The 57,671-nt window shown below is 69.9% G+C and carries 47 protein-coding genes and 5 pseudogenes; 33 read left to right on the forward strand and 19 right to left on the reverse strand.

Annotated elements, in window-relative coordinates:
* The coding region (locus ACZ52C_RS30815) for a transposase (RefSeq protein WP_469078009.1) at window positions 1–176 on the reverse strand (176 nt) is incomplete at its 3' end.
* A gap of 171 nt (window positions 177–347) precedes the next feature.
* Window positions 348–1,103, reverse strand: coding sequence for a DeoR/GlpR family DNA-binding transcription regulator (locus ACZ52C_RS30820; protein WP_469077817.1), 756 nt, complete (start codon window positions 1,101–1,103; stop codon window positions 348–350).
* A 248-nt stretch (window positions 1,104–1,351) separates the two neighbouring features.
* Between ACZ52C_RS30820 and ACZ52C_RS30825 the strand changes: the two genes are divergently transcribed.
* The 4 genes from ACZ52C_RS30825 to ACZ52C_RS30840 are packed head-to-tail and all read left to right on the forward strand — an operon-like array spanning window position 1,352 to window position 6,182.
* Window positions 1,352–2,419, forward strand: coding sequence for a 2-keto-3-deoxygluconate permease (locus ACZ52C_RS30825; RefSeq protein WP_469077818.1), 1,068 nt, complete (start codon window positions 1,352–1,354; stop codon window positions 2,417–2,419).
* Between the two features lie 44 nt (window positions 2,420–2,463).
* A complete protein-coding gene (locus ACZ52C_RS30830) occupies window positions 2,464–3,729 on the forward strand; it encodes a RuBisCO large subunit C-terminal-like domain-containing protein (protein ID WP_469077819.1) in 1,266 nt (421 codons plus the stop codon).
* Between the two features lies 1 nt (window position 3,730).
* A complete protein-coding gene (locus ACZ52C_RS30835; RefSeq protein WP_469077820.1) occupies window positions 3,731–5,065 on the forward strand; it encodes a four-carbon acid sugar kinase family protein in 1,335 nt (444 codons plus the stop codon).
* Window positions 4,995–6,182, forward strand: a complete 1,188-nt coding sequence (locus ACZ52C_RS30840; protein WP_469077821.1) for a zinc-dependent alcohol dehydrogenase — start codon at window positions 4,995–4,997, stop codon at window positions 6,180–6,182. Before ACZ52C_RS30835 ends, ACZ52C_RS30840 begins: the two co-directional genes overlap by 71 nt.
* Window positions 6,183–6,669: 487 nt before the next feature.
* On the opposite strand, the pseudogene ACZ52C_RS30845 reads toward ACZ52C_RS30840, so the two are convergent.
* A pseudogene (locus tag ACZ52C_RS30845) lies at window positions 6,670–6,801 on the reverse strand (IS5/IS1182 family transposase); the annotation flags it as partial.
* A gap of 3 nt (window positions 6,802–6,804) precedes the next feature.
* On the opposite strand from ACZ52C_RS30845, the pseudogene ACZ52C_RS30850 reads away from it, so the two are divergent.
* The 4 genes and pseudogenes from ACZ52C_RS30850 to cimA all read left to right on the forward strand — a co-directional run.
* A pseudogene (locus tag ACZ52C_RS30850) lies at window positions 6,805–7,160 on the forward strand (alpha/beta fold hydrolase); the annotation flags it as partial.
* A gap of 106 nt (window positions 7,161–7,266) precedes the next feature.
* A complete protein-coding gene (locus ACZ52C_RS30855; RefSeq protein WP_469077822.1) occupies window positions 7,267–7,737 on the forward strand; it encodes an isocitrate/isopropylmalate family dehydrogenase in 471 nt (156 codons plus the stop codon).
* The gene (locus ACZ52C_RS30860; RefSeq protein WP_469077823.1) at window positions 7,734–7,868 is read left to right on the forward strand and encodes a hypothetical protein; all 135 of its coding nucleotides are present in this window, start codon (window positions 7,734–7,736) and stop codon (window positions 7,866–7,868) included. Before ACZ52C_RS30855 ends, ACZ52C_RS30860 begins: the two co-directional genes overlap by 4 nt.
* Before the next feature lie 231 nt (window positions 7,869–8,099).
* Window positions 8,100–9,935 carry a citramalate synthase gene (cimA, locus tag ACZ52C_RS30865; protein ID WP_469077824.1) on the forward strand — a complete coding sequence of 612 codons (1,836 nt, stop codon included), beginning with the start codon at window positions 8,100–8,102 and terminating at the stop codon, window positions 9,933–9,935.
* 70 nt (window positions 9,936–10,005) lie between these two features.
* On the opposite strand, the pseudogene ACZ52C_RS30870 reads toward cimA, so the two are convergent.
* A pseudogene (locus ACZ52C_RS30870) lies at window positions 10,006–10,607 on the reverse strand (transposase family protein); the annotation flags it as partial.
* Window positions 10,608–10,703: 96 nt separating this feature from the next.
* Between ACZ52C_RS30870 and ACZ52C_RS30875 the strand changes: the two are divergent.
* Window positions 10,704–10,956, forward strand: a pseudogene (locus ACZ52C_RS30875) (GNAT family N-acetyltransferase); the annotation flags it as partial.
* 462 nt (window positions 10,957–11,418) lie between these two features.
* Here the strand turns inward: ACZ52C_RS30875 and ACZ52C_RS30880 are convergent.
* Entirely contained in the window at window positions 11,419–13,038 is a 1,620-nt protein-coding gene (locus tag ACZ52C_RS30880) for a PucR family transcriptional regulator (protein ID WP_469078010.1), read from the reverse strand.
* A 294-nt stretch (window positions 13,039–13,332) separates the two neighbouring features.
* Here ACZ52C_RS30880 and ACZ52C_RS30885 point away from each other — a divergent pair, with 294 nt between their 5' ends.
* Genes ACZ52C_RS30885 through ACZ52C_RS30895 form a run of 3 tightly spaced genes read left to right on the forward strand, consistent with a single transcriptional unit; the run spans window position 13,333 to window position 18,919 of the window.
* A complete protein-coding gene (locus ACZ52C_RS30885) occupies window positions 13,333–14,601 on the forward strand; it encodes an aspartate aminotransferase family protein (protein WP_469077825.1) in 1,269 nt (422 codons plus the stop codon).
* Entirely contained in the window at window positions 14,598–17,483 is a 2,886-nt protein-coding gene (locus ACZ52C_RS30890) for an FAD-binding and (Fe-S)-binding domain-containing protein (protein WP_469077826.1), read from the forward strand. Before ACZ52C_RS30885 ends, ACZ52C_RS30890 begins: the two co-directional genes overlap by 4 nt.
* Window positions 17,480–18,919 carry an NAD-dependent succinate-semialdehyde dehydrogenase gene (locus ACZ52C_RS30895; RefSeq protein WP_469077827.1) on the forward strand — a complete coding sequence of 480 codons (1,440 nt, stop codon included), beginning with the start codon at window positions 17,480–17,482 and terminating at the stop codon, window positions 18,917–18,919. Before ACZ52C_RS30890 ends, ACZ52C_RS30895 begins: the two co-directional genes overlap by 4 nt.
* A 130-nt stretch (window positions 18,920–19,049) precedes the next feature.
* Here ACZ52C_RS30895 and ACZ52C_RS30900 read toward each other — a convergent pair whose 3' ends face one another.
* Both ACZ52C_RS30900 and ACZ52C_RS30905 read right to left on the reverse strand, forming a co-directional pair.
* Window positions 19,050–19,793, reverse strand: a complete 744-nt coding sequence (locus ACZ52C_RS30900; protein ID WP_469078011.1) for an IclR family transcriptional regulator — start codon at window positions 19,791–19,793, stop codon at window positions 19,050–19,052.
* Between the two features lie 337 nt (window positions 19,794–20,130).
* A complete protein-coding gene (locus ACZ52C_RS30905) occupies window positions 20,131–20,877 on the reverse strand; it encodes an IclR family transcriptional regulator (RefSeq protein ID WP_469077828.1) in 747 nt (248 codons plus the stop codon).
* A gap of 282 nt (window positions 20,878–21,159) precedes the next feature.
* On the opposite strand from ACZ52C_RS30905, the gene solA reads away from it, so the two are divergent.
* From solA to ACZ52C_RS30975, 14 genes are all read left to right on the forward strand, one after another.
* Window positions 21,160–22,299 carry an N-methyl-L-tryptophan oxidase gene (gene solA, locus ACZ52C_RS30910; RefSeq protein ID WP_469077829.1) on the forward strand — a complete coding sequence of 380 codons (1,140 nt, stop codon included), beginning with the start codon at window positions 21,160–21,162 and terminating at the stop codon, window positions 22,297–22,299.
* 2 nt (window positions 22,300–22,301) lie between these two features.
* A complete protein-coding gene (locus ACZ52C_RS30915; protein WP_469077830.1) occupies window positions 22,302–23,363 on the forward strand; it encodes a M14 family metallopeptidase in 1,062 nt (353 codons plus the stop codon).
* 78 nt (window positions 23,364–23,441) lie between these two features.
* The gene (locus ACZ52C_RS30920; protein WP_469077831.1) at window positions 23,442–24,548 is read left to right on the forward strand and encodes an ABC transporter substrate-binding protein; all 1,107 of its coding nucleotides are present in this window, start codon (window positions 23,442–23,444) and stop codon (window positions 24,546–24,548) included.
* The gene (locus ACZ52C_RS30925; RefSeq protein WP_469077832.1) at window positions 24,541–25,680 is read left to right on the forward strand and encodes an ABC transporter ATP-binding protein; all 1,140 of its coding nucleotides are present in this window, start codon (window positions 24,541–24,543) and stop codon (window positions 25,678–25,680) included. The genes ACZ52C_RS30920 and ACZ52C_RS30925 overlap by 8 nt, the downstream gene beginning before the upstream one ends.
* Before the next feature lie 3 nt (window positions 25,681–25,683).
* Entirely contained in the window at window positions 25,684–26,574 is an 891-nt protein-coding gene (locus tag ACZ52C_RS30930; protein WP_469077833.1) for an ABC transporter permease, read from the forward strand.
* Entirely contained in the window at window positions 26,571–27,437 is an 867-nt protein-coding gene (locus ACZ52C_RS30935; protein WP_469077834.1) for an ABC transporter permease, read from the forward strand. Before ACZ52C_RS30930 ends, ACZ52C_RS30935 begins: the two co-directional genes overlap by 4 nt.
* Complete coding sequence (locus ACZ52C_RS30940; protein WP_469077835.1) at window positions 27,434–28,792, forward strand: aminotransferase class III-fold pyridoxal phosphate-dependent enzyme; 1,359 nt, start codon at window positions 27,434–27,436, stop codon at window positions 28,790–28,792. Before ACZ52C_RS30935 ends, ACZ52C_RS30940 begins: the two co-directional genes overlap by 4 nt.
* A 23-nt stretch (window positions 28,793–28,815) precedes the next feature.
* Window positions 28,816–29,769, forward strand: coding sequence for a succinylglutamate desuccinylase/aspartoacylase family protein (locus ACZ52C_RS30945; protein ID WP_469077836.1), 954 nt, complete (start codon window positions 28,816–28,818; stop codon window positions 29,767–29,769).
* Window positions 29,766–31,226: an aldehyde dehydrogenase family protein gene (locus ACZ52C_RS30950; protein ID WP_469077837.1), complete on the forward strand. Its 1,461-nt coding sequence runs from the start codon at window positions 29,766–29,768 to the stop codon at window positions 31,224–31,226. The genes ACZ52C_RS30945 and ACZ52C_RS30950 overlap by 4 nt, the downstream gene beginning before the upstream one ends.
* On the forward strand, window positions 31,223–32,161 hold the full coding sequence (locus tag ACZ52C_RS30955; RefSeq protein ID WP_469077838.1) for an aldo/keto reductase: 939 nt from the start codon (window positions 31,223–31,225) through the stop codon (window positions 32,159–32,161). The genes ACZ52C_RS30950 and ACZ52C_RS30955 overlap by 4 nt, the downstream gene beginning before the upstream one ends.
* 57 nt (window positions 32,162–32,218) lie before the next feature.
* Entirely contained in the window at window positions 32,219–32,890 is a 672-nt protein-coding gene (locus ACZ52C_RS30960; protein WP_033527815.1) for a haloacid dehalogenase type II, read from the forward strand.
* A gap of 49 nt (window positions 32,891–32,939) precedes the next feature.
* A complete protein-coding gene (locus ACZ52C_RS30965) occupies window positions 32,940–34,223 on the forward strand; it encodes an NAD(P)/FAD-dependent oxidoreductase (RefSeq protein WP_469077839.1) in 1,284 nt (427 codons plus the stop codon).
* Window positions 34,224–34,371: 148 nt separating this feature from the next.
* A complete protein-coding gene (gene aspA, locus ACZ52C_RS30970; RefSeq protein WP_469077840.1) occupies window positions 34,372–35,781 on the forward strand; it encodes an aspartate ammonia-lyase in 1,410 nt (469 codons plus the stop codon).
* 106 nt (window positions 35,782–35,887) lie between these two features.
* Complete coding sequence (locus ACZ52C_RS30975; protein ID WP_469077841.1) at window positions 35,888–36,241, forward strand: cupin domain-containing protein; 354 nt, start codon at window positions 35,888–35,890, stop codon at window positions 36,239–36,241.
* A 67-nt stretch (window positions 36,242–36,308) separates the two neighbouring features.
* On the opposite strand, the gene ACZ52C_RS30980 is transcribed toward ACZ52C_RS30975, so the two are convergent.
* On the reverse strand, window positions 36,309–36,434 hold the full coding sequence (locus tag ACZ52C_RS30980) for a hypothetical protein (protein WP_469077842.1): 126 nt from the start codon (window positions 36,432–36,434) through the stop codon (window positions 36,309–36,311).
* A gap of 194 nt (window positions 36,435–36,628) precedes the next feature.
* Window positions 36,629–37,468 carry an NPP1 family protein gene (locus ACZ52C_RS30985; protein WP_469077843.1) on the reverse strand — a complete coding sequence of 280 codons (840 nt, stop codon included), beginning with the start codon at window positions 37,466–37,468 and terminating at the stop codon, window positions 36,629–36,631.
* Window positions 37,469–37,845: 377 nt separating this feature from the next.
* Between ACZ52C_RS30985 and ACZ52C_RS30990 the strand changes: the two genes are divergently transcribed.
* A complete protein-coding gene (locus ACZ52C_RS30990) occupies window positions 37,846–41,538 on the forward strand; it encodes a WD40 repeat domain-containing protein (protein ID WP_469077844.1) in 3,693 nt (1,230 codons plus the stop codon).
* 118 nt (window positions 41,539–41,656) lie between these two features.
* Here the strand turns inward: ACZ52C_RS30990 and ACZ52C_RS30995 are convergent, their stop codons facing one another.
* The 5 genes from ACZ52C_RS30995 to ACZ52C_RS31015 form a co-directional block, all read right to left on the reverse strand.
* A complete protein-coding gene (locus tag ACZ52C_RS30995) occupies window positions 41,657–41,950 on the reverse strand; it encodes an enoyl-CoA hydratase-related protein (protein WP_469077845.1) in 294 nt (97 codons plus the stop codon).
* Window positions 41,951–42,298: 348 nt separating this feature from the next.
* On the reverse strand, window positions 42,299–43,972 hold the full coding sequence (locus ACZ52C_RS31000; protein WP_469077846.1) for a CocE/NonD family hydrolase: 1,674 nt from the start codon (window positions 43,970–43,972) through the stop codon (window positions 42,299–42,301).
* Between the two features lie 97 nt (window positions 43,973–44,069).
* On the reverse strand, window positions 44,070–44,945 hold the full coding sequence (locus tag ACZ52C_RS31005) for an alpha/beta fold hydrolase (protein ID WP_469077847.1): 876 nt from the start codon (window positions 44,943–44,945) through the stop codon (window positions 44,070–44,072).
* A 432-nt stretch (window positions 44,946–45,377) separates the two neighbouring features.
* On the reverse strand, window positions 45,378–46,280 hold the full coding sequence (locus ACZ52C_RS31010; protein ID WP_469077848.1) for an SDR family oxidoreductase: 903 nt from the start codon (window positions 46,278–46,280) through the stop codon (window positions 45,378–45,380).
* A gap of 28 nt (window positions 46,281–46,308) precedes the next feature.
* Entirely contained in the window at window positions 46,309–46,713 is a 405-nt protein-coding gene (locus tag ACZ52C_RS31015; protein ID WP_469077849.1) for a Dabb family protein, read from the reverse strand.
* 122 nt (window positions 46,714–46,835) lie between these two features.
* On the opposite strand from ACZ52C_RS31015, the gene ACZ52C_RS31020 reads away from it, so the two are divergent.
* Both ACZ52C_RS31020 and ACZ52C_RS31025 read left to right on the forward strand, forming a co-directional pair.
* Complete coding sequence (locus ACZ52C_RS31020) at window positions 46,836–47,453, forward strand: TetR/AcrR family transcriptional regulator (protein WP_469077850.1); 618 nt, start codon at window positions 46,836–46,838, stop codon at window positions 47,451–47,453.
* 46 nt (window positions 47,454–47,499) lie between these two features.
* On the forward strand, window positions 47,500–47,631 hold the full coding sequence (locus ACZ52C_RS31025; RefSeq protein ID WP_469077851.1) for a hypothetical protein: 132 nt from the start codon (window positions 47,500–47,502) through the stop codon (window positions 47,629–47,631).
* Between the two features lie 107 nt (window positions 47,632–47,738).
* Here the strand turns inward: ACZ52C_RS31025 and ACZ52C_RS31030 are convergent.
* Together ACZ52C_RS31030 and ACZ52C_RS31035 are read right to left on the reverse strand one after the other, a co-directional pair.
* Window positions 47,739–48,233: pseudogene (locus ACZ52C_RS31030) on the reverse strand (transposase); the annotation flags it as partial.
* A gap of 633 nt (window positions 48,234–48,866) precedes the next feature.
* The gene (locus ACZ52C_RS31035; RefSeq protein ID WP_469077852.1) at window positions 48,867–50,084 is read right to left on the reverse strand and encodes an acetyl-CoA C-acetyltransferase; all 1,218 of its coding nucleotides are present in this window, start codon (window positions 50,082–50,084) and stop codon (window positions 48,867–48,869) included.
* Between the two features lie 576 nt (window positions 50,085–50,660).
* On the opposite strand from ACZ52C_RS31035, the gene ACZ52C_RS31040 reads away from it, so the two are divergent.
* Genes ACZ52C_RS31040 through ACZ52C_RS31055 form a run of 4 tightly spaced genes read left to right on the forward strand, consistent with a single transcriptional unit; the run spans window position 50,661 to window position 54,019 of the window.
* Complete coding sequence (locus tag ACZ52C_RS31040; RefSeq protein ID WP_469077853.1) at window positions 50,661–51,806, forward strand: acyl-CoA dehydrogenase family protein; 1,146 nt, start codon at window positions 50,661–50,663, stop codon at window positions 51,804–51,806.
* A 38-nt stretch (window positions 51,807–51,844) separates the two neighbouring features.
* Window positions 51,845–52,582: an SDR family NAD(P)-dependent oxidoreductase gene (locus ACZ52C_RS31045; RefSeq protein ID WP_469077854.1), complete on the forward strand. Its 738-nt coding sequence runs from the start codon at window positions 51,845–51,847 to the stop codon at window positions 52,580–52,582.
* 16 nt (window positions 52,583–52,598) lie between these two features.
* The gene (locus tag ACZ52C_RS31050) at window positions 52,599–53,357 is read left to right on the forward strand and encodes an SDR family NAD(P)-dependent oxidoreductase (RefSeq protein WP_469077855.1); all 759 of its coding nucleotides are present in this window, start codon (window positions 52,599–52,601) and stop codon (window positions 53,355–53,357) included.
* Window positions 53,358–53,392: 35 nt separating this feature from the next.
* Entirely contained in the window at window positions 53,393–54,019 is a 627-nt protein-coding gene (locus ACZ52C_RS31055) for a TetR family transcriptional regulator (RefSeq protein WP_469077856.1), read from the forward strand.
* A gap of 471 nt (window positions 54,020–54,490) precedes the next feature.
* Here the strand turns inward: ACZ52C_RS31055 and ACZ52C_RS31060 are convergent, their stop codons facing one another.
* From ACZ52C_RS31060 to ACZ52C_RS31070, 3 genes are all read right to left on the reverse strand, one after another.
* Complete coding sequence (locus ACZ52C_RS31060; RefSeq protein ID WP_469077857.1) at window positions 54,491–56,035, reverse strand: class I adenylate-forming enzyme family protein; 1,545 nt, start codon at window positions 56,033–56,035, stop codon at window positions 54,491–54,493.
* Window positions 56,032–56,916 carry an MBL fold metallo-hydrolase gene (locus ACZ52C_RS31065; RefSeq protein WP_469077858.1) on the reverse strand — a complete coding sequence of 295 codons (885 nt, stop codon included), beginning with the start codon at window positions 56,914–56,916 and terminating at the stop codon, window positions 56,032–56,034. Before ACZ52C_RS31065 ends, ACZ52C_RS31060 begins: the two co-directional genes overlap by 4 nt.
* A gap of 65 nt (window positions 56,917–56,981) precedes the next feature.
* Window positions 56,982–57,572 (reverse strand): hypothetical protein, encoded by a 591-nt coding sequence (locus tag ACZ52C_RS31070; protein ID WP_469077859.1) that lies wholly within the window; start codon window positions 57,570–57,572, stop codon window positions 56,982–56,984.
* Window positions 57,573–57,671 lie beyond the last annotated feature (99 nt).

A 57,671-nucleotide genomic window follows, 5' to 3' on the forward strand; every position in this document is an offset into this window, starting at 1 on the left:
GTCTGCCAGGCGCCGAACCGCTCGGGCATCTCTCGCCACTGGCTGCCCGTGCGGAACCGCCAGATCACCCCCTCGAACTGCTCACGCAGCCGCTCAGGGTACGGGCCGAACCTGCCTACCGGCAGGAACGGCCCGATGAACTCCCACTCGTCTTCGGTCAGTTGCGCACGTGTCACACCAGAGTCCTACCGGACCGACACCGCACCCGGGGCCAGAACCAGGGTTTGATCACAACTGAAGACAGTCCCTAGAGGAGAAAGAGCTCCAGCGGGGCATCGACGAAGCCGACGTGCGCGCCAAGCTTGGGGGAGGCCCCACCTCTTATGAGTCCGCCCTCGGTTTGGGCACTACGGAGCGACAACGACCTCGGCAAATGCGGAGCGCAGCTCAGGGGGAGGCGTCTGGTCGGTGACGAGGACATCGATGACCGACAGGTCGCCGAGGGCCATCGCCTTCTTGCGGTCGAACTTGGTGTGGTCGGCAGCGACAACGACCCGGTCCGCGAGATCGAGAAGTGTGCGGCGTACTTCGACCTCGGCGGGGTCGAAGTAGGTGATCCCGCGGTCGACGGACAGTCCTCCGCAGCCGAGGATCATCAGGTCCAGATGGATCTGCGGCCTTTCCTGCGCGGCCGTGGAGGCGACCAGGCTCAGTTCGGGTGTCATGAGCCCGCCCAGGACGAGGACCCGGCTCCTCGTGTCGCGCAGTTCGAACGCCGCGTGGAGCGAGTTGGTGATCACGGTCAGATCGTCCCGGGCGGCGAGTTCGGCGGCGACGGCGGTACAGGTGGTGCCGGTGTCGATGCCCACCGAGGCACCTGGCCTGACCAGGTCCGCCACGGCCCGCGCGATTCTCGACTTCTCGGACGTCATCGTCGAGGACCGGGCCCCGTAGGCGGGTGCCCGGCGTGGCACGGCGCCGCCATGGACCCGGTCCAACAGCCCTGCCTGATCGAGCTCGGCCAGGTCGCGGCGGATCGTCATGCCGGACACCCCGAAGCGCTCCGCGAGCGTGTTGACGTCGACCTGCCGGGATTCCTGCAACGCGCTGAGGATGGCTCGCTGTCGGGAGTTGCGCACGGGTTCCATCTCGTCTTGAGCCACGCTCATCACGCTATCCGGCCTCCGGCCCTGGGGTTCAACCAGGGGTGACCCACTGCTGCCACCCCGTCAAACGGTGTTCATATGAACATTACAGCGACTCGTTCGGCCTGTCGCGATACCTGCTCACGCGGGCGGCTTCGGCTCGATACAGATGATGCCGTGGCGAGAACCCATTGACCTGCCCGCTCCCTGCGGCTACGTTCCGAGTCACCAAATGTTCATTCGAACATCGTCGTTCGGAGGTCCCCATGGCTGTGCCCATCAAAGCCGGCATAGAGAAGGTGCCCGGCGGGCTGATGCTCGTCCCGATGCTCGTCGGAGCCGTGGTGCACACGGCGGCGCCGGGCTCCGGAGAGTTCTTCGGTTCCTTCACCGGAGCCCTGTACACGGGACTGCCCGCGATCCTGGCCGTCTTCTACGTGTGTCTGGGCGCGACCCTGGACGTGAAGGCGACGCCCTATATCGCCAAGAAGGGCGGTGTGCTGCTGGGGACCAAGGTCCTGTTCGCACTGGTCGTCGGCATCGTGCTGGGCAGGTTCCTCGGCGAATCACCGGTCAGCGGTGGTGTCTTCGCGGGGTTGTCGACGCTGGCGGTCGTGGCGGCGCTGAACGACACCAACGGCGGCCTCTACATGTCACTGATGGCCCAGTTCGGGCGCAAGCGCGACGTCGGCGCCTACAGCGTCATGAGCCTGGAGTCCGGCCCCTTCCTCACGATGGTCACGCTCGGCGTCGCCGGTCTGTCCGCCTTCCCCTGGCAGACCCTGGTGGGGGCCATCCTGCCGTTGGTGCTCGGGATGCTCCTGGGCAACCTCGATCCCGAGATGCGTCGCTTCCTGGCCCCCGCCGTGCCCGCCCTCGTGCCGTTCCTCGGCCTGTCACTGGGACTCACGCTCAACCTGACCGCTGTCTGGGAGGCCGGCCTGCTGGGGGCCGGGCTGGGGCTGTTCGTGGTGCTGGTCGGCGGGGCGGTGCTGCTGCTGGCCGACAAGGCGAGCGGTGGCGACGGCATCGCGGGCCTGGCAGCGGCGACCACCGCCGGCAACGCGGCAGTGGTCCCCTCGATCGTGGCGGCCGCCAATCCCGTCTACGCACCGGCCGCCGAGTACGCGACCGTGCTCGTCGCTTCATCGGTCGTGGTGACGTCGATCCTGTGTCCGCTGATCACCGTCTTCTGGGCACGCCGGATCCTGAAGCAGCCCTCGGCCGCCGACGGGGTCGGCGACGCGACAGCCGTCGGCGACGGGCCGTCCTCCGCCCCGCATCACGTGGCCGGCGCGAACAGGGAAGCTGCCGCACACCACGACGGCACTTGAGCCGAACGACCCTCACATCACAGTCGTCGAGAAACGGAGAGCACATGCGTGACCAGCGGGTCGTGCGCTGCACCTACTACCTGGAATCGGAGATCGATCCGGAACAGGCCGCCGCGGCGATGGCCGGGGAGCAGTCCAGTGGCACCTTCGTCGCTGTGCCGGGCGAGTCCCCCCGTATTCGCGAGCGGCATGCGGCGCAGGTCGTCAGCGTGCGGGACCTGGGCGCGCGCAGCCCGTCGTTGCCGTCGCGTTCCCGCCCCGAGGCGGTGCGGGCCGCTGTTGCGGTGGTCGAGTTCCCGATGGAGAACATCGGGACCGACCTGGCGACCCTGCAGACCACGATCGCAGGCAACCTCTTCGAGTTGGGTGAGCTGTTCGCCTGCCGCCTGCAGGACATCGAGCTGCCGGACGAGTTCGTTGCCGCTCACCCGGGCCCCGCGTTCGGCATCCCCGGCACCCGCAGGCTGATGGGGGGTGCCGAGGGCGTCATGATCGGCACCATCATCAAGCCGAACGTCGGTCTTGCCGAGGACGAGTTCCGCCTGGCCGTACGGGAGTTGGCCAGGGCGTCGGTCGATCTGATCAAGGACGACGAGCTGATGACCGATCCGTCGTACCTCCCGCTGGAGCGCCGGGTCGCCATGGCCACCGAAGAGATCCGAGAAGCCGAACAGATCACCGGCCACCCGGTCATGTACGCCTTCAACATCACGGGGGATCTCGCCGGGCTCCGCCGGCGCCACGACCTGGTGGTCGAGGCGGGCGGGCGGTGCGTGATGCTCAACGTCCCCGTCATGGGACTGCCCGCGCTGGCCTGGCTGCGGGAGTTCTCCGAAGTCCCCGTGCACGGACATCGCGCCGGTCTGGCCGGATCGATGCGCTCGCCGGCGCTGGGGGTGTCGTACCGGGTGTGGCAGCGGCTGGCCCGCCTGGCGGGAGCCGACCATCTGCATGTCAGCGGTCTCGGCAGCAAGTTCTACGAGACCGACGAGGAGGTCGCGGCCCATGTGCGCGGCCTGCTCGAACCCCTGGGCAAGACGCTGAGTCCGGTACCGACCCTGTCGTCCGGCCAGAACGTCACCACCCCGGCACCGACCTTCACCGCGGTCGGCTCGACCGACCTGCTGATGCTCGCGGGCGGAGGCGTGGCCGCGCATCCCGATGGACCGGCGGCCGGCGTGCGCAGTCTCCGGGCCGCCTGGGCGGCTGCCGTCGACGGCGTTCCCCTGGAGGTGGCGGCACACGCGGCGGCCGAGGCGGGCGACCCGGCGCTGCTGCACGCCGGGCGCGCGTTCGGAGGTGTGGCCTGACATGACGTACGTCAGTTTCGTGGCCGACGACCTGACCGGTGCCAGCGATGTCCTCGCACAGGCCCACCGGCACGGTCTCGACGCCGTGCTCGTCATCGGGGACGGCAGCCGGCCGCTCCCCACCGACTGCGAGGTCGTAGGGATCGCCGGACCGTCGCGTTCGCTCGGCGGGGCGGCCTTCGACGCGTTGGTGCGCGCACAGCTGGATCGGATCGCCACCGCCGATGCCCAGGTGCTGATCTACAAGGTCTGCTCGACCTTCGACAGTGCCCCCGCACGCGGCAGCATCGGCAGAGGCATCGAGCTGCTGCACGAGCGCTTCCCCCACCACGGCCCGATCGCGGTCGCACCGGCACAGCCGGGCTTCGGCCGGTACACCGCCTTCAGCAACCACTTCGCCGGCTATTCCGGCGACGCCTACCGCCTCGACCGGCATCCCGTCATGGCGCAGCATCCGTCGACTCCGATGCACGAGGCCGACCTGCGGCAGGTGATCGCCGAGCAACTGCCTACCGGCGAGGTCCCCGCAGCCATCCACCTCCCCGCCCACGCCGATGGTTCCTTCGGCGAGCAGTGGGCGACACTCCGCCACTCCAGCCGGGCCGCCTTCGTCGTGGACGCCGTCGAGGACGGCCACCTCGACACCCTCGCGCTGGCACTGCGAGAGGACGACACCCGGCAGGGCCCCTCCATCGTGGTCGGCTCCGGCGGTGTCATGGCCGCCCTCGCCCGCACAGCCACCGGACGGTCCGACGTGGCCGACAGCGCCCAGCCCGCCTCCGGGCCGGTGCTGGCCGTCAGCGCGTCGGCCTCCAGCACGACGGACGCACAGATCGCCGACGCCGTCGCGCACGGCTGGACCGAGCTGGCCGTGCCCACGCAGTTGCTCACCGGACAGGATCCGTCCCTGCTGGACGATCTGGAGAAGCGCTCGGCCGCCTTGCTCGCGGCCGGACGGAACGTCATCGTGCACACCACGCGCGGTACCCAGGACCCTCGCTACGCCGCGGCCGGTCCCCTCGACGCCGCCCATGTGGGCGGACTCCTGGGCACCCTGGCCGGAAACATGGCCGTCAAGGGCCTCACCCGGGACGTCGCCGTGCTCGGCGGCGACACCTCCAGCCACGCACTGCTGGCCATGGGGGTGAGCGAGCTGCGCGTCGCCACCCAGTTCGTCACAGCCGCCCCCGTCTGCCGCACCGACAGCGAAGCGGCCGTGGCCGGCTGCCGGCTGCTGCTCAAGGGCGGACAGGTCGGTCCGGTCGATGTCCTCGAACGCTTCGCGCAGCCGCAGCCGCAGCCGCAGCCGCAGCCGCAGCCGCAGCCGCAGCCGTAACCGCGACCTGACCACCGTCCGTCCGGGCCACCAGCCAACCCGCCACGTACAAGACACGAAGGAGTGTGCATTCATGAGGGCAGTCGTCAAAGCAGTCGCGGACAGGGGAGTCGAGTACGTCGCCGATGCGCCCGAGCCGAAAGCCGGGGACGGCGCGGTCGTGGTGGAGATCGCGGCGGCCTCGTTGTGCGGCACCGACCGCGAATGCCACGAGTGGTCGCCGGCGGCCCAGGCGTTCAACCTGGGACTTCCCGTCGTACTCGGTCACGAAGCGGCGGGCACCGTCGTCGAGGTGGGCACCGGGGTGGGGAACCTGCGCGTGGGTGACCGCGTCGCTCTGGAAAGCCACCTGGCGTGCGGTCAGTGCTTCGCATGCCGGACCGGGGACGCCCACACCTGCGAGCGCACGCAGATCCTGGGCATGCACTTCGACGGGGTCTTCGCCGAACGCGTCGCCGTGCCCCACCGCATCTGCGTCCCCCTTCCCGACAGCGTGCCCTTGGAGACCGGCGCACTGCTGGAGTCGGCCGGTGTCGCGGTGCACGCCATTCAGCGCGCCGGGTATTCGGTGGCCGGCCGCGGCGTTCTGGTCAGTGGCGCCGGGCCGGTGGGCATGGTCGTCGCGCGACTGGCATCGCTCATGGGTGCCGCCTACGTGATCGTGATCGAGCCGAATCCGTTCCGCCGCGCCGAAGCCGAACGGCTCGGAGTGATCACGATGGAGCCCGGAGAGGGGGTCGCCGAGCGCAGCCGCGAACTCAGCGGCCACCGCGGTGGGGCCGACGTTGCCTTCGAATGCTCGGGAGCGGCCGCCGCACTCCCGTCCCTGTTCGACGCCGTGCGTCGAGAAGGAACGGTCGTGACCGTGGGACACCCGGGCCGGCCGGTGCCCATCGACATCGCTGCCCAGATCAACAAGCGGGGCATCACGCTGCGCGGCATCTTCGGCCGCCGCCTGTGGGAAACCTGGGAGCAGACGCTGCTCCTGCTGAACCCCGGACGCCTGGACCTGGACTGGCTGATCACGCACCGACTGCGACTCAGCCAGGTCGACCAGGCGATCGATCTGCTCACCGGGGACGCCTGCAAGGTGCTGTTGGTACCAGGGCTGGGCTGACGCTCCGATAGCGGCTGTCGTCCGCGAGCCCGTCCGAACACGACGAGCCCACAATGTGGACGGCATGCCGCAGAGGACACGGTCGTAGGGCGCCAGGGTCCGTCTTCAAACGGATCTTGCCCAGAGCAGAAGGGACGCGCCACTGACGGCTGCCTCGTAGGAGGTGGCGATCTTGATGCCCTACGGAGGTCAAGCGGCCAGAGCCTGGCTTTGAGGCTGGGCATGGGTTCGGATGACGACGTGCAGAGCTCTCGGGCGACTTTGCGTTTGAGGCAGCGGATGGCTTCGCGTCGGGTCTTGCCTTCGGCGATGCCTCGCTCGATGTAGCTGCGGCCGCGTGTCTCCCCGCGGAGTCGGGCAAGGACGATGGTGCAGAGAGCCGCGTGGGCCTGGCCGCCACCGCCGCCGTTGAGCCCTTTGCGCTGTGTCGTGCCCGAGGACGCTTCCACCGGGCTCACTCCGCCGGGACGGCACCGTCATCCTCACAGTCGTATCTGGTGGCGATGCCACGGAAGCCCTTGAGCCGGTTGAAGCATCGCTCAATGACGTTGTGCCGGCGGTGGATCTCCCGGCCGAACCCGGGCGGCAGCCCGCCGCGATGGCTGCGACGGCCGCGATTGCGGATGAGCCGAAGGGCTTCGGATGGCGGGACTTCCGCGCCCTGGTGGTCCGCGCTCGGATCCAGCTTGGGGGCTCGATCGTGCTGGTCTGGGACAACGTCCGCCTCCACCTGACCGTCGGCACGAGATCATCGACGACAGCGAGCTCGCATCTCATCGCGGCCCGGTCCCGCTATGGCGAGGTCAAGGCGCCGGTCCACCTTGTCCACGGCGAGAAGGACTGGTCCCGGCCCTCGGACCGGGAAGCCAACAAGCGACTGTTGCTGGCCGCCGACGTCACGCAGGGCAGAAGGCCGGCCATTTCATCGCGGTGGAACGGCCCCACGTGCTGGGAGACCTGCTGAATGCGGTGGCGTAAACGACCCGAGACCGCCGTGGTCACCTCCGATCGGGTGTGTCGCGTCGGAGGAGACCCGATCGCCCGTGTTCTCGAGAAAGCGTCGCGGCAGGCAAAGGAGCAGCACATGACGGAGATTCAGATCGAGTTCGATGTCCCGGCGGAGATGCGTGACGGCACGGTGCTGCGCGCGGATTTCTACCGGCCCGGCGGCAGCGGGCCGTGGCCGGTCCTGCTGAGCAGGCTGCCGTACGGGAAGCAGATGGCCCTGGCGCAGTCCGCGGCCGTCGCCGCGGTGGACGCCGTCGCGGCTGTGCACGGCTTCACCGTGCGGTGGCCGGCGTACCCCTGGGGTTCGGACCACTACCGGCGCCACGGAAGGATGATGGCGGTCGACGCGCTGGACGTGCACTCCCAGCACGACGCGATCCTGCTGGGCGCCGTCGGAATACCGGACATCCCCGACGACGTCTCCCTGCGAGGGCTGCTGATCTTCATCCGGCGCCACTTCGACCAGTACTTCAATCTGCCACCGGCGCGTTCGACGCCGGGCGTGCGCGCAGCCCGCTGCGCGACGCACACGGTATCGATCTGGTGATCGTGCGTGAGAACGTCGAGGGCGAGTACTCGGAGATCGGCGGCCGGTTCCATCGCGGGCGGCCCGAGGAGACGGCGATCCAGGAGTCCGTCTTCACCCGGGCGGGAATGGCACGGGTGGCCGCATGTTGAGACCCCCTTCCTGCGGTGACGCCGCCGTGTGAAAATCCCTCTCATGCTGTCCCAGCTCATTATTAGCGGCAGCGTGCCGGCAATGAGGTGACCGGGAGGAGACCCCTCTCAGGCAACTCACCGCCCGCACGCAGACCTCTCGCGCTCCGCGAGGGGTCTTTTTGTTTGCGCCACCAGCGACTCGATCAAGTCCCCTTGGCCCACAGTCCCGGCAGACAGGAACACCCGGACATGGTTCACGAGACCTTCCACGTCTTCGACACCACCCTGCGCGACGGCGCACAGCGCGAGGGCATCAATCTGACCGTCGCGGACAAACTCACCATCGCCCGGTACCTGGACGACTTCGGCGTCGGCTTCATCGAAGGCGGCTGGCCCGGGGCCAACCCTCGGGACACCGAGTTCTTCGCCCGCGCCCGCGATGAGCTCGACCTGGAACACGCGCAGCTGGTCGCCTTCGGCGCCACCCGCCGCGCCGGCATCAGCGCTGCAGAGGATCCCCAACTGGCCGCACTGATCGATTCCGGCGCCCCCGTGGTCACCCTCGTCGCCAAGTCCCACGACCGCCACGTGGAGCTGGCCCTGCGCACCACCCTCGCCGAGAACCTGGAGATGCTCCGCGACAGCGTGCGATACCTGCGCGAACAGGGCCGCCGCGTTTTCGTCGACTGCGAGCACTTCTTCGACGGCTTCCGGGGAAACCGTGACTACGCGCTCGCCGTGGTCAGCGCCGCGCACGAGGCCGGAGCCGACGTGGTGATGCTCTGCGACACCAACGGTGGCACCCTGCCCTGGCAGGTCCACCACACCGTCACCCACGTGCTGGAGCAGACCGGTGCCCGGCTCGGCATCCATGCCCAGGACGACACCGGCTGCGCCGTCGCCAACACCCTCGCCGCCGTCGAGGCCGGCGCCACCCACGTCCAGTGCACCGCCAACGGCTACGGCGAACGGGTCGGCAACGCCAACCTCTTCCCCGTCGTCGCCACCCTCGAACTGAAACTGAACCGCAGAGTGCTACCCCCCGGGAGGCTCGCCGCGACGACCCGCATCTCACACGCGATCGCCGAGGTCGTCAACCTCACGCCCTCCACCCACCAGCCGTACGTGGGAGCCTCTGCCTTCGCCCACAAGGCCGGACTACACGCCTCCGCCATCAAGGTCGACCCCGACCTCTACCAGCACATCGACCCCGAGCTGGTCGGCAACAGCATGCGCATGCTCGTCTCCGACATGGCCGGACGTGCCTCCATCGAGCTCAAGGCCAAGGAGCTCGGCTACGACCTCTGCGCCGACCGCGACCAAGTGGGCCGCATCGTCGCCCGCATCAAGGAGCGCGAGAACGCGGGCTACACCTACGAGGCCGCTGACGCCTCCTTCGAACTGCTGCTCCGCGAGGAGATCTTCGGGCACCGGGACTCATTCTTCGAACTCGAGTCGTGGCGTGTGATCAGCGAAGAGGCAAGCGGCAAACAGGGGCAGGAATCCGAAGCGGCGGTGAAACTGCGCGCTCAGGGCAGACGGTCGACAGCTGTGGCAGAAGGCAACGGACCGGTCAACGCCCTGGACCGGGCCCTACGCCAGGCACTGCACCACACCCATCCAGAAGTGAACCAGTTCGAGCTGGTCAACTACAAGGTCCGCATCCTGGAAGGACACCGCGGCACAGAGGCACGGATCCGCGTCCTGATCAGCGTCACCGACGGCCAGAGTGTGTGGCACACCGTCGGTGTCGCGGACAACATCATCGCAGCCTCGTGCGAAGCGCTCCAGGAGTCCCTCACCTACGGCATGCTCCAGAACTCCGGAACGGGCATCGGGGGTGCAGACGAGAGCACATCCGATTGCACGCTGACGGTCACCTTGCACAACAACCCCGGTGCCCTGCGTCGGATCACCACTTCACTGGGCAACATTCCGGTGACCGAACTGTCCTATGCGGCCCCCTTCTCGGCACAGGCCACGGCCCGGATCCAGGTGCCGCGCGCCAACGTCATGCGTGCTCGCAACAAACTGAACCGCCTCGTGGAAGTTCTCGCCGTCACAGAGGGCACCGTGCGTTCTTGAATCAAGCATGTCCTAACGAGTTGGTGTGTGATAGCGGGTGAGGCATGTTTGGCCTGTTCATGGCCTGTCTTCAGATCGCGGTGCGGTCGGAGACGAGGCTGGCGATGGCGCGGTAGGTGTCGGGCAGGCGGTCGCGGCGGTGGGTCCAGCGCGTCAGTTGCTTCCAGCGTTTGTGGTCGGCGAGGGCGTGTTCGACAGTGATGCGGTCGCTGGAGTGTTCGTGGCGGTCGCGTTCCCATTGCTGGACTCTGCCAGGCAGTGCTCCCGGACGCGGTTTTCTGGGTGGTGTGATCGCTTGCCCGCGGTGGTCGCGGCTCAGGCCGAGGTAGCCGTCGTCCAGGAGGACCTCGACGTCGGGGAAGTGCTGGAAGCAGATGGCGATGCCCTCGTTGCGGGCGGCCGTGGCGTCGTGCATACGACCAGGCCGCAGGGTGTCGGTCCATGAGGTGCGGCCCCGCCAGTCGGCGATGACGGTGGCCTTCATGGTGTTCTGTTTTTCTTCCCGGAAACGAATGCGCGCCGACCGCCGCGGCCGGCCGGTGGCCTGCGGACCTGGATCTCGGTGGCGTCCAGCCACAGCTCGATGCCTTCGGCCTGGGCGTAGGCGAACACGTCGGCCAGAGTCCGTAATCGCAGACCAGGTTGATCTGGGACCGCGCACCCCCGCTCGGCCGAACTGGCGTTTTCGCAGGGAGAGTTGCACGATGGCTCGCCTTTGAGTAGGGAGCGACCACCAGTATCAGGTGTGCGCCCCGGGCAGACGCCCGCGCACTCCCACACCTTGATCAGCTACACCACGACAAGGGGACGATCGGACGGGGTATTGGACGGCTGCTCGCGGCGCACATGCAGTCCGAGGCCCGTGCCACCGGGCTCGACCGTGTGAAGGCCGTGTCGTCTTCCCGCCGAGGACTTCTACCACCGTGCGGTGCGGTGCGGTGCGGACCGGGACCGCGTCGGCGAACCCGCCCGCCGTGCCTGGGACCGTCCCGACTTCGAGTTTCGCATTCCTTCGGAATGACACGGTGTGCCGGTCGGCGGGGCGCCGGCTTCGTCTGCATGGTGGCCGGCATGCAGAAGCCGCTGGACGCCGCGCGCTCCGTGTGTGCCGTCGCCTCTGCCCTGGCGGGGTGATCGTGCCGGTGAGGCCGGACCGCTGAACGCGCTGAGGTCGCGCGGCGGTGAAAGGCGGTCGTCGAGCAGGCTCCCGAGGAAATGAGCATGGGGCGGGAGTTTCAGCGGCGGCCGAGCAACCCGGGCGGAGGTGGCTCGATCTGGTTCGCTTCAGCCGGCACGAACTGCGCACTGCCCACCGGTTTTGGACCCCTGGTCGCTCCGTCTGCGGCCTGTGTGCTCCGACACGATCGAGGTTGCCGCGATCTTCTTCGGCGAGTTCCCGCCCGTGGTGCCACCGCCCAGCGGGATGTGAACCGTCGATTGCGTTACCGGTCGGCGCTGCATGAGGCGAGGTTTCTCGGAGCCGTCAGTGGACTCGCAGCATGTCGAGAGCCGTGAGGGCCACGTGCAGTTCGGTGCGCTGTGCGCCGGATTCGAGGTCACAGCCGAGGAGGCGTTCGATGGTGCGCAGGCGTTGGTAGAACGTCTCGCGCGACAGACCGCCGCGGCGGGCGGCGCTGGTCTTGTTGCCGGCCACGTCGAGGTAGTGGCGAAGGGTCGTCAGCAGGTCGGTGCCGTGTCGGGCGTCGTGATCGAGGAGCCGGCCGAGTCGTCGTTCGGCGTATTCCTGGATCCGGGTGTCCTCGCGGAGCGCGTACAGCAGGCGGCGCAGGTCGACATCGCGGAGTTCGTGGAAGGAGCGGCCCGGGGGGAGAGGCTGGTCGGGTGGGGTGGCCTCGGCCACGCGGCTCGCCTGGTGGAAGGAACGGGGAGTGTCGGTGAGGTGGTCGACCTCCAAGCCGACGCTCACGACGGCCCGCGGGGAGAGATCGCGCGCCACGTGGCTCAGCCGTTCGACCACGGGTTGCCAGGGGTGTGAGGGGCTCAGGGCGAGCAGTACTCCCAGGCGGCCGGGGTTCAGTTCGCCGATGAGTGCCGGGATTCCCGTGGCGCGCAGGACTTGGGAGAGGTGGGCCTCGGGATGCGCTGTGGTGTCTGTCGCGGGGAGGTCCACCACGACCGTGAGGAAGCGGCTGTTCTCGGTGGGCAGGCCCAGTGCGGCCAGCCGGGCGCAGGCGTCCGCTGCGGAGCGGTGGCGCTGTTCGACGAGGTCGCGCAGGGCGTTGCGGTGAGCGGTGCTTTCCCAGGGGGTCGGGTGGGTGAGGCGCGCGACGGTCAGGGCCATCGCCGTCCTTTCCAGGACGGTGATGTGCTCCGGTCCGAAGGCCGGTTCGGTGGTGGGGACGGGCAGCATGGTCACCCGGCCCCAACGTTCCCCTTGATACTCGACCGATGCGGTGAGCCAGCCTTCCGGCCCGAGTCGGTTCGTGCGGTCGCCGGGCGGGGTCGCTCTGGAGCGCTGCTCCCAGTCGGTGAGCGCTTCCTCCAGAGTGGCGCCGGAGGGTTCGCAGATCAGTGCCTGGTGGACCAGATTTTCCAGGACGACCGTGCGACCGCTCATCTCGGCTGCCGCGCGCATGACGTCCTCCGGTCCGGCGCCGCGCAGCGTCAGCGTGGTGAACGCCTCGTGGATGCGCTGGGTGCGGCGCATCGCCTCGGCCTGGTGGCCGAGGATGAGGCCGTGGACGACCTGGGTGACCTCGAGGAAGTTGACGTCCTTGGCGAGGGTGATCAGGGGCAGCCCGCGGGTGCGGCAGGCGTGGACGAGTGCGTCGGGCGGGCGGTGGTAGCGCCGTACGAGTTCGATGACCAGGGCGGCCGCCCCGATCCGGGCGAGTTCGTCGACGTAGCGTTGGATGCCTGCGGACTCCTCGGGCAGGGGCATGCCGGTGGTCAGGACGAGTTCGCCGCCCTTGAGGAAGGACGCGGGATCCGTCAGCTCGGTGATGTGGACCCAGCGGACCGGCCGGTCGAGCAAGGTCACGCCGGTCACGACCTGGGGCCGGCCGGCGGCCAGGACGGGCAGAGCAAGGACGTCGGCGACGCTTAGGGCGCGGGCGGGCGGGGTGGGGTCCGGGCCGCCCATGTCCGGCGGTCGTGCCGTCGAACGGCTGTCGTTCACGGTGTCTCCATGGGGGTGCCCCGCCCGAGCGAAGCCGAGAGGGGGAGTGCCCGGTCACTGTGACAAGCCTCGCTGACCTGCGCAAGGGCAGTCCTGCCTCGGTGGGTGAGGGCAGCGAGCGCCGCATTTCCGGCCCGTGCTTGACGAAACGTCCGAACAGCGGGCCCGTACCGGACAGATCGCGCGTTGGCTCGCTGCCGGGCGGCGGAGATGCTCGGGATACCGCAGCAGACCGAACACCGAGGCCGGGAGACGAACATGACCGCACTGTCGCCGCACCTTCGCCAGGCCACGCCAGTGGTGGCGGTCCGGGGCGAGGGCGTCCACCTCTACGGTGAGGACGGCCGCCGCTACCTCGACTTCACCGCCGGCATCGGCGTCACCAGCACCGGCCACTGCCACCCCAGGGTCGTGGCGGCGGCGCAGGAGCAGGTGGGCACGCTGGTCCACGGCCAGTACACGACCGTCATGCACCAGCCGCTGCGACAGCTCGTCGAGAAGCTCGGCGAAGTGCTGCCGGCCGGCCTGGACAGCCTGTTCTTCACCAACTCCGGCAGCGAGGCCGTCGAGGCCGCGCTGCGGCTGGCCCGCCAGGCCACCGGTCGCCCCAACGTCATCGTCTGCCACGGCGGCTTCCACGGCCGTACGGTGGCCGCCGCCTCCATGACCACCTCCGGCACCCGCTTCCGGTCCGGCTTCTCCCCGCTGATGAGCGGTGTGGTCGTCACCCCCTTCCCGTCGGCCTACCGCTACGGCTGGGACGAGGAGACCGCCACCCGCTTCGCCCTGCGGGAGCTGGACTACACCCTCCAGACGATCTCCTCGCCGGCCGACACGGCCGCCGTCATCGTCGAGCCGGTGCTCGGCGAGGGCGGCTACGTGCCCGCCACCCGCGCCTTCATGGAGGGTCTGCGGGAGCGCGCGGACCGCCACGGTTTCCTCCTCATCCTCGACGAGGTGCAGACCGGCGTCGGCCGCACCGGCCGCTTCTGGGGCCACGACCACTTCGGCGTCACCCCGGACATCCTCGTCACCGCCAAGGGCCTGGCCAGCGGCTTCCCGCTGTCCGGCATCGCCGCCTCCGAGGAACTGATGGCCAAGGCGTGGCCGGGCTCGCAGGGCGGCACGTACGGTGCCAACGCCGTGGCCTGCGCGGCGGCCGTCGCCACCCTCGACGTCGTACGCGACGAGAGGCTCGTCGAGAACGCCGAGGCCATGGGCAAGCGGCTGCGGCACGGCCTGGAGGCGGTGGCCGACCGGACGCCGGGCATCGGCGACGTGCGCGGCCTCGGGCTGATGCTGGCCACCGAGTTCGTCACCGAGGACGGCAGCCCCGACCCCGAGACCGCCGCCCGCGTGCAGCGCGCCGCGATCGACGAGGGCCTGCTCCTGCTGCTGTGCGGCGCCTGGAACCAGGTCGTACGCATGATCCCGGCGCTCGTCATCGACGAGACGGCGGTGGACGAGGGCCTCCAGGCGTGGGCGACCGCGGTGGAAGCCGGTACCTCAGGAGCATCGCCGCGATGAGCGACAGCGTGGCGCGGCTGACCGCCCGTCTCATCGAGACGGCTCCCGGCCTGCGGGTGGAATCCGGCCCGGGCGCCCTCGGCCAGTACGCCTACGACGCCTCCAACTACCGTGTCCCCCCGCAGGCTGTGGCCTTCCCCCGCAGCGCCGACGACGTGGTCGCGGTGCTGCGGGCCTGCAAGGAGACGGGCGTCCCCGTCACCGCGCGCGGCGGCGGGACCAGCATGGCCGGCAACGCGGTCGGGCCGGGCGTCGTCCTGGACTTCTCCCGGTACATGAACCGGATCCTGGACATCGACCCGGCGAGCGGGACCGCGCGTGTCGAGGCCGGAGTCGTCCTCGACACGCTGCAGAGCGCGACCGCCCTGCACGGGCTCTCCTTCGGCCCCGACCCGTCCTCGCACAGCCGCTGCACACTCGGCGGCATGATCGGCAACGACGCGTGCGGCAACCGGTCCGTACGGCACGGGCGTACCAGCTCGCACATCGAGGCGCTGGAGATCGTGACGGCCGACGGCGTGCGCGCCGTCGCCGACCGCACCGGACTGCACGCGGTGGACCCGCAGGACGCCCAACTCGTCGCCCGTCTCGAGGCCGACGTACGCCGTTTGATCGCGGACAACCTGGCGCCGATCCGTACCGAGCTTGGCCGCATCCCCCGTCAGGTCTCCGGCTATCAGCTGCACCACCTGCTGCCCGAGCACGGCTTCGACATGGCCCGCGCCTTGGTCGGCACCGAGGGCTCCTGTGCGGTCGTCACCGCCGCGACGGTCCGCTTGGTGGCGACCGCACAGGCTTCCACGCTTCTCACTCTCGGCTACGACGACGTCGTCGACGCGGCCGAGGACGTGCCGGAGATCCTGCGCTGGAACCCCACCGCCGTGGAGGGCATGGACGAGGCGATCGTCGCCACCATGCGCGCCCGCCGCGGCCCGGACTCCGTGACCGGACTGCCCGAAGGGCGGGCCTGGCTGTACGTCGAACTCGACGGCGACGACGAGGCCACGGTCAACACCCGCGCGGCCCAGCTCCTCGACGTGCTCAAGGCACAGGGCCGGATGACCGGCGGGCGGGTCGTGGAGAGCGCGGCCGAACGGCGCTCCCTGTGGCGAGTCCGCGAAGACGGGGCCGGCCTGGCCGCCCGCCTCGTCGACGGTGGGGAGTCCTGGCCCGGCTGGGAGGACTCGGCGGTCGCGCCCGAGAACCTCGCCGGCTATCTGCGGGACTTCCGCGAGCTGCTCGCCTCCCATGTACTCACCGGCGTGATGTACGGGCACTTCGGCGCGGGGTGCGTCCATGTGCGCATCGACTTCGACCTCGCGACGGACGTGGGCCGCACTGCCGCCCGCCGCTTCCTGCACGAGGCGGCCGCCCTGGTCGTCGCACACGGCGGGACCCTGTCCGGCGAGCACGGCGACGGGCGGGCGCGCGGTGAGCTGCTGGAGGTCATGTACAGCCACCGCATGATCCGGGCCTTCACCGCCTTCAAGGAAGTATTCGACCCCGAGGGGCTGCTCAACCCAGGCGTGATCGTGGCCCCGGCCCCGCTCGACGCCGATCTCGCGCTGCACCAGATCCAGCCCCTGGCGACGGAGTTCTCCTTCCCGCATGACGAGGACGGCTTCGCGGGCGCGGTACGCCGCTGCGTCGGCGTGGGCCGCTGCCGCAGCGACGCGGGCGGTGTGATGTGCCCGAGCTACCGGGCCACCGGGGAGGAGACCGACTCCACCCGGGGCCGGGCCCGACTCCTCCAGGAGATGGTCCGGGGCGACCTCGTCCAGGACGGCTGGCGCTCGACGGAGGTACGGGACGCCCTCGATCTGTGTCTGTCCTGCAAGGCGTGCTCCAGTGACTGCCCGGTCGGCGTCGACGTGGCCACGTACAAGGCGGAGTTCCTGCACCAGCACTACAAGGGCAGGATCCGGCCCCGCTCCCACTACTCGCTGGGCTGGCTGCCGCTGACCTCGGCCCTGGCCGGATTCGCCGCCCGCCCCCTCAACGCGCTGCTGCGCGGACCGTTCGGCAAGCTGCTCGCCCGGCTGGGAGGGGTGACCACGAAGCGCCGGATCCCGGCCTTCGCCTCCCGGCACGCGCTTCGCCGGGTCCTACGCGGTGCGAGGACCGGCGAACCGGCGAAGGCGCTGCTCTTCGTCGACAGCTTCACCCGTGCCTTCCGCCCCGAGGTGGCGGGCGCCGCGAGCCGCGTGCTCGCCGACGCGGGAATCCCCTGCACGGCGGAGGACGGCCTGTGCTGCGGCCTGACCTGGGTCAGCACCGGCCAGCTGTCCGTCGCCCGCCGCATCATGGCCCGTACGGTCGCTCACCTCGACAACGGTGACGAGCGGCCCATCATCGTGGCCGAACCCAGCTGCGCCGCCGCCCTCAAACGCGACGTGCCCGAGCTTCTCGGCACGGACGCCGCCCGTCGGGTCGCGGAGCGCGTCCACACCTTCACCGGCGCCCTGACCGACCTGGCCGCCCCCGACTGGACGCCCCCCGAGCTGCCGGCCGACGTCGTCCTGCAGACCCACTGCCACGAGTACGCCACCTTCAAGGGCAGCCGCCCCACCGACCTGCTGCGCCGATTGGGTGTGGTCAAGGTCGACGAGGCCGAGGGCTGCTGTGGACTCGCCGGCAACTTCGGCTTCGAGGCGCAGCACTACGACACCTCGATGGCCGTCGCCGACCTGGCCCTGAAGCCACGCCTCGACGGCATCTCCGCCATCGAAGGAGACACGCCGACCGTCGTCGTCGCGGACGGCTTCAGCTGCGCCACCCAGATCGACCACCTCGCCGGTGACCGGGGCATCCGCGCCCTGCACCTCGCGGAACTCCTCGACCCTGCCGCCGATCAGACCGTTCAACCAGGAGAGACGTCATGACCGACACACCCACGCAGCTGTTCATCGGCGGGGCCTGGGCGGACGCCGCGGACGGCGCCACCATGCCCGTGGACGACCCCGCGACCGGCGAGATCATCGCGCACGTCGCCGACGCGGGCGCCAAGGACGCCCAGCGCGCCGAGGAGGCCGCCGTCCAGGCGCAGGAGGAGTGGGCCCGTACGGCGCCCCGGGTCCGCAGCGAGATCCTGCGCCGGGCGTACGAGATCATCGTCGAGCGCACCGACGAGCTGGCCCACCTGATGACGGCCGAGATGGGCAAGCCCCTGGCCGAGGCCAGGGGAGAGGTGGCGTACGCGGCCGAGTTCTTCCGCTGGTTCTCCGAGGAGGCCGTGCGCATCGAGGGCGGTCACGGCGTCCTGCCCGACGGCCGCAACCGCATGCTGCTCTCCCGCCGCCCGGTCGGCCCCTGTCTGCTGATCACCCCGTGGAACTTCCCGCTGGCCATGGGCACCCGCAAGATCGGCCCGGCGATCGCCGCCGGCTGCACGATGATCCTCAAGCCGGCCCCGCAGACCCCTCTGTCCAGCCTGGCTCTCGCCGCGATCCTCAAGGAGGCCGGGCTGCCGGACGGCGTGCTCAACGTCGTCACCACCTCCCGTGCGGGGGAGGTGTGCGAACCGCTCCTGCGCGGCGGGCGGATTCGCAAGCTGTCCTTCACCGGCTCCACCAACGTGGGACGCCTGCTGCTCGCCCAGAGCGCGGAGGCGGTCGTGCGGACCTCGATGGAGCTGGGCGGCAACGCGCCGTTCGTCGTGTTCGAGGACGCCGACCTGGACAAGGCGGTCGACGGCGCGATGGTCGCCAAGATGCGCAACATGGGCGAGGCCTGCACCGCCGCCAACCGCTTCTTCGTCCACTCCTCCGTGGCGGAGGAGTTCGGGCGGCGCCTGGCCGAGCGCATGGGCGCGCTGGTCGTGGGCCCCGGCACCCGGGACGGTGTCGACGTCGGCCCGCTGATCGACAGGGTCGGACGGGCCAAGGTCGAGGAACTGGTGGCCGACGCGGTGGAGCGCGGCGCCCAGGTGCTCGTCGGCGGCTGTACGCCCGAGGGGCCGGGCTGCTTCTACCCGCCGACCGTACTCACGGATGTCGCCTCCGACAGCCGCCTGATGGACACGGAGATCTTCGGCCCGGTCGCCGCGATCCTCACCTTCGACGACGAGGACGAGGTGATCCGCCGGGCCAACGACACCCCCTGGGGCCTCGTCGGCTACGTCTTCACCGAGGGCCTGGACCGCGCCCTGCGGGTCAGCGAGCGTCTGGAGGTCGGCATGGTCGGCGTCAACACCGGCCTCGTCTCCAACCCGGCCGCCCCCTTCGGCGGTGTCAAGCAGTCCGGGCTCGGCCGCGAGGGCGGCCGCGTCGGTCTCGACGAGTTCCTGGAGTACCAGTACCTCGCGGTGCCTGTGCGATGACGGCGGTCCTGCCCTGACCTACGCCTCCTCGCGCACCGCGCGGGCCACGCCGTGCCCGGCCGCTCTGTCCTCCTGGCCGGGCACGGGGAGGGCCCTGCCTCGCCGCGGGCGGGCCGGGCCGAAGGCGCCCTCAGCGCAGGTGGCGCGCGGTGATCTCCGCCGCCGTCTCGGTCACCAGTCGCCCCAGCTCCGCGAGCCGACCGGGCTCGAAGCGTGAATCAGGCAGGGACACGGCCACGGCGGCCAGTGGGACGCCGTCACCGTCCAGGACGGGTGCCGCGATGGCGCAGATCCCCTGGAGGTACTGGTTGTGGTTGACGGCGTAGCCGCGCTCCCTGACCCGCTGGAGTTCCGTGCGCAGCTCCTCGGCGTCGGTGATGGTCTCCTCGCCGTACCCCTCGAACGTGCCCGTCGCGAACTCGTCGACCTCAGGACGTGGGAGCTGGGCGAGGATCGCGTGCCCGGTGGCCGTGGCGTGCAGGGGTGAGGTGTCGCCGATGGTGTGGAAGGTCCGTACGGGATGGTCGCAGTCGACGCGGTCGACGACGACCATGCTGTGCAGTGCGTCGGGCACCGAGAGGTGGATGGTCTCGTTCACCGTGTCGCGGAGTCGGATCATGGGTTCGCGGGCGGCGGCGAACAGGCTGGAGCCCTGTAGGGCGGCGGGTCGTACGGCCAGCACCCGGGCGCCGATCTCCCAGCTCGTGGTGTCCCTGCGGTTGGCCCGGAGCCAGCCCGCCTCGTTGAGGGTGACCAGAGTGCGCTGCACCGTCGACTTCGGCAGGCCGAAGAGTTTCGTCAACTCGCCCACGGTGACCGGCTGATGCCGGGCGACCGCCTCCAGGATGCGCAGTGACCTGATGACGCTCTTCATTTCCATCCCGGGCCCCATCGGTCGCGTGGCTTGGTCACTCACCTTCGACTCCCTCCCCGGAGCCGTGGGCATGATTCATGCCGCATTCTAGCATGGCGTTCCACTATACGGCATGGAGGGGAGCGAGGCCCCCTGGCCTGCCCGGCGATGAGCGGCGGGCGTTCGCCTCCGCCCCTCGTCGCGCCGTGCCGCGCGGCAGCCGTCACCCCGGGCCCGACACCCCCCGTCGGGCCCGGGGTGACGGCTGCCCTGACATGCGGAGAGGGCCGGCTTGCACGCTTCGGCGCGTGCGAGCCGGCCCTCTCCGGTCGGGGCCTTCTTGGGCCATCACCTTCCGTCAGCCGCCCAGCAGGCGTCCGCTGATCTCCTCTGCCGCGCCGGTCACGAGGCCACCCCACTCGGGCTCCCGGGTCACGTCGTACCGGGTGTCGGGCATCGAGATGGCCACGGCGGCCAACGGGGTCCCGCTCTCGTCGAGCACGGGTGCGGCGAGGGCGCAGACGCCCGGCCGGTACTGGTTCCGGTTGATCGCGTAGCCGTCGGCGCGGATCCGGTCCAGTTCGGCGCGCAGCTCGTCGGGGTCGGCGGGGGTCGTGTCGCTGAAGCGCTCCAGGCCCTGGGCGACGACTTCCTCGACGTCCTGCTTCGGAAGCTGGGCGAGGATCGCGCGCCCGGTGGCCGTGGCGTGCAGGGGTGAGGTGTCGCCGATGGTGTGGAAGGTCCGTACGGGGTGGTCGCAGTCGACGCGGTCGACGACGACCATGCTGTGCAGCGCGTCGGGCACCGACAGGTGGATGGTCTCGTTCACCGTGTCGCGGAGCCGGATCATGGGCTCGCGGGCGGCGGCGAACAGGCTGGAGCCCTGCAGAGCTGCGGGCCGTACGGCCAGCACCCGGGCGCCGATCTCCCAGCGGGTGGTGTCCTTGCGGTTCGCGCGCAGCCAGCCCGCCTCCGCCAGGGTGACCAGGGTTCGCTGCACGGTCGACTTCGGCAGGCCGAAGAGTTTCGTCAACTCCCCGACGGTGACCGGCTGATGCTGGGCGACCGCTTCCAGAACCCGCAGCGATCTCGTGACGCTCTTCATTTCCATCCGGTTTCCCCCCGTTAATCCGCGGAATTTCTGCTGGACACCTCTTGACTCCTCCTCTGGCCACTGCCATTCTCGTGCCAGATTCTAGCACAGCATTCCACAATGTGGCACGGCCCAACGGGAGATCCCGACAATGTGGGCCGGTATCGCGAGACACGGCGGCTGTGAGCCGAGAGCCCGACACAAGGGGCCCGGCCCCCGTTCAAACCGCCTCGAATCGATCAGTCTCACGTCGGGCGCTCAGCATGCGCCTCGGCGATACGAAAGGAAAGTCCTGTGTCAGCTGCCAGGAAGCGCGTCGCCGTCATCGGCGTCGGAACGATGGGCAGCCAGGCCGCCTGGCGGCTGGCGGTCCGGGGCGCCGAGGTCGTCGGGTACGACCGGTTCGCCCCCGGCCACGACCGCGGTGCCGCGGGCGGTGAGACCCGGATCTTCCGCAGCGCGCACTTCGAGGACTCCCGCTACGTCCCGCTGCTCAAGCACGCCGACACCCTGTGGGAGCGGCTTCAGGAGGAGACCGGCCGTGAGCTGCGCCGGCTGACCGGATGTCTGCTGATGGGGCCGACCGGGCACCACCAGATGGCCACCGTCCTGGAGTCCATCGCGGAGCACGACCTCGACCACGAGGTGCTGGATGCCGAACTTCTGGCGAAACGTTTCCCCCAGTACCGCATCGAGGACGGCGACGCGGCCGTGCTCGACCGCCGCGCCGGTTTCATCCGCCCCGAGCTGACGATCCAGAGCGCCGCCCGCCGCGCCGAGCAGCTGGGCGCGGTGATCCACCGCTACAGCACGGTCCGCGAGATCGTCCCTGTCGCGGGCGGCGTCGAGATCCGCACCGACGCCGGCAGCGAGCGCTTCGACACCGCCGTCGTCACCCCCGGCCCCTGGGTCAACGACCTGCTGCCCGACCTGCCGTGGGAGGTGGACGTCCGCCGCCTGGTCAGCGCCTGGTACGTGCCGACCGCCCCCGAGGCCTGGTTCGGCGAGGAGCGCCCGGCGTTCATCCGCACGGCACCCACCCACTGCTACGGCCTGCCCTCCCCGGACGGCATCTCCGTCAAGCTCGGCCTCTCCCGCGCCCTGCACCAGCCCGCGGGCGACCCGAACCAGCTGGACAGGACGGTGCAGCCCGAGGAACTGGAGATCTTCTCCGAGCTGATCGGGCGTCACATGCCGGACCTGCACCCGGACCCGACCCGCCTCTCCGTCTACATGGAGGGCTACACCGAGAGCAGCCGCCCCCTGGTCGGCCCCCTGCCCGGCGCCGAGAACGTGATCCTGCTCGCCGGCTTCTCCGGCCACGGCTTCAAGCTCTCGCCCGCCTTCGGTGACATCGCCGCCGACCTGGCTCTGGACGGCACCTCGCCCCAGCCCATCGACTTCCTCTCCACCGTCGGCCGTACGGAGGCATGACCATGAACGACACCACCCTCACCGTCGGCTCCATCGAAGCCCAGCCCGGCACCAAGGTCCGCGGCACCGTCCGGGTCGACCTCGGCACCGTCACCACGGACATCCCGCTGACCCTGGTCAACGGCGCCCGCCCCGGCCCCCGGGTCGTCATCACCGCGGGCGTGCACGGCGGCGAGTTCACGCCCATCGACGCCGTCGTACGACTGGCGGACAGGCTGGAACCCGGCCAGGTGCACGGGCAGGTGATCATCTGCCCCGTCGCCAACCCGCCCGCCGTGTACGAGGGCCGGCTCAACATCTCCCCGGTCGACGGCGTGAACCTCAACCGCGTCTTCCCCGGCGACCCGGCCGGCGGCCCCACCGAGCGGCTGGCCGCCTGGCTCTTCACCCACCTCGTCGACGGCGCCGACGTCTACATCGACCTGCACTGCGGCGGCATCGACCAGGTCCTGAGCGACTTCGTCGGCTACCGCCTCACCGGTGACGCGGACCTCGACAAGGCCACGGCCGAACTGGCAGGCTCCTTCGGCATCGAGGATGTCATCCTCGGACTGAAGGCCGACGGCGGCAACAGCCACGCGGCCGCCGCCCGCCGGGGCATCTCGGCGGTCCTGGTCGAGGTCGGCTCACTCGGACAGCGGGACGAGCCCACGGCCCTCCGCCGCGTCGACGGACTCCTCACGGCACTGCGCCACCTGGGCGTCCTGGACCAGACCGGCTCCGCCTCGGCCCCGATCCGTGAGTGGGTCTGGTCCGCCGGCGTCACCGCCGAGGCCACCGGCCTGTGGTACCCGGAGTTCACCTTCGACGCCGACGTCATCGGCGAAGTCGCCGAGGGCGACGTCCTGGGCCGCATCGTCGACCCGGCCGACGGCACGGAGCACACGGTCCACGCCCCGGCCGGCGGACGGATCTTCTACGGCATGCACGGCCTCACCGTCGCCCCCGGCGCCGAACTCGCCGCCCTCGCCGTTCCGTGGGACCCCGACACGGCCGCGCGGACCGACACCCTCCGGACGCCCGGTGTGGGCACCGGGTCCGACGAGGCGGGCCCCCGCGCCTAGACCACCGTTCCCACCATCCCCCTTTCCACGTCCCCAGCCACCCCTCTTCTCACGGCCGGCACCACCAGGAGGCACACGATGAAAGATGCCCGGATAGACCGCAGACTGTTCCTGCGAGGAATAGGCGGGGTCACGGCGGGCGTCGCCGCCGCGACCACCCTCGGCGCCTGCGGCACCGGCACCAGCCGGTCCGTCGGCGGCAGCGGCGGCAAGAGCGGCAAGACGGTGGTCGTCCGCGACAGCGGCGGTTCCTACGGCGCGGCCCTCCAGAAGGCGATCTACACGCCGTTCACCCAGGAGACCGGGATCGCCGTCAAGGTGCTCAACGTGGACGACGCCCCGCTGCTCGCCCAGATCAAGCAGGGCCGCCCGCAGTGCGACCTCATCAACAACTCGATGATGTCCCACAACAAGTACGTCAAGCAGGACGCGCTGGAGGCGCTGGACCCCGACCGGCTCAAGAGCCTGAAGAGCGCGAAGATCCCCGAGGCCCAGATCACCGACCATGCGATCGGCCACAGCTTCTACGGGCAGTGCATCGCGTACCGCACGGACGCGTTCGGCGGCGCCAAGCCGGAGTCGTGGGCGGACTTCTTCGACACCAAGGCGTTCAAGGGCGGCCGGTCGATGTGCAGCCCGTCCGGTGACCTGCCGGAGCTGGAGTTCGCGCTGCTGGCCGACGGCGTTCCCATGGACAAGCTGTACCCGCTGGATGTGGACCGTGCCTTCAAGGCGCTGACCCGACTGCGAGGCGACATCAAGAAGTTCTGGGACAGCGGCCCGCTCCCCGGTGTGCTGCTCAGCCGCCAGGAAGTGACGATGTCCACCGTCTGGGACGGCCGGATCGCTGATCTGGAGAAGCAGGGCGTTCCGGTGACCCGGCAGCTGAACGGCATGCGCCGTCAGTTCTCGGGCTACGCCATCGCCAAGGACGCGGCCCACGTGGACAACGCCTACCTGCTGATGGATTTCGCGCTGCGCGCGGAGAGCCAGGCCGCCCTGGCGAAGGCGTTCCCGTCGAACCCGTCCTCCCCCCTGGCCTACGCCAAGCTCACCGAGAACGAGCGCAACGCGCTCGCGGGTGCGCCGAAGTACTACGACAAGGGCTTCGACGCAGATGTCGACTGGTGGCTGAAGAACGAACCGGCCGTCACCAAGCGCTGGCTGGAGTGGGCTCGTGGCTGAATTCGGTATCGCCACACCGTCCGTCAAGGTGGCCGGCAACAAGTCGGCCACCGCGACCGGCAAGTCGCTGTCGGTGGTGGCTCTGCGCAAGACCTACGGCGACGTCGTCGCCGTCGACGAGGCATCCATGGAGATCGCGGCCGGGGAGTTCGTCACTTTCCTCGGCTCCTCGGGGTCGGGCAAGACCACGACGCTGATGATGATCGCCGGGTTCTGCGAACCCGACTCCGGCACCATCTCCGTCGGGGACCGTGACGTCACCCGCCTCGCCCCGCAGAGGCGGAACCTGGGTTTCGTCTTCCAGCAGTACCTGCTCTTCCCTCACATGACCGTGAGCGAGAACGTCGCTTTCCCGCTGACGCTGCGCGGGGTGGGCAAGGACGAGATCCGCCGCCGGGTGGGCGAGACGCTGGAGATCGCGGGCCTGTCGGGGTTCGGCGGCCGTAAGCCGCGTGAGCTGTCCGGTGGTCAGCAGCAGCGTGTGGCCTTGTGCCGGGCGCTGGTCTACCGGCCGCCGGTCATCCTCATGGACGAACCGCTCGGCGCCCTGGACAAGAAGCTCCGCGACCAGCTCCAGGTCGAGATCAAGACCATCCAGCAGGAACTCGGCCTGACCGTCATCTACGTGACGCACGATCAGGAAGAGGCGTTGGTCATGTCCGACCGCATCGCGGTGATGCGCAACGGCCTGATCGAGCAGTTCGACACCCCCCGGGAGCTGTTCGAGCGGCCGAGGACGCCGTTCGTCGCGGACTTCCTCGGCGCGGCCAACTTCCTGCCCGGCCGCGTGGAGCGGCACACCGACGAGCACACCCTCGTCCGCCTGGACAGGTCCGGCGGCTTGCTGGAGGCGCGCCGTCACCAGTTGGCCCTGGGTACGCAGGTGAAGGTCGCTGTGCAGCCGGGCCGGCTGCGGGCCGTCGCCACCGACGACGGGTTCTGTACCGGCACGGTCGAGATGGCCACCTACGTGGGCACCCTGGTCCGCGCGGGGGTGCGCATCGACGGCAAGGAGGCGCCGCTGCTGCGGCTGGAGGTCCCGGCCGGCCGTGGCCCGGTCGCCGGTGAGCGGGTCGGGATCTCCGCCGACCCCGAGGACGTCAACCTCTTCGCCGACGAACAGGGAGGGTGAGCCATGGCAGCCACCCTCACCGCGGGCGCTCCCGCCCGTCCGCGCAAGCTCCTGGCCTCGCGCCGGACCCGGGTCGGGATCCTGTACGCGCTGCCGGTCGTGGTCTATCTGCTGGTGCTGTTCGTCTACCCGATCTTCAGCACGCTGCTGCTGAGCCTGAAGGACGCCGACGGATCGTTCACCTTGCACTGGTACGCCGACGCCCTGACCGGGGTGAATCTGTCGGTGCTGTTCACCACGCTGCGGATCTCCGCCGAAACGGCCGTGCTCAGCCTGGTCTTCGGGTTCGTCCTGGCCCAGGCGATCACCCGGCTGAAGCCGGTGTGGGCGGGCCTGGCGATGCTGGTCGTGGTCGTCCCGCACTTCGTGTCCGCCCTGGTGCGCACCTACGGCTGGATCATCATGCTCGGCGACAAGGGCCTGGTGAACGAAACCCTGGCGTGGGCCCCGGGGGCGCCCTACCAGCTGCTCTACAACGAACTGGGCGTGGTCATCGGCACCACCTCGATGATGCTGCCGTACACCGTGCTGCTGTTGTACGGGGTGATGCGCGGTGTGGACCGGCGGCTGCTGGCGGCCGCGTCGAGCATGGGCGCGGGCAAGGTGACGATCTTCCGCCGGGTCTATCTGCCGCTGGTCGCGCCTGGCCTGGCCAGTGCCGGCCTGCTCAGCTTCATCCTGTCACTGGGGTACTACATCACTCCGGCCCTGATGGGCGGACCCAACCAGACGATGATCGCCACCCTCATCAACCAGCAGGTGACGAAGGAGAACCAGTGGAACGGGGCGGCCGCGCAGGGCGTCATCCTGCTGGTCCTCACCCTGGCCGGACTGCTGCTGGTCAAGGTCGTCAGCTCCCTGGGCGCCAGCCGTAAGAAGAGGAACGCCTCATGATGGAGCTGCGCAAGACCCTCACCGGCCGAATCGCCCTGACCGTCGTCGCCACCCTGATCCTGCTGTTCCTGGCCCTGCCGATCGTCGTCATCCTCGTCACCTCCTTCAGCAACAACGCCTTCGCCGCCTTCCCGCCCGAGGCGTGGACGCTGAACTGGTACAAGGCCCTCTTCGCCGACGGCAGCAAATGGCCCGCCGCGCTCTCCCTGAGCGCCCTGGTCGCCGCGCTGAGCACCGTGTTCTCCCTCATCATCGGGGTGACCGCGGCGACCGCCCTGGTCCGCAGCGAACTCCCGCTGCGCTCGGCGGTGTTCGCCCTGGTCCTCGGACCCCTGCTCATCCCGCAGATCGTCACCGCACTCGGGCTGTTCCTGCTCTTCGAGCCGGCCGCGATGCTCGGCAGCCCCATCGCCATCGCGCTCGGCCACACCGTGCTCGCCTCACCCATCGCGGTCCTGATCCTCGTCGCCACCCTGCGCGGCATCGACGAACGCCTGGAGGACGCCGCCGCCAGCATGGGCGCCGGCCGCCTCACCATCGCCCGGAAGATCACCTTCCCCCTCGCCGCCCCCGGAATGATCGCGGCAGCGATCTTCTCCTTCATCACCAGCTTCGACGAGTTCTACATCTCCCAGTTCCTCTCCTCCGTCGACACCGTCACCCTGCCCGTGCAGGTCTACAACTCCCTCACCTTCGAGATCGACCCCAGCGTGACCGCAGTCAGCGCCATCCTCATCGCCTTCGCCGTCCTCGCCCTCGGCCTCGTCGCCCTGGTCCGCTGGATCGGCACCGGACGGCAGGAATCCCTGCTCTCGGTCGAGAACACGGTGGGCGTCGCCGCCCCCGGAGGTGAGACCGTATGATCGCCACCGCTCAGCGGCACCTGCTGCTGCACATGACCGCCAACGGATCGCTCGCGATGCCGGGCCAGGAACTGTTCGTCGTCAGCCGCGGCGAGGGCCCGTACGTCGACGACGCGGACGGCAACCGCTACATCGACGGGCTGTCGGGGCTGTACTGCTGCCAGCTCGGCTACTCCTACGGCCCCGAGTTCGCCGAGGCGGCCGAGAAGCAGCTGCGCGAGCTGTGCTACAGCCCGCTGTGGTCCGGCTCCGCGCACCCCACGGCGATCGAACTCGCCGAGCGCCTGTCGCGGATCGCCCCCGTCGACATCGAGCACACCTTCTTCTCCAGCGGCGGCGCCGAAGCCGTCGAGACCGCCTGGAAGATCGCCCGCCGCTACCACGCGCTGCGCGGCGAACCGGGCCGCACCAAGGCCATCGCTCGGCGCGGCGCCTACCACGGACTGACCATCGGCGCCCTCTCCCTCACCGACGACCCCGGCCTGACGGAGCCGTACGGCCCGCCGGCGATCGACACCCGGTTCGTGGCCAACACCAACCGCTTCGGCCTCGCACCGGAATACGCGGACGACGGCCTGTACACGGCCCGGCTGCTCGCCGAGCTGGAGGACGCGATCCTGGCCGAGGGGCCGGAGACCGTCGCCATGCTGATCGCCGAGCCGGTGCAGAACCGGGGCGGCTGCATCACCCCGCCCCAGGGTTACTGGCAGGGTCTGCGGGCGCTGGCCGACCGGTACGGACTCCTGCTCGTCGCCGACGAGGTGATCACGGCCTTCGGCCGGCTCGGGGAGTGGTTCGGCGGGGACCGCTACGGCGCCCGCCCGGACATGGTCACCGTCGCCAAGGGCATCACCGCCGGTTACGCCCCCCTGGGAGCGACTCTGGTCAGCCAGGGTGTCGTCGAGGTCATCAACCGGCCCGGCACGGTCCTCAACCACGGCTACACCTTCGCCGGGCACCCGCTGAGCGCGGCCATCGCCCTGCGCAACCTGGAGATCATGGAGCGGGACCGGATCCTGGAGAACGTCCGTGACCTCCAAGGCCACCTGGCGGGCCGCATGGCATCCCTCGCGGACCTGAGAATCGTCGGCGACGTCCGGGGAGCCGGGTTCTTCTACGCCTGCGAACTCGTCGGCGACCAAGAGGACGGCGGCTTCGGCGACACCGCCCGCGCCGGCCTGATCGCCGACCTGATCCCGCGCCGGCTGCGCGAGGCCGGCCTCCTCGCCCGCGTCTACAACCGGTCCGCGCCACTGGTCCAGATCGCGCCCCCGCTGATCAGCGACCGGGCCCTTCTCGACCGTATCGCCGACATCCTCGCGGAGACCCTCGCCGAGGCGTCCGCCCGCATCTGATCCATGTTTGGGAAAGGAACGACATGTACTCCATCGGTCCGCTGACCGTCGCCCCCGGCGAGCGCGCCCAAGGCCTCATCCCGGTCGGCACCAGCAGCTACGGTGTCGAACTCGGCATCCCACTGATCGTCGTCAACGGCGCCCAGGACGGCCCGGTCCTGTGTGTGGACGCCGGCGTGCACGGCGACGAGTACGACGGCCAGGAAGCCGTCCGCCGCGTGGTCGCCGAGATCGACCCGGCCACCCTGCGCGGCACGCTCGTCGCCATCCCCTGCATGAACACCCCGGCCTTCGAGGCGGCGGCCCGCACCAGCGGCCTGGACCACCTCAACCTCAACCGCATCTTCCCCGGTGACGCGGACGGCTCGTACTCGCTGCGCCTGGCCGCCACCTTCGTCGAGCAGGTCGTCCCGGCCATCGACGCCCTGGTCGACCTGCACACCGGCGGCACGTTCGGTGAGATCGCCCCGCTGGTCATCCTTCAGGGCGGCTACGAGGAACTGGCGACGGACATGGCCCTCGCGGCCGGGCACGAGCTGGTCTGGAAGGGCGGCAAGTGGGGCGGCACGGTGCGCCACCCCACCCTCGCGGCGGGCAAGCCCGCCATCACCATCGAGGTCGGCGGCGGCACCTACCGCGAGGAGAACGTCACCCTGCACATGCACTCCATCCGCAACATCCTCCGGCAACTCGGGATGATCGACGGTGCGGCGGAGTTGCGGGACACCTACACCACGGTCTCCGGCACTTTCGCCCGCTCCGACGCCGGCGGCTTCTTCGTCGGCCACGCCGAGCCGGGGGACACCTGCAAGGAAGGCGACCTGATCGCCCACATCGTCGACCACTACGGCAACACGCTGGAGGAGGTCCTCGCCCCGCAGGACGGCATCGTGCTCTGGGTCCGCCGGATCCGTACCGTCCGCCCCGGCGACGAGGTCGTCATCTTCGGCGAGGTGCAGGGAGAGATCCGGCCATGACCGGCGAACTGCGCTTGACCGAGCTGCTGATCGACGGCAAGCAGGTGCCCGCCGCCGACGGACGCTTCTTCACGGTCCTCGATCCGTCCGACGGCACCGCCATCGCCCAGGTGGCGCTGGCCGGCACGGCGGACGTGGACCAGGCGGTGGCCGCCGCCCGCGCGGCGCTCACCTCTCCCGAATGGGCCGGGATGCGCGCCGCCGACCGGGGCCGCATCCTCTACCGGATCGCGGAGGCCATCCGCTACCAGGGCGAACGGCTGGCCCGCCTGGAGAGCCAGGACGTCGGCAAGCCGCTGAGCCAGGCCAAGGCCGATGTCGAGGCCGCCGCCCGGTACTTCGAGTTCTACGCGGGCGTCGCCGACAAACTCGGCGGCACCACGATCCCCCTCGGGCCCGGCCTGATCGACTACACCGTCCGCGAACCGATCGGTGTCTCCGGCCAGATCATCCCGTTCAACTACCCGCTGCAGAACACCGCGAGGGGATCCGCTCCGGCGCTGGCGGCGGGCTGCACCGTGGTGCTCAAGCCCTCCCCGGAGGCGCCCCTCACCCCGCTGGAGATCGGCAGGATCGCCCTGGAGTGCGGACTCCCGCCGGGCGTCCTGAACGTCGTCCCCGGTGACGGCGAGACCGGCGCGGCTCTCGCCGGGCACCCGGACATCAACCAGGTCACCTTCACCGGCTCGGTGCCCACCGGCATCAAGGTCGCCCAGGCCGCCGCCGCCAATGTGGTCCCCTCCGTCACGGAACTGGGCGGCAAGTCACCGGTCGTCGTCTTCGCCGACGCCGACTTCGACCTGGCGTTGACCGCAGTCGCGGCCTCGGCCTTCGGCAACGCCGGCCAGACCTGCTCGGCCGGCACCCGGCTGCTGCTCCAGCGCGGCGCCGAGGAGTTCCTCGACAAGCTGGTCGCCCACGCCGCCGCACTGCGCGTGGGCCCGGGGCTCACCGACCCGGACGTCGGCCCACTGGTCGCCGCCCGGCAGCGCGACCGGGTGCTGGGCTACCTGGACCTGGCCCGCGAGGAAGGCGCCGTGGCCCGGGCCGGCGGCGGTGCGCCGTCCGACCCGGCCCTCGCCGACGGCTACTACGTCGAGCCGACCGTGCTCACCGGCCTGACCAACGACGCCCGGTGCGCCCGCGAGGAGATCTTCGGCCCCGTCGTCACCGTCATCGAGTTCGACGACGCCGACGAGGCCCTGGACATCGCCAACGACAGCCCGTACGGCCTCGCGTCCTACGTCTGGACCCGTGACATCGACAAGGCGATGCGGCTCGCCGAGGGCATCCGGGCCGGCCAGGTCTATGTCAACGCCACCGGCGTCGGCACCGGCGTCGAGCTCCCGTTCGGCGGCTACAAGCACAGCGGCTGGGGGCGGGAGAAGGGTCTCGCGGCCCTCGACAGCTACACGCAGACCAAGAACGTCTGCATCGGATTCGGGAGCCGGTCATGAGATACCGCACGCTGGGCGAGCGCGGCCCGACCGTCTCCGTGGTCGGTGTCGGCGGCAACAACTTCGGCTCCCGTCTTGACGAGGACGGCACGAAGGCGGTCGTCCACGCGGCCATCGACGCGGGCATCACCCTGTTCGACACCGCCGACTTGTACGGCGGGTTCGGCGAGAGCGACAGCGGGCGCGGCGACGGCGAACGGCTCCTCGGTGCCGCCCTGAAAGGGCACCGCGACGAGGTCGTGCTGGCCACCAAGTTCGGCATGGAGATGGGTCAGGAGGCCGACCTCTACGGCCGGCGCGGCGCCCGCCCCTACATCCGGTACGCCGTCGAGGCGTCGCTGCGCCGACTCGGCACGGATCGGATCGACCTGTACCAGTACCACGAGCCGGACGGCGTCACCCCGCTGGAGGAGACGGTCGCCGCGCTCCGAGAACTGGTGGACGAGGGCAAGATCCGCTACATCGGCTGCTCCAACCTTCCGGCCGAAGACCTCACCGACGCCTTCGTCTCCACCCAGGCCCGCTACCACCTGCTCGACCGGGCGGTGGAGCAGGACCTGATCCCGGCCTGCCTGCGCCACGGCGTCGGCCTCCTGCCGTACTACCCACTGGCCAACGGCCTGCTCAGCGGAAAGTACCGGCGCGGAGAGGAACCTCCGCCCGGCAGCCGGCTGTCCTGGCGGCAGGGCTGGCTCACCGACGCGGCCCTCGACAAGGCCGAGGCGCTCACCGCGTACGGCGCCGAACGAGGACTCACCCTCCTCCAGGTCGCCGTGGGCGCACTGGCCGCGCTCCCCGCCGTCGGCTCCGTCATCTGCGGCGCCATGACCCCCGAACAGGTCACCGCCAACGCGGCGGCGGCCGACTGGACCCCCGACCCGGCCGACCTGGCCGCACTCGACGCGATCGTCACCCCCGGCGAACGCGTCGTCTGAAGCCCCCACCCTCACCCCCGGAAAATCCGTAAACCCGCGAGATCGAGGCTGAACACCATGCGAGAGATCGTCACCTTCGACGCCTATGGAACCCTGATCGACTTCCAGCTCGGCCCCACCACCCTGAAGATCCTTTCCGACTCCGGCCGGCTGGACCTGGACAACCTGGACGTCGACGAGTTCCTCGACGACTTCCGCGTCATGCGCTTCCAAGCCGTCCTGGAGGCCTACCGCCCCTACCACGAGGCCCTGCCCTCCAGCCTGCGCAACGCCATGCGCCTGCACGGCCTGGAGTACCGCGACTCCGACGGTGAGGCCCTGGTGGACGCGGTCCCCACCTTCGGTCCCTTCCCGGAGGTGCCGGAGGCCCTGCGCGCGCTGAAGACCAGGTACGAGATCGCCATCATCTCCAACACCGACGACAACCTGATCGCGCGGAACGTCGAGAACATCGGCGTCGAGTTCGACTACGTCATCACCGCCCAGCAGGCGGGCGCCTACAAGCCGGACCGCCAGACCTTCAAGCACGCCTTCCGGACCATGGGCGTCGAGCCGTCCCAGGTCATCCACACCGCCCAGGGCTGGGAGTACGACCACATCCCGACCCGCGACCTCGGCCTGAAGCGTCGCGTGTGGATCAACCGTTACGGCCGCCCCGGCAGCGCCGACTACCAGCCCTACGACGAGCTGCCCGACCTGTCGGGCCTGCCGAAGCTGCTCGGCTGCTGACCGACGGCGCAACCGGCGAACCAGACCGAGAACACAGAGGACGCACGCCATGAAGCAGATCCCCTACTGGCTGGACACAGCCCCCGCCTTCCCCGACCGTTCCGGCAAGGACCTGCCCGACGAGGCGGACGTGGTGGTGATCGGCGGCGGTCTCACCGGCCTGTCCACCGCCTATCACGCCGCCCGTAAGGGCGCCCGGGTCGTCCTGGCCGAGAAGGACAAGGTGGGCTCGGGCGCCTCCGGGCGCAACGGCAGCATGTGCACCCAGGGCATCACCATCAGCCCCGCCGAGGCGCGCAAGCGCTACGGGCAGGAGCGGGCCCGTGAGCTGTACGACGCCTTCCGCGAGGCGGTCGACGTCGTCGAGGAGCTCACCCGCACCGAGAACATCGACTGCGACTTCAACCGCTCCGGACGCCTCGGCGCGGTCTGCAAGCCCGGGCACTTCGACGGCCTGCGGGCCAAGCAGCGCGACCTGGCCGACAACTTCGGCCACGAGACGGTCATCCTGAGCAAGAGCGAACTGCGGGCGGAGCTCGGCACGGACTACTACCACGGTGCCCTGCTCGACCCGCTCAGCGCGGGCCTGCACGTGGGCAAGTTCGTCGGCGGCCTGGCGGACGCCGCCGAGCGCGCCGGCGCCGAGATCCACGAGCGCAACGCCGCCACCGGCCTCACCCGCCTTCCAGGCGGCGGCTTCCTGGTGGAGACCATGAACGGCACCATCCGTGCCAAGCAGGTCATGGCGGCGACGGACGCCTACACCGACAAGTCGATGCCGTGGTTCCGCAAGCGGCTGATCAACGTCGGCAGCTTCATCATCGTCACCGAGCCGCTGGGGGAGGCACGCGCCAAGGAGCTCATCCCCAACGGCCGCCTGCTGGTCGCCCACAAGAACGTCGGCCACTACGTCCGCCTCACCCCGGACAACCGCCTCGCCTTCGGCGGCCGGGCCCGCTTCGCCCCCTCCAACCCTGCCTCCGATGTCAAGAGCGGCGACATCCTCAAGCGGGAGATGACGGAGATCTTCCCGCAGCTGGCCGGGGTGCGGATCGACTACGTCTGGGGCGGCATGGTGGGCTTCTCCTGGGACCGCGTTCCGCACGCGGGTGACGTCAACGGCCTGTACTACTCCATGGGTTACTGCGGCCACGGCGTCCAGATGGCCACCTACATGGGCCGGGCCGTGGCCGAGATGATGGACGGCAAGCCGGAGGCCAACCCCCTGCGCGGCTTCGGCTTCCCGAAGGTGCCCGTCCCCTTCTACAACGGCACCCCCTGGTTCCTGCCGTTCGGCGGCGCCTACTACAAGGCCAAGGACAAGCTGCTCTGAGCCGATGGCGATGCCGACGGCGTCGAAACCGCGGGGACTTCCCCAGCAAGGGTCCTGGGACGTCCCCGCGGCTTTCCGGTCTCGCGGCCTGTTGCCGCACCCACTCACGTCCACGCCTGAACCGCATCGAGGAAGGGACCGCTCCGGAATGACCGCCGTCACCCGCAGTGAACACGATCTGCTTGGCGACCGGGACGTTCCCGTAGACGCCTACTGGGGTGTTCACACGCTGCGCGCCACGGAGAACTTCCCCATCTCGGGCACCCCCATCTCCGCCTACCCGCACCTGGTCGACGCGCTCGCCGCGGTCAAGGAGGCCGCCGCCCGCGCCAACGAGGAACTCGGCCTGCTCGCACCGGAGAAGGCCGCCGCGATCATCGCGGCCTGCCGGGAGATCCGCGACGGCAAGCTGCACGACCAGTTCGTCGTCGACGTGATCCAGGGCGGCGCCGGCACCTCGACGAACATGAACGCCAACGAGGTTGTCGCCAACAGGGCGTTGGAGCTGCTGGGCCACGAAAAGGGCCAGTACCAGTACGTGCACCCCAACGAGGACGTCAACCTCGGCCAGTCCACCAACGACGTCTACCCGACCGCCGTCAAGGTCGCGACGGTCTTCGCGGTGCACGGGCTGCTCAAGGCGATGGCCGTACTACAGGACTCCTTCGCCGGCAAGGCCGTCGAGTTCCGCGAGGTCCTCAAGATGGGCCGTACACAGTTGCAGGACGCGGTGCCGATGACGCTCGGCCAGGAGTTCTCCGCATACGCCGTCATGATTGACGAGGACCGCCACCGTCTTGCCGAGGCCGTCGAGCTGATCCATGAGATCAACCTGGGTGCCACGGCGATCGGCACCGGGCTCAACGCCCCTGCCGGATACGCCGAGTCGGCCCGCCGCCACCTCTCCGAGATCACCGGACTGCCGCTGGTCACGGCCGCCAACCTGGTCGAGGCCACGCAGGACTGCGGCGCGTTCGTGCAGATGTCCGGCGTGCTCAAGCGGGTCGCCGTCAAGCTCTCCAAGAGCTGCAACGACCTGCGCCTGCTGTCCTCCGGGCCGCGCGCGGGCCTCAACGAGATCAACCTGCCGCCGGTGCAGGCCGGTTCGTCCATCATGCCCGGCAAGGTCAACCCGGTGATCCCCGAGGTCGTCAACCAGGTCGCCTTCGAGGTCATCGGCAACGACGTCACCATCACCATGGCGGCCGAGGCGGGACAGCTCCAGCTCAACGCCTTCGAGCCGGTCATCCTGCACTCCCTGTCGGAGTCCATCACCCACCTGCGAGCCGCCTGCCTCACCCTCGCCGAACGCTGCGTGGACGGCATCACCGCCAACACCGAGGCGCTACGCGCGAGGGTGGAGAACTCCATCGGCCTGGTCACCGCCCTCAACCCGCACATCGGCTACACCGCGGCCACCGACATCGCCAAAGAGGCCCTCGCCAGCGGCCGGGGCGTGGCCGAACTCGTCCTGGAGAAAGGCCTGTTGCCGGCCGAGACCCTCGCCGACCTGCTGCGCCCCGAGGTCGTGGCCGGCCGGAGCCGGGCCCTGACCTGACATGCCCGGCGTACCGGCCCGGCGGGCAACAGCGGGTTTCGTCGGGGTGGTGAGCCGTGACCGGTGCCGCGGCTACCAACCTCTTAAGCTCACGAAAGGAAAGGGCATGTCCCTTCTGAAGACCATCGACACCAATCCCTCCTCCGCTCCGCACGAGTCCGCCCCGCTCCCGGAACGCCTGATCTCCGGCAAGCCCGCCTTCAAGACCTGGGCCCAGGACGTCGCCCGCGGGGACATGATCCGTACGGGCGTCTGGGAAGCGACGCCCGGCGAGACGCGCTCGATCAAGGGCGAGACCTTCGAGTTCTGCCACATCCTCTCCGGCATCGTCGAACTCACGCCGGAAGGCGGCGAACCGGCGGTCTACAGGGCAGGGGACAGCTTTGTCATGAAGCCGGGTTTCGTCGGTGTCTGGAAGACCATTGAAACCGTGCGCAAGGTCTACGTGATCGTGACGTGATGCTGATGCCGCGCGATCGGCCGTAGCCCACCCGGTTCGAAGCGGCGGGGCTGGAAACGGAGCGAACCTACTCCGCCACGCGCTGGCCCCGGGCCCTGCACGGCAGTCGGCGGTGAGGCCGGGGCAGTGCGATGCCGTCCAGCTTGCCGGCTCTCGCGTCGTCGACCAGGTTGGTGAACCGGTCGACGCTCATCTGCTGTCAGCCGGACGCATGGCACGGGGGAAAAAGGAGGCGTGCATCGATGTAGGCGCGGGTCTCGGCGAGGATGCCCGGGGAGTCGGGCTGGCCGGGACGCTGCCCCGACACGACATGGTCGGAACGGTGCGAGGGATACGCACGGACGGCCCGCCGGGTGCGGAGGAACCCGGCGGGCCGTCCGTGTGCCGTCAGCCGGCGCCGTACGGGTCGAAGGGGATGCCGGCGGCGGCCTGCTTCTTGGCCCTGCTGAGCTCGTCGTTGAAGCGGCCGTCCTTCAGCGGGAAGTTCGCGTCGCCCCACGTGGCGTTCTGCATGCGGGCCTGGAGGTCCACGCCGTTGTTGCCGGCCGGGAACCTGGTCCAGGTCACCAGGCGCGGGAAGTCCCAGCCGCCGTCGCCCCAGGCCTCCGCCACCTCGCCCGACCCGGCGAAGCGGAAGACGTGCGTGAGCGCGCCGTCCTTGTGGTACACGACCTTGAGGCGGACCCCGTCCCTCGGGACCGCGCTGAACTGCGTGGTCGTGTAGTCGCCGTGATGGGAGACGGAAGCGTACGAGGGCGTCCCCGAGCCCTGCTGCACCCAGATCACCGCCGACTCCCAGTCATGGCGGTGCGACGTTGCCGTGCAGTCGCGGCAGCTCATGTCCTTCTCGAAATAAAGCGTATAGATGATCGCGCACCAGCCGTTGTTGCACTTGGCCCGCGAGTACGTGTTGGCGTTTCCGAGGTGGCCTGAGCGGCACTGGCCGGTGACGGATCCGCTGTCGTCGAGACCGCCGTTGAGGTTGCCGTTGATGTCGATGGCGGCGACCGGGAGACAGCCGTCCCCGTCGTAGTCGAAGACCGGCTGGAACGTCCTCTGGAACGTGGTGGTGCTCTCGGGCAGGGGAGTCAGTACGCCGGCGTGGGCACTGCTCGTCATACCGATGAGCAGCGCGGCGGCGCTGATCGCGACGACTGCGGCACGGCCGAAACGGCCGAGAAGGGACGTGCCGCGGTACTTGCCACGGCTCATGACTGCGTGGGACATCAGCGGGTTCTCCACTCGCTACGCGGGGTGCGCCGGTGATCCGGCTGGGCGCAACAGACGCTGGCAAGCGGGGAGTTGATGCACACCTGATTTCACCAGGGCAATCAATCCCGGTGCGCGGTGGTCGGTTGTTCGGTGGCGTGTCCCGCGTTGTCATCAACACCACACTCCGTGCGTCCAGACTGTCGATACTTGAAAGTGCAAGCTATTTTGATGGGGCGCGCAGTGAAGATCGTTTCGTCTGATGTTCAGTGTGAATGGGTGGACCTATGGGACGTCCCGAGAGCCCCGTTGACCCGGCTGCCGGCCCTGTGCAGCAACTCGCCTATGCATTAAGGGAGTTACGAAGGGCGGCCGGTAGTCCGTCGTACCGTGCCATGGCACAGGAGGCGGGGTTCTCCGCGACGGCGCTGTCACGGGCGGCCGCCGGGGAGCGGCTGCCGTCGCAGGCCGTGGTCAAGGGGTATGCGCGTGCCTGCGGGGGTGACCCCGGCGAGTGGGAGACGCGGTGGAAGGAGGCCGAGGCGGCGGTCGCTGCCGCTCTCGTCCCAGACGAAGGGGACGGGCCGACGCCGTACCGGGGGCTCGCCCGGTTCGAACCGGACGACCACGAGCTGTTCTTCGGCCGTGACCGGGCCCTGACCGAACTCTGCCGGCTCGTGTCCGTGCACCGGTTCGCGGCGGTGCTGGGCGCCTCCGGTAGTGGCAAGTCCTCGCTGCTGCGGGCCGGGTTCCTCCCGCGTGTCAGGAAGCAGATGGCGGGAAGCGAGGGTGCGGTGCGCGTCTTCACGCCTGGAGCCCGGCCGGCCGAGACGTACGGGCATCTGCTGACACCGGCGGAGGGCGAGCCGGAGCGCTGGGTGGTGGTGGACCAGTTCGAGGAGGTCTTCACCCTGTGCCAGGACGAGGCGGAGCGCGCCCGCTTCATCGAGCTGCTGCTGACCGCCCGCAACCCCGCATTCCGGCTACGAGTGGTCATCGCCGTGCGCGCCGACTTCCACCGGCGCTGCGTCCACCACCCGGAGCTGGCGGACGCGCTGCGCCGCGCGGGGCTGGCGGTCGGCCCGATGACCGCGGACGAACTGCGGGACGCGGTGGTGAAACCCGCGCTGGCGGCCGGCGTCCTGGTGGAGCGGTCGCTGGCCACGACGATCGTCGAAGAGGTGCTCGACCGTCCCGGCGCGCTGCCGATGCTCTCGCACGCCCTGCTGGAGACCTGGCGGCGGCGCAAGGGCCGCATGCTGACGACCGCCGCGTACGAGGCGGCGGGCGGACTGAATGGCGCCATCGCGACGACCGCCGAGGAGGTGTACGGGCAACTGTCCGCATCCCAGGCCGCCGTCGCCCGATTGCTGCTGCTGCGGCTGGTCGAGCCGGGGAGAGGCACCGTCGACACCGGGCGCCCGTTCACCCGGGCCGAACTCCGGGAGTGCACGCACTCCGAGACACCGGTCGTGGTGGAGCGGCTGGCCCGGGCCCGCCTGCTGACCGTCGACGACGAGGGAGTCCGGTTAGCCCACGAGGTACTGATCACCTGCTGGCCCCGGCTGCACGGCTGGGTCGAGCAGGACCGCGAACGACTGCGCCATCACCGGCAGCTCACCGAAGCCGTCCGCGCCTGGCTGGAGCACGACCGTGACCCCGGCACCCTCTATCGGGGCACCCGTCTGGCCCGTGCTGAGGAGATGTTTCCCGGCCACGACAACGACCCCGCCCTGGGGGCGGCGGAGCGGTCCTTCCTCACCGCCGCGTGCGAAGCCCGCGAGGCAGAGAAGCGGGCCGCCGCCCGCTCCACCCGGCGGTCCCGCCAACTCGTCGGCGCCCTCTCGGCCGTCCTCGCGGTGGCGCTGGTCACCGGCCTGGCCGCCTGGCGGCAGCACGACCACAACCAGCGGCAGCGCACGGAGTACTCCGCTCGGCGGATCGCCGCCGTCGCCGACGGCCTGCGCGCCACCGACCCCCGCGCCGCCCTCCTCCTCAGCGTCGCCGCCTGGCGCATCGCCCCGCTCCCGGAGACCCGCCGCGTCCTCCTCGGCTCCCTCGTCCAGCCCGAGTCCGACTCCTTCAGCGACCCGGTCTCCGGGTTCCGATCCCAGCGCTTTCTCGCCGACTCCGGTCGCACCCTCCTCAGTGTCGACGACCGCGCCTGGCAGACCTGGGACCTCGGCACCCGCCGCAGCACCGGCTCCGGCCGCCTCCCCGAGGGCGAGGTCCTGGCCGTGGGCCCCGACGCCCGTGTCCTGGCGGTCTCGGGCGCGAGCGGGGACGGGCGCGTACGGCTGTGGGACAGGAGAGCGGGCCGGTGGACGGGCGGTGCGCCGCTGACACCGGGGCGGACGGGTATCGCCTTCGGGCCGAGTGGGCGCAGTGTCGTGTCGGGCGAACCCGGTGGGGGCGACGGCGGCTCGGGTGCCGGCTCCGACTCCGGCGCGGACGTCGTGCGTGTGCGGGCCGTGGCCGATGGTGCCGTGCTGTTCGAGACGCGTGGGGCGACCCCGGCGAACGTGGCGCCGAGCGCTGACGACCGGCTGGTGGCGGTCTGCCCGACGGGGAAGGCGCCGCAGGTCCGGGAGATCGGCGGAGGGCGGGCGCCGCACGGCGAGTGGGAGCGGGGCCAAGGGGGCTGCGCTGCCGACTCGGCGGTGGTGTTCGGGGCCGAGGGGCGGTTCGCCGTCGTCGCGAAGGACCGGGTGCGGGTGTGGGACGTCCGTACCGGCGTCCGGGTCGCCGAGGTCCGTGACCCGGGGGTGCGGTACGCCTCCTTCAGCCGGGACGGACAGTTCCTGGCGACGACGGGCTCCACCGACGAGATCAGGGTCTGGCGGCTGTCCGCCCCGGCCGCCCCCGTCCTGCGGCACGCCCTCGACAACCAGCACCCGCACGGCGGCCTCGCCTGGGACCCCGGCCTGCCGGTGCTGCGCTACCTGGAGGGCGGCACCGTCCACACCCTCGACCTGACGACCACCGTCACCGCCGCCTGGCGTGACCACCCCGTGGACGGCGTTCTCATCAGCCCGGACGGCCGTCGATTCATCACCGCCCGACGTGCGACCGACGGCTACGTCTTCGAACTACGCGCCACCGACAACGGCCGGCTCGTCCGCACGCTCCCGCGCCAACCCTCGCCGGTCGCCGCCGGCGGACGGGGCGGGACACCGCTCGCGCCCGCGGACACCGCCGCCCGAATGGCGTTCAGCCCCGACAGCAGCCGGTTGGTCTACGGCGTCACCGTGCCCGGGGGACGGGCCGTGTCACAGCGGTTCACCGTCTGGGACCTGACCCGCGACCTTGAGCAGAGCACGCTGGACGTGGGGTCGACCCGGTCCGGGGCGGCGGTGACAGCGCTCGCTCTGACCCCCGACGGCCGCATTCTCTTCACCACCCGCACCCCGGCCAGCGGCGAACCCGTGAACGAGATGTGGGACACCACCACCCGCCGACGGACGGCGTTGCTCACCGGCTCAGGCAGGGTCAGCGCGCGGATCGCGCTCAGCCCCCGCAGCGAAATCGTCGTCGGCGACAACCGGGTGGCCCGCAAGACCACCGACAGCATCGTCGCGCTGGACCTGGTCCAGGGCGACCGCATCAGCGCGCTGGCGTTCAGCCCCGACGGCAGCCGCCTGGCGGCGGGCGACCGGAACGGCCGTGTCGCCCTGTGGGACGGCGACCTGCGTCGCCGCGCGGGCGTCCTGCGCAACGTCTTCCCGGCCCCGCTCGGCGACACCCCCGAAGCGGTCAGCGCCCTCGCCCTCAGCCCCGACGGCCACACCCTCGCCGTCGGCGGCGACGCCGGCACCATCCAGCTTTGGGACACCACCACCCAACAGCCCCTCGGTCCCCTCCCCACCCCCGGCGAGCCGATCACCTCCCTCGCCTTCAGCCCGGACAGCGCCACTCTCCTCGTTGCCAGCACCAACGTCCCCCTCCGCCGCCACACGGTCGACCCGAGCCGAGCCGTGGCCCAGATCTGCGCCCGCGCGGGCAACATCGACCTCACGAGAGCGGAATGGAACACGCATGTATCCGACGCTCCGTACAGAAGGGTGTGTGGCCGGCGAGACCGCTTCTGACGTCGGGCTCCGTCCCCGCCGTGCCGGTCCTGGCTCCTTCGTACCCCGCCCCGCACCGAACGGTGCGGTGCGGGGCGGGGCGGGGCGGATGAAGGTGATCGTGCGTCGCCGATCCGGGTCAGAATCCGACCGCCTCGGGTAGCCGGACGCCCGACCCGCCGGCCGGTGGCGGGCGCCCGTTGAGGTGGCCGTCGCCGATGACCGTGGCGTCGCAGGCCAGTGTGAGTTCGAGGCCGTCGGCGACGGCGTGACCCTGCAGTACGGCGGTCGAGGGGTTCGGGCGGGCCGTGATTCGGCTGAAGCAGGCCGACACCTCGGTCAGGAAGCCCACCGGGCTGTCGCCGTCGTCGTGCAGTTGGAGGAACTGATGGAAGTCTCCGTCGGCACAAAAGCCCGGGCCTTTGCCCTCCACCGCGATGACGCCGTGCCGGGGTCGGCCTCGGCGCTGGTCATCTGTTGTCCAGGGTTTCTGTCAGGGAGACATCGAGGGCGTTGCGCCGCTGAGGGCGGTTGAACAGCAGCCACCGGACGGGGCCGCGTTCTCCAGTCGACTGATCGGCTATTGGTCGGTTCGATGGGGTACTACGGTTCGGGCCTTACCGCGGAGATCGTGGACGGGCAGGCGTCCTACCGCCGGGAAACCACTGCCCCCGGCGGTAGGACGCCTGCCGCTTTGTCGTCGAAGCAACCGCGGCCGCGGTCCCTCGTTCTCGTTCTCGTTCAGTGACGCCCGCTTGGCCGGGTTCCTGCGCCGCTTCGGTCAGCTCGGGATCACCGGCAGGACGATGCGGGAGGGCCTGGCGGGGTCGTGGAAGACCTGCTGGCGGGCGACTCGGGCCTCGGTCGCGCTCTCCTCGGGTTCGCCGGTGTTGAGGTTGCGGTCCCAGCGCGGGAAGTTGCTGGAGGTGATCTGGACCCGTATGCGGTGGCCTGCCCGGAAGACGATGCTGGTCGACCACAGGTCCACGACGTGCTCGGCCGCGACGCCCGGTGTGGCTTCCCGCACCCGCACGATGCCGTCGGTCACATTGCGGGAGACACCGTGTTCGTCGACGTCGCACAGGCGGGCCACCCAGTCGGTCGAGGGGCCGTCGGTGGCGGCGAACAGCACCGCCCGGACCCGGCCGGTCACCTCGGTGTCCTCGGTGAGCGGTTCGGTGGTGAAGACCAGGACGTCCTCGCGCGCCTCCACGGCCCTCTGGTCGAGCGGCCCGGGACGGAAGTCGTCCGTCAGCAGGAGCGCCCCGCCGGTCGTGGGCACCGGGTCCATCGGGTCGTAGGTGAACTCCTCGGGCTCCTCGGCGGCGGACGGCGGCTCAGGGGTCAGGCATCCGTCCGCGCGGAGGTGGAGGTCCGTGTCGACGGCCCGTGACAGGGGCCATTCCGTCTCCTCGCGCCACTGGTTGACGCCCATGACGAACAGCAGCACCCTGCCCGTGTCCGGCTCCAGCGGCTCCCCCTCGCCGATCGTGCGCTGGAACCAGTCGAGTTGGAGGCCGTGCAGGGGTCCGCGCATGCCCATGAAGGCGGAGTTCGCGGCGAACCCGAAGTTGACGTCGCCGATGACGTGCTGCTGGTTGGCGTGACTCCAGGGCCCCATGATCAGCGTGGCGGACCGGCCGGCACGGCGCATCGCGGTGAAGTTGTCGAGCGTGCCCTGGGTGAAGATGTCGTACCAGCCGCCGACCTGGAAGGTGGGCAGGTCCACCTCGCCGTGGCGGCCCTCGACCCGGCAGGCCCGCGCCCACTCGGGCTCCCGCCGGGACCGCTCGTAACCCAGTTCGGGAAGATCGTGCCGGGCGAACGCGGGGAACCGTCCGGCGGGCAGTTCGCCGTAGCCGCCGTCGGCCAGGCCGTCGAGATCCTGTACGAGCCCGCCGACGCCGCCGACGAGTGCGGCGGGGTCGGTGCCGTGCCGGCGCATCAGCGCGTCGGCGCCCATCATGAGCGTCCAGGGCGCGGTGATGCCGAGCTCGATCGCACCACCGCGCGTCCACAGCCCGTCGTCCGGATCGGACCACGTGACCATCGGCGCGATCGCCTTCAGCTCCGGCGGCTTGGACAGCGCCGCCATCCACTGCGTGTTGCCGAAATAGCTGGCACCGATCATGCCGACCGAGCCGTTCGCGCCGGGCAGCGCCGCGGCCCACCGTACGGTGTCGTACCCGTCGCTCTCCTCGTACGTCCACGGCTCCCACTCCCCCTCGGAGGCGAACCGGCCACGGGTGTCCTGGAGGACCACCATGAAGCCACGCCGAGCCGCCGCCAGAGGATCCAGTACGGCGATCGCCAGGGCCATCTGCTTCCCGTACGGCAGCCTGCTCAGCAGGACCGGCCACGGCCCCGTACCCCCGGGCCGGTAGACATCCGCGCGCAGCACCGTGCCGTCACGCATCTCCGCCGGAACATCGAACTCGATCCGTATCTCCGCCACGCGCTGCTCCTTTGCATGCCACGACGCTGTCAGACGCATGGTCGAACGTGGCCCCCGTCCCGCACTACACCCGAACGGGGGTGACTACGGCGCTCTGTCAGGCCACCGCGTTCAGCAGGTCGGCCAGCAGGTCGGGCCGTTCCAAAGCGATGAAGTGGCCCGCTCCCGCCACCTGTGTGAAATCGGCGGCCGGCAGCAGCTTCTTGTCGGCCTGCCGGTCCGAGGGCCGGGACCAGTCGTTCTCCCCGTAGACGAGGTGGACGGGTGCCTTGACCTCTGGGTAGCGCGAGCGGGCGGCGACGAGACTGGGCAGGCTCTGGTACACGGCCCGGGCGACGGTCGCGTAGCCGGGGCGGCTGCCCACCTGGAGGAGTTCGTCGAGGTAGTCCTCCCGCAGCGCGGTCTTGTCGACCAGTCCGCCCTGGAGGATTTTGCGGACGACGGGCTTGGGCTCCACCCCGGCGACCACCGGGCCCACTCCCGGAGTGAGGACACCGCTGACCACCACACGGGCGAGGAGACTGGAGCGGGCGATCCCGCCGGGGAAGTCGTAGGTGTTCACCGCGACGACGCGCCGGACCCGCTCGGGCAGGTCGGCCGCGGTGGTCAGGGCGAGCACCGCCCCCATGGACTCCCCGACCAACGTCACGTCGTGCAGGTCGAGTTCGGTCAGCAGCCGCTCGACGCCCGCGCGCATGGCCGGCTCGTCGTACGACGCGCCGGGCACGATCTCGGAGTAGCCCATCCCCGGCAGGTCGAGGGCGTACACGGTGTACTGGTCCGAGATCATCGGGATGAGGTGGCGGAAGTGCTCGGCCTGGGTGCGCACGGTGTGCAGCAGGACGAGGGGGGCGCCGGTGCCCGCCTTGAGGTAGCGCAGCGTTCCCTCGTTGCTGCGTCCCGTGCGCGGGGCGATGGTGTGGCTGGTGGTCCCCGGGACGGTAATCGTGGGACGTGACTCTGAGCTGGGCATCTCGCTGGTTCCTCTTTGTGTGAACTGCGGCGGACGGGTGATTCGGACAGGGCCCGCCCGAAGGGGGCGTGACCACGGATCAGCTCTTGGATTCATCGAGAAACCGATCGGTTTCCATCATCGTAAACCGATCGGTTTCCGAGCGCAAGGCTGAGTTTGCCATCCGCAGTGACAGGGTCAGTGCCCAGGAGGGGCGCGAGAGTGTCATTCGTGCAGCGGTCGCCGATTTCGCACCCAAGGGCCACTCTGACGCCTCTGAATGCTCCAGCCGCAGGTCTAGGGCTACGCCGCGTGGCCGGCCGCCGAGGCCAAGGGTGATGCGGCCAAGTGGTCCGGGCCGGCTGGCCGAGGCCCCTAGAACTAGTGCCGTGACCACGAACGTTCACGGTGTCGGCGGCCAGGCTGTCGGCCTGCCGGTGTGGCGGGGGGAGTTCAGCTGACCTCGTTGCGGACGGCGGTGTCGAGGTCGGTGGCGGTCAGGCGGAAGGTGTCGGCGGTCTCCGTCGCGTCCATGTGGAAGGGCGCGTACCACTGGTAGTCCATCTCGGCCATCTCGCGGGCGATCGGCACGATCAGCCCGGCCGTACGCGTCACGGAGCGCGGTATCTGGACTAGTTTGACCGGTGGCCGGCCCGCCGCGACGGCGTAGCGCCGCGCCAGCTCGCGAATGGTGACAGCCGGCGGAGACGGCACGTGCCAGGGTCGGCCCCACGCGCGTTCTTCCGAGGCCAGCGTGATGAGGGCCTGTGCCATGTCACCGTTGAAGGTGAAGGTATGCGGCATGTCCAGGTGGCCGGTGATCCAGGCCGCCTTTCCCTTCTGCAGGGCCGACTTGATGAGCAGGGAGTAGATGCCGTTCGCGTCCTTGCCGATGTAGTCGGAGCCGCGGACCTCGACGGTACGGATCCCCCCGGCGAGGGCCTGTTCCCACATGCGTCTGCGCAGGCGGCCCTTGTGCCCGGTGGCGGCCATGGGGGTGTGTTCGTTCATCCGGCCGCCGGGCTGCGGACCGTAGGCGTAAAGGCTGCCGGTCAGCGCGAGGACGGCGTCGTTCGCCTTGGCGGCGGTGATGGCCGCCGTCTGCAGGGGCGGCAAAAGGCGCTCCCACATCGTGTATGAGGGTGGATTGGCGCAGTGGTAGATCACTTCCGCACCGCCGGATAGCTCGGTCAGGCGGGACGGGTCCGACGCGTCCGCGGCGACCCGGTCGACCAGCGGGTGCTCGGGGCCGGAGCCGCTGCGGGTGACGATCCGGACGCTCTCGCCGCGCTCGGCGAGCAGACGAGCGACGTTGGTACCGATGGAACCGGCACCGATGATGACGTGCTTGGCCATGACGGTTTCTCCTTCTCCGGGGTATCGGTCAGTCGTCCACGCCGGAGCCGGAATAGGTGGGCACGTCGGCGAGCAGGCCGGCAATCTGCGGGTTGAGCTCGTTGCGGCGCCGGTGCAGTTCCTGGATCTTGGCGTTCAGGTCAGGGTCGCCGTCGTCACTGACGTCGAAGATCTCCAGCCGTTCGACCAGGTGCAGCCCGAGGTGGTCGGTCTGGTAGGTGGTCGGGTGCGTCAGGTAGGCGAAGAGCCCGTCGAGATGTTCGACGACGAACACCGCGCCGTACGTGTAGTCGCCGCCGTGGTCGCGGCCGACGACGAAGGACTTGATGGCGGGGTTCGACCGGCCCTGATTGCGCCAGCTCTCCAGCACCTCCTCGATCTGCTCAGGCGTCGCAGTGGCCTTCATCGTGACCCTGTTGATGTGGTAAATCATGACTTACTACCCGTTCTTAACGTTGTTAGAATTCCTAACGGCGTTAACTATGACGCGCGTCGTCGGCACGGTCAAGGCGGTGACTAGTGTTCGAGGACACCATCGAAGCGAAGTGACGGACCATGTCGACCAGCACGAGACGGGCCCGCGAACGGGCGAACACCCGGGAGCGGATCATCGAGGCCGCGCTGCACGTTCTAGAGACCGAGGGCATCGCGGCCCTGACGATCCGGCGCATCGCCACCGCCGTCGAATATTCCGCGCCCGTCGTCTACCAGCACTTCGCCAACAAGGACGCGCTCGTACTGGAGCTGGTCGCGCACGGTCACCGCTTGATGCTGAGCGAGTTCCGCCGAGCCGCGCAGGAGCCCGATGCGGACCGGCGCATGACGCGCATTGCGTCGCAGTACGTCCGGTTCGCCGGCGAGCACCCCCACCTCTTCCAGGTCATGAACGACCCGGTGGTCGACGCGGACGAACGCCGACGCGTCGCGGAACCGGTCATCGACGTCCTCAAGGAGCTGCTCACCACCTGGTCGGCTGCGCACGACGTGGTCCTGGCCGATTTCGACCAGGCCTGCGAGATCCTCTGGGGCACGCTGTACGGCATCGCGTCGCTCAGTTACCTCGGCAACGTAGGCAGCGATCGAGCCCGCCGCCTCGCCGAACAGGCGCTCCGCGCGATCCTTCTCGGCTGGCAGACCGAGGCGCTGGCGAACGGTCGACCGGCGAGCAGCTAGGGTGCTCTGACCGCTGTGGTTCGCCGGGTTTATGGGGAGGGCCGGAGTGTTCGTCGAGATCGTCTTCGTGGGGCTGCCGATCGATCGTGACGACGTCGAGGAGGCTCTGGAGATGCCGTTCGAGCTCGACGGGCGAGGTCACCGGCGCGGGCGGCGGCATGGGTCGTTGCCATCTTGACCTAGAAATCGCGGAGAGCCGGACAGGACCGCTGCCCTGGAGCGGCTCCGGGCGGTGCTGTCCGAACTGGAGTCGCGGACTGCGCGACGTTGAACGTCAGCGAATGATCAAGCCGCCGTCCTCGCTCGTCCGCCCCATCGGATGCCCTTCTCGCTGCGGCTGCGGGCGCGCTCTCGATGCAGGGTGGCAAGGAGGTCGGGGTGGCGGGCGTTGGCGTTGCGCCAGCGGAGATAGGCGTGGAGGGCCCGGGTCCGTGTGGTGTGGTTGCGGCGGTTGGAGTTGGTGGAGGTGAACTGCCGCAACGGCCAGAAGTGCGCCTTGATCGGATTCGCCCACGAGGCGTAGGTCGGGGTGAAACGTGACTCGACCTTGTTCTTCTTCGCCCGGCGGCGGAGGTTGGTGCCTTTGTGGGCGGACAGGTTGTCCAGGATCACGTAGATCGGTGCACCGTCCGGGCGGGCGGTGCGGATCGATTCCGGCGCGGCCGGCGTGTTCGCGGCACCTTTCCGGCGACGGTTGACGCCCCACAGGCGGTCGTCGCCGACCGAGTGGCACCCGTGGAAGTACCGGACGCCGTGGGTGCGGTTGGGAAGCCGGGCGGGGACGCCACCGGACGCCGCCCCCGGTAGTAGCCGGCGCTCGCCCTCGGCCCCCGCCTTCACTGACGGCCTGACGAGAAGCGGCGCGCTACAGGGGGCGATGTCGGTGGGAGAGAGGTCGGGGCGGGCGCGGTGCCGGCGTGCGGGGTGGCGCCACCGGCCGGAGGCGACGCCGGCGACGCCGACTTCCCCACCAGTTCGGGTTCCACCAGTGTGACGTTCAGCGTTCTCCCGGCTGCCCCACCCGGCGGGAACGGCCAGCCTGTCCACGGATGACCGCGCCGCCCCGCAGCGAGCAGGCCGGCGACCGCAGGAAAGTCGGCTTCTCGGTTCCTCGCTCGGTCCAGGGATGGCGTAGAGGCTGAGCCGGCCCGCCTCGGCGAAGGTTCGGCCTGAGGCGGCCGCGGTCGATCCGGCCGCGTCGCGCGCCTGTACGGATCTCTGCGCGTGCCGGGACCGACGGGCTACGCCCTAGGGGGTGTTGCGAAAGTCCCGCACAGCACCCACGGCGCCCGGCACGCCCTCTCGCCGCACCGGCCGAAAACCCAAGTACGTCCAGTACGAGGGCTTTCGTCCGGCACGCCGAGAGCACGCACCGGACACCGCGGGCACCGCACAGGACTTTCGAAACACCCCCTAGGCGAGCCGCTCGATCAGCATGGCCATGCCCTGCCCGCCGCCGACGCACATCGTCTCCAGACCGATCTGCTTGTCATGGGCCTGAAGGTTGTTGATGAGCGATCCGGTGATCCGCGCTCCGGTCATCCCATAGGGGTGGCCCAACGCGATAGCCCCACCCGAAACGTTGAGTTTGTCCTCGTCGATCTGCAACACCCGTGCAGAGCCGAGCACCTGCACGGCGAATGCTTCGTTGATCTCGACGAGATCGACGTCGCTCATGGTCAGGCCTGCGTGGTCGAGTGCCTGACGGGTGGCCTCGATGGGGCCGAGGCCCATGATCTCCGGCGAGAGAGCGGTCACGCCGGTGGAGATGATGCGGGCCAGCGGCTGCAGGCCGAGTTCACGCGCCCGGACATCGGACATGATGACGAGGGCCGCCGCTCCGTCGTTGAGCGGGCACGAGTTGCCGGCGGTGACGGAGCCCTTCTCGCGGAAGACCGGCTTGAGCGCGGAGACCGCATCGAGCGTCGTCCCGGGCCGCGGACAGTCGTCCGCGGTCACGGTCGAGCCGTCGGGCAGCGTGATCGGGGTGATCTCCTTGCGGAAGTGGCCGCGCGCGATGGCCTCCTCGGCTCGGTGCTGCGAACGAACCGCCCACCGGTCCTGCTCTTCGCGACCGATGCCCGTGAGGGAGGCGACGTTCTCCGCGGTTTCCCCCATGCTGATGTACACGTCGGGCACCAGTGCCGACTCGCGAGGGTCGGTCCAGGCCTCGTGGCTCGCCTGCCTGGCGGCCGAGCGCGCCTGAGCGACACCGAACGCGGGATTCTGCGTGTCCGGCCAGGAGTCCGAGTTGCCGTTGACATACCGGGACACGGCCTCCGTGCCCGCCGAGATGTAGGCCGAACCTTCGCCTGCCTTGATCGCGTGGAATGCCATCCGCGTCGTCTGCAGGGACGATGAGCAGTAGCGGGTCACCGTGGTGCCCGGCAGGTTGTCGTAGCCCAGTTGGACCGCGACGTTGCGCGCCAGGTTGAAGCCTTGTTCGCCACCGGGCAGACCGCAGCCGAGGATCAGGTCTCCGATCTCGTCGGGGTCGAGTCCCGGGACCTTGGCGAGCGCCGCAGCGATCACCTGGGTGGCGAGATCGTCGCTGCGCATCTCCTTCAGCGACCCCTTGAACGCCCGACCGATCGGCGAGCGGGCGTAGGACACAATCACGGCTTCGGGCATCTGAGTGCTCTTCTCGGAGATCTGGCGGTGGGTTCTGTCCGGGCGAGCGGCTCTCAAGCTCCGGCAGAACAGGGACTACGTCAGCAAGGTAGCCACCCGGAACAGGTACTCCATAGGACGATCGCGCCTCGCCGTGGTACGTCCGCGCCAGACGACTCCTGCCCGTTTCGTCTTGGTTCGGGTACCTCGGTGAGCGCCTCGCCCCGGCCCGCCGTCCTCCCGCATGCCTTCGGCGACCGAGGCAATCGCACGCAGACGTTCGGCGGCACCGCGGAGCGAGCACGCCACCGATCCGCGCCTGCCTGCGGGCATGGCAGCCCATCACGCCGCTCGACCAGACCCGTCAACACCGCTGATGTGTGGGGAGTTGGCGGCGGAACCGCCGACGGACCCCACTGCGCGCGATGGAGAACCCCCGTGGCGTACGTCATGTCCGCCTGCCTCGCAGACGGGGTTGACGGAATCGACCCGCCCAAGAAAACTAAGCACCCGCATAGTTACTATGCACTCGCTTACTTCCTGCTTCCTGCTTCCTGCTTCTTACTTCCTATTTCCGCCGAGCGACGAGGAGCTCCTGTGCGCCGTACTGTCTTCGATGCCGACCACGAGGCCTTCCGGACCTCCGTCCGGGCATTCGTGGAGCGCGAGCTGCGGCCGCGCCAGGAGGAGTTCATCCAGCAGCGGGCGATCGACCGCGCCGCGTGGAAGGCCGCTGGGCGGCAAGGACTGCTCGGGCTGCTGATACCGGAGCAGTACGGCGGCAGCGAGGCGGGCGACTATCGCTTCACCGCGGTTCTGCACGAGGAATTCGCCAGGCTGTCGGTGGCGTTCGCCTCCTCGTTCACCATCCACTGTGAGGTCGTCGCCCCCTACCTGGTCGAGCTGACCACCGAGGAGCAGCGTGAGCGCTGGCTTCCGCGGTTCTGCGCGGGCGAGCTGGTCACCGCGATCGGTATGACCGAGCCCTCGGCAGGTTCCGATCTTGCGGCCCTGCGGACCACGGCCGTGCGCGACGGCGAGAACTGGACCCTCAACGGCTCCAAGACCTTCATCACCAACGGCTTCGGCGCCGACCTCGTGGTCGTCGCCGCTCGCACCAGCCCGGAGAAGGGCGCCAAGGGCATCACGCTGTTCGCCGTGGAGACGGACATGCCCGGTTTCGAGCGCGGGCGCAAGCTGGACAAGGTCGGCCAGCACGAGGCCGACACCGCCGAGCTGTTCTTCCACGACGTGCGCGTCCCGGCCGCCAACGTCATCGGCGAAGTCGACCGCGGCTTCATCCACATGATGGAGCGGCTCCCGCAGGAGCGGATCGGTGCCGCCGTGCTCAACCTGGCCCACGCCGCGCAGATCCTGGACGAGACGCTGGACTATGTGAAGGAGCGGAAGGCCTTCGGCCAGTCCGTCGGCTCCTTCCAGTACAACAAGTTCCGGCTGGCCGAGATGGTCACCCAGATCGAGGTGACCCAGGCCTTCGTCGACCAGTGCGTCGCGGCCCACGTCACCGGCCGGCTCTCGGCGGTGGACGCGGCCAAGGCCAAGTGGTGGACCGCCCAGGTGCAGAACGAGGTCCTCGACGCCTGCGTCCAACTGCACGGCGGGTACGGCTACATGAACGAATACCGGGTCGCCCGAGCCTGGCAGGACGCCCGCGTCACCAAGATCTGGGCCGGCTCGAACGAAATCATGAAGGAACTCATCGGCCGCGACCTCGGCCTGTAAGGCCCATGGACACCTCGTCTTCCGGATTGGAGCGCCCGATGGGCAACCTCAGCTTCGACTTCACCGGCCGCACCGTGATCATCACCGGCGCAGCCCGCGGCATCGGCCTCGAACTCGGCCGGCACCTGCGCACTTCAGGCGCGGACGTAGTCCTGGTCGACCGAGACGCGGACGAACTCCGCGCGGTGGCGAAGGAATTGGACGCTCTGTGGGTGGCCGCGGACGTCACCTCCAGCACTGACGCGGAGCGTGTCGTCGCCACCGCGCTGGCCGAGACCGGCCGCGTCGACGTCTTGGTCAACAACGCCGGGATCCTGCGCGACGGCGTCCTGTGGAAGCTCACCGACGACGACTGGAACGCCGTCCTGGCCGTCCACGCGGGCGGCACCTTCCGGTTCACCCGGGCGTGCGTCCCCCACTTCCGCGCCCAGGGCTATGGCCGGGTCGTCAACGTCACCTCCTACTCCGGTCTGCACGGCAACATCGGCCAGGCCAACTACGCCACCGCCAAAGCCGGGATCATCGGCTTCACCCGCACCGCCGCCAAAGAGCTCGCCCGCTTCGGCGTCACCGTGAACGCCATCTCCCCCAACGCGGAGACCCGCATGGTCTCTTCCGTCCCCGCCGAGAAGCGCGCCGAGCTGACTGCCGGCATCCCGATGGGCCGCTTCGGCGACCCGAGCGAGATGTGCGCGGCTGTCGCCTTCCTCGCCTCTGAGGAGGCCGGCTACATCACCGGTGCAGTGCTGCCCGTCGACGGCGGCCTGTCCATCTGACCTCTCTGGAGCCCCTGTGAACATCCTCGACCGTTTCCGTCTCGACGACCGCGTCGCCATCGTCACCGGCGCTTCCTCCGGTCTCGGCGTCGCCTTCGCCCAGGCCCTCGCCGAAGCCGGGGCCGACGTCGTCCTGGCCGCCCGACGCACCGACCGGCTCGCCGACACCGCCCGCCTCGTCGAGGCCGCGGGCCGCCGCGCCCTGTGCGTCAAGGCCGACGTCGCCTCGCCCGACGACTGTCACGCGGTCGCGGCGGCCGCCGCGGACTTCGGCCACGTCGGCGTCCTGGTCAACAACGCCGGCGTGGCCGATGCGGTCCCGGCCAGCCGGGAGACACCGGAGAACTTCCGGCGCATCATCGACATCAACCTCATGGGTGCCTACTGGATGGCCCGGGCGGCAGCCCAGGTGATGACCGGCGGTGGCTCCATCGTCAACATCGCCAGCGTCCTCGGCCTGGTCAACACCGGCCTGCCGCAGGCCGGCTACTCCTCCTCCAAGGCGGGCCTGCTCGGTCTCACCCGCGACCTGGCCGCCCAGTGGAGCCACCGCAAGAACATCCGTGTCAACGCCCTCGCCCCCGGCTACTTCGCCTCCGAAATGACCGCCCGTCAGGACGCCGACAACATCGACGACATCGTCCGCCGCATCCCGCTTCCCCGCACCGGCGAACCCGAGGAACTCGCCGCCGCCGTGGTCTTCCTCGCCTCCGACGCCTCCAGCTACGTCACCGGCACCACCCTCACCGTCGACGGCGGCCTCACCATCAGCTGAGCGGACCGACAGACGTGATCCGCAAGAATGGGCGCGTGACAACCAGCGCAATCGACGACCTGTGGGGCGAGGCCGGCCCCGGCTCCCGGCGCATCCTCGAGGCGGCCCTCACGGCCTTCGCCGCCCGCGGCTACCACGGCGCCTCCACCCGAGACATCGCCGCCGCCGCCGGGATGAGCCCGTCGGCCGTCTACGCACACCACCGCACGAAAGAAGACCTCCTCTACGCGATCAGCCTCGCCGGCCACCGCAGCGCACTGGCCGCAGTGGAACGCGCCCTGGGGGAGGAGGAGACGGCGGTCGGCCGGCTACGGGCGCTGGTTCACGACTACACCGCCTGGCACGCCCGCCACCACCAGCTGGCCCGCATCGTCCAGTACGAGCTCGGCGCACTCGCTCCGGACCACCGTGACGAGATCCTCCGGCTCCGCCGCCGCACCGAGGAAGTGGTGCTCGACGAGATCGCGGCCGGCATCGCGTCCGGGGCGTTCCGCACCGAGGACCCGGGCGGTGTCGCGCTGGCGGTACTCTCCCTCGGCGTCGACGTCAGCCGGTGGTACGCCCCCGGCGGCCACCACACTCCCGTCAGCCTCGGCCGCCGCTACGCGACGCTGGTGCTGGCCATGCTGGGCACCGACCACCGGTCCGCGACCGCAGGCTGACGAACGACGTCGGCTCTCCCAGCACGGCTACGTCGTGCTGGGTCAGCCACGGGCGCCCCGGTTTCCCGGAGAGGTCGAGCACCCAGATGTCGAGTTGGGGATGGTCGGCCTGCCAGACCTCCCTGAGTGTGCCTGCCTCGCTCCGGCAGTCCGAACCCACGCCTCCCGGTGGCGATTGGCGATCCGGTGCGCCATCACCATCGGCCCCGGATCGACGCGGGTGACGATCTCGTGCACTGTGCCTACCGGGGGATCGGTCGATCCCGCCGGGCCGCGACGCCGGACGCCTGCCGTTGGATCACCGCTGTCGGGAGACCGGGCGTCCTCCGCACGAGCATGCCCCTGAAGCGTCACGCCGGCCCTCTGCCCGGCACCTTCGAAGACGATCGGGTGGCGGGAGGGAATCTCGCCACCCGAGCCACCCGACCTTCGATGATGGCGAGCCCTTGATGACCGAGCGTCTTCTGGTGGTCAACGGGGTGACAGGGCTGCGGCGTGAGCGGTCCGCAACGAGGGCTTGTCGATCTTGCCGACGGCGTTCCTGGGGAGGGCGTCGACCACGAAGAACGACGTCGGCCGCTTGTAGCCGCTGAGGTGTTGCGCGGTCAGCGCTTCCAGAGCCGCGGGGTGGACAGTCGTACCAGGTCGCGGCTGGACGTAGGCGACCACCACCTCTCCCCACTTGTCGTCAGGTACACCGATGACGGCGGCTTCGAGGACGGACGGGTCAGCCGTGAGGACGTCCTCGATCTCCTTGGGGTAGATGTTCTCGCCACCGCGGATGATCATGTCCTTCGATCGCCCGACCAGGGTCAGGTAGCCGTCCGCGTCCAGGTGGCCTACATCGCCCGTGTACAGCCAGCCGTCCACGATCGTCTTCGCCGTGTCTTCCGGCCGACCGAGATAGCCACGCATGACGTTGGGGCCACGCACGATGACCTCACCATCCATGCCGGTCGCCAGCTCGTTGCCCTGCTCGTCGACGATCCGGAGCTCCTGCCCCGGGACGACAACCCCTACGGTGCCCGCCCGGCGCGGACCCGCGACGGGGTTGACGGTGGAGAAGCAGGTTCCTTCGGACAGCCCGTAACCCTCGATGATGGGGAAGCCGTACCGAGCCTCGAATCGGGTCGGCAACTCGGCGGAGGCGGGTGCCGCGCCGCACGTGCCGTAACGCAGCGAGGACGTGTCGGGTCGAACGTCGGCCGGCAGCGCCTCGAGCACGTTGTAGATCGTGGGCACGGCACTGAAGTAGGTGGGTCGCTCCCGCTCGACGAGATCGAAGAAGGTCTTGGGGTCGAACCGGTCGGTGATGAAGACACTGCCGCCTGCGACCAGCGGCATGAGCACGCTGATCACGATGGCGTTGACGTGGAAGAGCGGCAGGATCAGCAAGCAGCGGTCGGCCGGCCCGGCCTCGATCGCCTGGCACCCCATCGCCGTCATCGCGTCGATGTTGGAGTGGTCGAGCATCACGCCCTTCGGTACGCCCGTCGTTCCGCTGGTGTAGATCAGGAGTGCCGGCGCGGTCGAGTCCGGCTGCGGCGCCGGACCCGACCCCACCGCCTCTCCGTACAGGTCGTCGACGGCCAGCGTGGCGACGCCTGCGGCGGTCGTGCCGTCCTCGACGACCAGCACGCGTGCGCCCGAGTCGTGGAGCTGCCGTGCGACCTCACCCTCGGTCAGGCTCGGATTGACCGGGGTGACGGTCGCCCCGAGCCGCCAGACCGCGAACAGCAGAAGCACGAACTCGACGCGGTTCCTCAGCTTGAGCGCCACGACATCGCCAGTACCGATCCCAAGGTCCTGAAGGTGACGAGCAGCAGCCCGGACACGGGTCAGGAACTGGGCATCGGTGAGCGACTGTCGCCCGTCGGCAACCGCGGGCCCATCCGGAGTGGATGCGGCGCGACGGTCGGGCAGAGAGGCGAATTTCATGGTGAGGTCACCTATCGTGGTGTGGCGCGTTTCAACGCGAAGGCAACAGTGCGGGCTTCGGGTGACGGGCTCGGTCACTCAGCAGCATCGCGATTCGCGATCGCCGCGCCGGCGGAGAACTGGAGCGTCCAGACGTTGCCGTGGTGCGGGTACTTCTCCACCATGGTGGCCACCAGCTCCTCGGCGTCCTTCGCGACCTCGGAGGCGGCCGCGAAGTCCTGGATGTAGGCGCGGGTCTGGGCGATCATGGTCTCGACCGCGTAGTCGTCGCCGTCGGGCCTGCGGTGTCCGGACACGATCATGCGCGGGCGGAGGCTCTCCACGGTGTCGACGGTCTCGAGCCAGTCCTGCCACTCGTCGGGCGTCGACAGGCCGAGCATCGGGTGGATCTCGTTGTAGATGGAGTCACCGGCCACGACGACGTCGATCTCGGGGATGTGCACGATGCTCGTGGGATGGATGTCGGCCTGCTTCACCTCGATGATGTGCAGGGGAGATCCGTCGACGTACAGCGTGTCGCCTTCGAGCGGCTCCGGAAGCGGCTCCGCCATGATGCAGGTGTCGCCGAACAGCATGCGCCACTGCTCGATCTGAAGCTGCATGTTCTGCTTGATGGACTCGACCACGTGGGGCAGCGCCACGGCCTTCGCCTCCGGGAACCGCTCCAGGAGCGGTCCGAAGCCCAGGTAGTGATCGGCGTGATCGTGGGTGATGTAGATCGTCGTGAGCTTCTTGCCTGTCCGCTCGATCAGGTCACCGAGGTCACGGACGTCGTCCTTGAGGTAGAGCGCGTCGATCAGGACCACCTCGGTGGCGCCGCTCACGAGCGTGGCCGTGGTGGGCGAGAAGGTGCCGTTCGGTACGCCGGGAAACTCCTCGGCCGGGACATTCGGCCAGCGACCGACGAAGACCGTGGCGCGGATGGGTGCGGCCGGCGAGGAGTGGGTGTCAGTGGTCACGAGGTACCTCCGGTTGCGGTGTTGTCGGCCGACGCGGCATTGCGCACGTCGGCGGCGAAGTCACGTTATGAACGCACGCTCGGTGACTCATAGAACGAGTGCGCCGAGCGCTGGTACGCGAGCGCCACGTTGCTTTGAAGCACCACCGTGGCTGCTGGAGTGGTGGATACGGCACACCGCAGGACGAGCAACCTCGCGGAGACAGCGGCAGCGCAGAGTGCCGGAGTGATCGCGACGGTCGGCGCGACGCGCCGTCCGCTCGGCAGGGAGCGGAAAAGTACAGTGCCGTCGATGGCGTCGACGGCGACCTCGAAGCCGAAGCCGAAGCCGAAGCCGTGGTGGCTCCTGAGAGCGCGCACGTGACGCGTCTTCTCGTCGATCATGCGTGGCTGCGGAGTGTCGGCGCCAGGGTGTGCCTCACGAACGTTCACCAGCACGAACCTGATCGCGTCACCGTACGTGCGGTGCAGGTCGAGCGGCCCCCGCCCCGCGCTCTCGGTTACCGGGCAGGTCAGTGAACCGAAGACGAGCAGGACGGGACGGCCGTCCGCGGCGATACTCTTCCTGCTGAAGCGGCCCGCGTCAGTTGTCGGCAGGTCGATGCGGGGAATCCTGACCCCGGCGCCCAGATCGCCCCCCCGGGATCCGCAGATCACGCATGATGCCCGCGAAGATCGGCCGGTCGACGCGGTAGCGGATGCCCTCGCCGCGGGTGGTACGCGCTGTGGTCATCATGGGCTCCTCAGACGGATCCT

Source organism: Streptomyces sp. NPDC034049, assembly GCF_055575575.1.

Coding starts and splice junctions, on each gene's coding strand:
- ACZ52C_RS30825 (WP_469077818.1), top strand. CDS start 1,352: ATGGCTGTGCCCATCAAAGCCGGCATAGAGAAGGTGCCCGGCGGGCTG.
- ACZ52C_RS30830 (WP_469077819.1), top strand. CDS start 2,464: ATGCGTGACCAGCGGGTCGTGCGCTGCACCTACTACCTGGAATCGGAG.
- ACZ52C_RS30835 (WP_469077820.1), top strand. CDS start 3,731: ATGACGTACGTCAGTTTCGTGGCCGACGACCTGACCGGTGCCAGCGAT.
- ACZ52C_RS30840 (WP_469077821.1), top strand. CDS start 4,995: ATGTCCTCGAACGCTTCGCGCAGCCGCAGCCGCAGCCGCAGCCGCAGC.
- ACZ52C_RS30855 (WP_469077822.1), top strand. CDS start 7,267: ATGACGGAGATTCAGATCGAGTTCGATGTCCCGGCGGAGATGCGTGAC.
- cimA (WP_469077824.1), top strand. CDS start 8,100: ATGGTTCACGAGACCTTCCACGTCTTCGACACCACCCTGCGCGACGGC.
- ACZ52C_RS30880 (WP_469078010.1), bottom strand. CDS start 13,038: ATGGGCGGCCCGGACCCCACCCCGCCCGCCCGCGCCCTAAGCGTCGCC.
- ACZ52C_RS30885 (WP_469077825.1), top strand. CDS start 13,333: ATGACCGCACTGTCGCCGCACCTTCGCCAGGCCACGCCAGTGGTGGCG.
- ACZ52C_RS30890 (WP_469077826.1), top strand. CDS start 14,598: ATGAGCGACAGCGTGGCGCGGCTGACCGCCCGTCTCATCGAGACGGCT.
- ACZ52C_RS30895 (WP_469077827.1), top strand. CDS start 17,480: ATGACCGACACACCCACGCAGCTGTTCATCGGCGGGGCCTGGGCGGAC.
- ACZ52C_RS30900 (WP_469078011.1), bottom strand. CDS start 19,793: ATGAAGAGCGTCATCAGGTCACTGCGCATCCTGGAGGCGGTCGCCCGG.
- ACZ52C_RS30905 (WP_469077828.1), bottom strand. CDS start 20,877: ATGAAGAGCGTCACGAGATCGCTGCGGGTTCTGGAAGCGGTCGCCCAG.
- ACZ52C_RS30915 (WP_469077830.1), top strand. CDS start 22,302: ATGAACGACACCACCCTCACCGTCGGCTCCATCGAAGCCCAGCCCGGC.
- ACZ52C_RS30920 (WP_469077831.1), top strand. CDS start 23,442: ATGAAAGATGCCCGGATAGACCGCAGACTGTTCCTGCGAGGAATAGGC.
- ACZ52C_RS30930 (WP_469077833.1), top strand. CDS start 25,684: ATGGCAGCCACCCTCACCGCGGGCGCTCCCGCCCGTCCGCGCAAGCTC.
- ACZ52C_RS30935 (WP_469077834.1), top strand. CDS start 26,571: ATGATGGAGCTGCGCAAGACCCTCACCGGCCGAATCGCCCTGACCGTC.
- ACZ52C_RS30940 (WP_469077835.1), top strand. CDS start 27,434: ATGATCGCCACCGCTCAGCGGCACCTGCTGCTGCACATGACCGCCAAC.
- ACZ52C_RS30945 (WP_469077836.1), top strand. CDS start 28,816: ATGTACTCCATCGGTCCGCTGACCGTCGCCCCCGGCGAGCGCGCCCAA.
- ACZ52C_RS30950 (WP_469077837.1), top strand. CDS start 29,766: ATGACCGGCGAACTGCGCTTGACCGAGCTGCTGATCGACGGCAAGCAG.
- ACZ52C_RS30955 (WP_469077838.1), top strand. CDS start 31,223: ATGAGATACCGCACGCTGGGCGAGCGCGGCCCGACCGTCTCCGTGGTC.
- ACZ52C_RS30960 (WP_033527815.1), top strand. CDS start 32,219: ATGCGAGAGATCGTCACCTTCGACGCCTATGGAACCCTGATCGACTTC.
- ACZ52C_RS30965 (WP_469077839.1), top strand. CDS start 32,940: ATGAAGCAGATCCCCTACTGGCTGGACACAGCCCCCGCCTTCCCCGAC.
- aspA (WP_469077840.1), top strand. CDS start 34,372: ATGACCGCCGTCACCCGCAGTGAACACGATCTGCTTGGCGACCGGGAC.
- ACZ52C_RS30975 (WP_469077841.1), top strand. CDS start 35,888: ATGTCCCTTCTGAAGACCATCGACACCAATCCCTCCTCCGCTCCGCAC.
- ACZ52C_RS30980 (WP_469077842.1), bottom strand. CDS start 36,434: ATGAGCGTCGACCGGTTCACCAACCTGGTCGACGACGCGAGAGCCGGC.
- ACZ52C_RS30985 (WP_469077843.1), bottom strand. CDS start 37,468: ATGTCCCACGCAGTCATGAGCCGTGGCAAGTACCGCGGCACGTCCCTT.
- ACZ52C_RS30990 (WP_469077844.1), top strand. CDS start 37,846: ATGGCACAGGAGGCGGGGTTCTCCGCGACGGCGCTGTCACGGGCGGCC.
- ACZ52C_RS31005 (WP_469077847.1), bottom strand. CDS start 44,945: ATGCCCAGCTCAGAGTCACGTCCCACGATTACCGTCCCGGGGACCACC.
- ACZ52C_RS31010 (WP_469077848.1), bottom strand. CDS start 46,280: ATGGCCAAGCACGTCATCATCGGTGCCGGTTCCATCGGTACCAACGTC.
- ACZ52C_RS31015 (WP_469077849.1), bottom strand. CDS start 46,713: ATGATTTACCACATCAACAGGGTCACGATGAAGGCCACTGCGACGCCT.
- ACZ52C_RS31020 (WP_469077850.1), top strand. CDS start 46,836: ATGTCGACCAGCACGAGACGGGCCCGCGAACGGGCGAACACCCGGGAG.
- ACZ52C_RS31035 (WP_469077852.1), bottom strand. CDS start 50,084: ATGCCCGAAGCCGTGATTGTGTCCTACGCCCGCTCGCCGATCGGTCGG.
- ACZ52C_RS31045 (WP_469077854.1), top strand. CDS start 51,845: ATGGGCAACCTCAGCTTCGACTTCACCGGCCGCACCGTGATCATCACC.